Source organism: Streptomyces sp. NPDC020299 (assembly GCF_044387825.1).
In the GTDB taxonomy this organism is placed as follows: Bacteria; Actinomycetota; Actinomycetes; order Streptomycetales; family Streptomycetaceae; genus Streptomyces.
On the sequence record NZ_JBIRWL010000010.1, the window covers coordinates 1 to 47,135 of the forward strand.

The 47,135-nt window shown below is 71.8% G+C and carries 42 protein-coding genes and 1 riboswitch; of the genes, 29 read left to right on the forward strand and 13 right to left on the reverse strand.

Annotation, left to right across the window (positions count from 1 at the left end; translation table 11 throughout):
• Positions 1–635: 635 nt before the first annotated feature.
• The 5 genes from ACH45E_RS24675 (at position 636) to ACH45E_RS24695 (ending at position 5,195) form a co-directional block, all read left to right on the forward strand.
• Positions 636–1,160, forward strand: coding sequence for a DUF1453 domain-containing protein (locus tag ACH45E_RS24675; RefSeq protein ID WP_361456532.1), 525 nt, complete (start codon positions 636–638; stop codon positions 1,158–1,160).
• Positions 1,157–2,308, forward strand: coding sequence for a histidine kinase (locus ACH45E_RS24680; protein WP_361456535.1), 1,152 nt, complete (start codon positions 1,157–1,159; stop codon positions 2,306–2,308). Before ACH45E_RS24675 ends, ACH45E_RS24680 begins: the two co-directional genes overlap by 4 nt.
• Entirely contained in the window at positions 2,305–2,985 is a 681-nt protein-coding gene (locus ACH45E_RS24685; RefSeq protein WP_361456539.1) for a response regulator transcription factor, read from the forward strand. The genes ACH45E_RS24680 and ACH45E_RS24685 overlap by 4 nt, the downstream gene beginning before the upstream one ends.
• Positions 2,986–3,054: 69 nt before the next feature.
• Complete coding sequence (locus ACH45E_RS24690) at positions 3,055–3,606, forward strand: DUF485 domain-containing protein (RefSeq protein WP_361456542.1); 552 nt, start codon at positions 3,055–3,057, stop codon at positions 3,604–3,606.
• Positions 3,603–5,195: a cation acetate symporter gene (locus ACH45E_RS24695; RefSeq protein ID WP_361456544.1), complete on the forward strand. Its 1,593-nt coding sequence runs from the start codon at positions 3,603–3,605 to the stop codon at positions 5,193–5,195. The genes ACH45E_RS24690 and ACH45E_RS24695 overlap by 4 nt, the downstream gene beginning before the upstream one ends.
• A gap of 44 nt (positions 5,196–5,239) precedes the next feature.
• On the opposite strand, the gene ACH45E_RS24700 is transcribed toward ACH45E_RS24695, so the two are convergent.
• The gene (locus ACH45E_RS24700; RefSeq protein ID WP_361456547.1) at positions 5,240–5,935 is read right to left on the reverse strand and encodes a response regulator; all 696 of its coding nucleotides are present in this window, start codon (positions 5,933–5,935) and stop codon (positions 5,240–5,242) included.
• 159 nt (positions 5,936–6,094) lie between these two features.
• Here ACH45E_RS24700 and ACH45E_RS24705 point away from each other — a divergent pair, with 159 nt between their 5' ends.
• The 3 genes from ACH45E_RS24705 to ACH45E_RS24715 all read left to right on the forward strand — a co-directional run bounded on the left by ACH45E_RS24705 (position 6,095) and on the right by ACH45E_RS24715 (position 8,915).
• Positions 6,095–6,910 (forward strand): ABC transporter ATP-binding protein, encoded by an 816-nt coding sequence (locus ACH45E_RS24705; protein ID WP_361456550.1) that lies wholly within the window; start codon positions 6,095–6,097, stop codon positions 6,908–6,910.
• Positions 6,900–7,763, forward strand: coding sequence for an ABC transporter permease (locus ACH45E_RS24710; protein WP_361456553.1), 864 nt, complete (start codon positions 6,900–6,902; stop codon positions 7,761–7,763). Before ACH45E_RS24705 ends, ACH45E_RS24710 begins: the two co-directional genes overlap by 11 nt.
• Positions 7,764–7,853: 90 nt before the next feature.
• On the forward strand, positions 7,854–8,915 hold the full coding sequence (locus ACH45E_RS24715) for an ABC transporter substrate-binding protein (protein ID WP_361456556.1): 1,062 nt from the start codon (positions 7,854–7,856) through the stop codon (positions 8,913–8,915).
• A 61-nt stretch (positions 8,916–8,976) separates the two neighbouring features.
• On the opposite strand, the gene ACH45E_RS24720 is transcribed toward ACH45E_RS24715, so the two are convergent.
• From ACH45E_RS24720 to ACH45E_RS24735, 4 genes are all read right to left on the reverse strand, one after another.
• Positions 8,977–9,657, reverse strand: coding sequence for a response regulator (locus ACH45E_RS24720; protein WP_361456559.1), 681 nt, complete (start codon positions 9,655–9,657; stop codon positions 8,977–8,979).
• Positions 9,654–11,336: a sensor histidine kinase gene (locus ACH45E_RS24725; RefSeq protein WP_361456562.1), complete on the reverse strand. Its 1,683-nt coding sequence runs from the start codon at positions 11,334–11,336 to the stop codon at positions 9,654–9,656. The genes ACH45E_RS24720 and ACH45E_RS24725 overlap by 4 nt, the downstream gene beginning before the upstream one ends.
• Before the next feature lie 88 nt (positions 11,337–11,424).
• A complete protein-coding gene (locus ACH45E_RS24730) occupies positions 11,425–12,372 on the reverse strand; it encodes a sucrase ferredoxin (RefSeq protein WP_361456565.1) in 948 nt (315 codons plus the stop codon).
• Between the two features lie 54 nt (positions 12,373–12,426).
• On the reverse strand, positions 12,427–13,683 hold the full coding sequence (locus ACH45E_RS24735) for a citrate synthase (RefSeq protein ID WP_361456567.1): 1,257 nt from the start codon (positions 13,681–13,683) through the stop codon (positions 12,427–12,429).
• Between the two features lie 174 nt (positions 13,684–13,857).
• Here ACH45E_RS24735 and ACH45E_RS24740 point away from each other — a divergent pair, with 174 nt between their 5' ends.
• The gene (locus ACH45E_RS24740; protein WP_361456570.1) at positions 13,858–14,976 is read left to right on the forward strand and encodes a GTP-binding protein; all 1,119 of its coding nucleotides are present in this window, start codon (positions 13,858–13,860) and stop codon (positions 14,974–14,976) included.
• Here the strand turns inward: ACH45E_RS24740 and ACH45E_RS24745 are convergent.
• Positions 14,973–17,432 (reverse strand): DNA topoisomerase IV subunit A, encoded by a 2,460-nt coding sequence (locus tag ACH45E_RS24745; RefSeq protein ID WP_361456573.1) that lies wholly within the window; start codon positions 17,430–17,432, stop codon positions 14,973–14,975. The two genes, ACH45E_RS24740 and ACH45E_RS24745, sit on opposite strands and share 4 nt — an antisense overlap.
• Before the next feature lie 303 nt (positions 17,433–17,735).
• Between ACH45E_RS24745 and ACH45E_RS24750 the strand changes: the two genes are divergently transcribed.
• The 4 genes from ACH45E_RS24750 (at position 17,736) to ACH45E_RS24765 (ending at position 22,618) form a co-directional block, all read left to right on the forward strand.
• Positions 17,736–19,148 carry a pitrilysin family protein gene (locus tag ACH45E_RS24750; RefSeq protein ID WP_361456576.1) on the forward strand — a complete coding sequence of 471 codons (1,413 nt, stop codon included), beginning with the start codon at positions 17,736–17,738 and terminating at the stop codon, positions 19,146–19,148.
• Positions 19,145–20,533 carry a pitrilysin family protein gene (locus tag ACH45E_RS24755; RefSeq protein WP_361456579.1) on the forward strand — a complete coding sequence of 463 codons (1,389 nt, stop codon included), beginning with the start codon at positions 19,145–19,147 and terminating at the stop codon, positions 20,531–20,533. The genes ACH45E_RS24750 and ACH45E_RS24755 overlap by 4 nt, the downstream gene beginning before the upstream one ends.
• A gap of 247 nt (positions 20,534–20,780) precedes the next feature.
• Positions 20,781–20,942: riboswitch (cyclic di-AMP (ydaO/yuaA leader) on the forward strand.
• Positions 20,943–20,955: 13 nt separating this feature from the next.
• Complete coding sequence (locus ACH45E_RS24760; protein ID WP_361456582.1) at positions 20,956–21,726, forward strand: M23 family metallopeptidase; 771 nt, start codon at positions 20,956–20,958, stop codon at positions 21,724–21,726.
• A gap of 196 nt (positions 21,727–21,922) precedes the next feature.
• A complete protein-coding gene (locus tag ACH45E_RS24765; protein ID WP_361456585.1) occupies positions 21,923–22,618 on the forward strand; it encodes a GntR family transcriptional regulator in 696 nt (231 codons plus the stop codon).
• Between the two features lie 161 nt (positions 22,619–22,779).
• Here ACH45E_RS24765 and ACH45E_RS24770 read toward each other — a convergent pair whose 3' ends face one another.
• On the reverse strand, positions 22,780–23,061 hold the full coding sequence (locus tag ACH45E_RS24770) for an HPr family phosphocarrier protein (RefSeq protein ID WP_030235221.1): 282 nt from the start codon (positions 23,059–23,061) through the stop codon (positions 22,780–22,782).
• 175 nt (positions 23,062–23,236) lie between these two features.
• Between ACH45E_RS24770 and ACH45E_RS24775 the strand changes: the two genes are divergently transcribed.
• From ACH45E_RS24775 to ACH45E_RS24790, 4 genes are all read left to right on the forward strand, one after another.
• The gene (locus ACH45E_RS24775; RefSeq protein WP_361456588.1) at positions 23,237–26,077 is read left to right on the forward strand and encodes a GNAT family N-acetyltransferase; all 2,841 of its coding nucleotides are present in this window, start codon (positions 23,237–23,239) and stop codon (positions 26,075–26,077) included.
• A 116-nt stretch (positions 26,078–26,193) separates the two neighbouring features.
• Positions 26,194–26,790, forward strand: coding sequence for a DUF5998 family protein (locus ACH45E_RS24780; protein ID WP_361456591.1), 597 nt, complete (start codon positions 26,194–26,196; stop codon positions 26,788–26,790).
• Positions 26,790–27,986 carry a nucleotide pyrophosphatase/phosphodiesterase family protein gene (locus ACH45E_RS24785; protein ID WP_361456594.1) on the forward strand — a complete coding sequence of 399 codons (1,197 nt, stop codon included), beginning with the start codon at positions 26,790–26,792 and terminating at the stop codon, positions 27,984–27,986. The genes ACH45E_RS24780 and ACH45E_RS24785 overlap by 1 nt, the downstream gene beginning before the upstream one ends.
• Before the next feature lie 42 nt (positions 27,987–28,028).
• Entirely contained in the window at positions 28,029–28,679 is a 651-nt protein-coding gene (locus tag ACH45E_RS24790) for a thymidine kinase (protein WP_361456597.1), read from the forward strand.
• 46 nt (positions 28,680–28,725) lie between these two features.
• Here the strand turns inward: ACH45E_RS24790 and ACH45E_RS24795 are convergent, their stop codons facing one another.
• A complete protein-coding gene (locus tag ACH45E_RS24795) occupies positions 28,726–29,541 on the reverse strand; it encodes a VOC family protein (protein WP_361456600.1) in 816 nt (271 codons plus the stop codon).
• 253 nt (positions 29,542–29,794) lie between these two features.
• Between ACH45E_RS24795 and ACH45E_RS24800 the strand changes: the two genes are divergently transcribed.
• Entirely contained in the window at positions 29,795–30,646 is an 852-nt protein-coding gene (locus ACH45E_RS24800; protein WP_361456603.1) for a sulfurtransferase, read from the forward strand.
• A 79-nt stretch (positions 30,647–30,725) separates the two neighbouring features.
• On the opposite strand, the gene sepH is transcribed toward ACH45E_RS24800, so the two are convergent.
• From sepH to ACH45E_RS24815, 3 genes are all read right to left on the reverse strand, one after another.
• Complete coding sequence (gene sepH, locus ACH45E_RS24805; RefSeq protein WP_361456606.1) at positions 30,726–31,757, reverse strand: septation protein SepH; 1,032 nt, start codon at positions 31,755–31,757, stop codon at positions 30,726–30,728.
• Between the two features lie 421 nt (positions 31,758–32,178).
• On the reverse strand, positions 32,179–33,498 hold the full coding sequence (locus ACH45E_RS24810; RefSeq protein ID WP_361456609.1) for a D-arabinono-1,4-lactone oxidase: 1,320 nt from the start codon (positions 33,496–33,498) through the stop codon (positions 32,179–32,181).
• On the reverse strand, positions 33,458–34,696 hold the full coding sequence (locus ACH45E_RS24815; protein ID WP_361456612.1) for an MFS transporter: 1,239 nt from the start codon (positions 34,694–34,696) through the stop codon (positions 33,458–33,460). Before ACH45E_RS24815 ends, ACH45E_RS24810 begins: the two co-directional genes overlap by 41 nt.
• 174 nt (positions 34,697–34,870) lie before the next feature.
• On the opposite strand from ACH45E_RS24815, the gene ACH45E_RS24820 reads away from it, so the two are divergent.
• Complete coding sequence (locus ACH45E_RS24820; protein ID WP_361456615.1) at positions 34,871–35,998, forward strand: ferrochelatase; 1,128 nt, start codon at positions 34,871–34,873, stop codon at positions 35,996–35,998.
• Positions 35,999–36,006: 8 nt separating this feature from the next.
• The gene (locus ACH45E_RS24825) at positions 36,007–36,822 is read left to right on the forward strand and encodes an inositol monophosphatase family protein (protein ID WP_361456618.1); all 816 of its coding nucleotides are present in this window, start codon (positions 36,007–36,009) and stop codon (positions 36,820–36,822) included.
• A 141-nt stretch (positions 36,823–36,963) separates the two neighbouring features.
• On the opposite strand, the gene ACH45E_RS24830 is transcribed toward ACH45E_RS24825, so the two are convergent.
• Complete coding sequence (locus ACH45E_RS24830; protein WP_361456621.1) at positions 36,964–37,137, reverse strand: hypothetical protein; 174 nt, start codon at positions 37,135–37,137, stop codon at positions 36,964–36,966.
• A gap of 429 nt (positions 37,138–37,566) precedes the next feature.
• On the opposite strand from ACH45E_RS24830, the gene ACH45E_RS24835 reads away from it, so the two are divergent.
• The 4 genes from ACH45E_RS24835 to ACH45E_RS24850 all read left to right on the forward strand — a co-directional run bounded on the left by ACH45E_RS24835 (position 37,567) and on the right by ACH45E_RS24850 (position 41,081).
• A complete protein-coding gene (locus tag ACH45E_RS24835) occupies positions 37,567–38,220 on the forward strand; it encodes a response regulator transcription factor (protein WP_003993508.1) in 654 nt (217 codons plus the stop codon).
• Positions 38,221–38,225: 5 nt separating this feature from the next.
• Positions 38,226–39,458, forward strand: coding sequence for a HAMP domain-containing sensor histidine kinase (locus ACH45E_RS24840; protein ID WP_361456624.1), 1,233 nt, complete (start codon positions 38,226–38,228; stop codon positions 39,456–39,458).
• 392 nt (positions 39,459–39,850) lie between these two features.
• Positions 39,851–40,147, forward strand: a complete 297-nt coding sequence (locus ACH45E_RS24845) for a DUF4193 domain-containing protein (protein WP_003993510.1) — start codon at positions 39,851–39,853, stop codon at positions 40,145–40,147.
• Positions 40,148–40,160: 13 nt separating this feature from the next.
• Positions 40,161–41,081, forward strand: a complete 921-nt coding sequence (locus tag ACH45E_RS24850) for a hypothetical protein (protein ID WP_361456626.1) — start codon at positions 40,161–40,163, stop codon at positions 41,079–41,081.
• Positions 41,082–41,099: 18 nt separating this feature from the next.
• Here the strand turns inward: ACH45E_RS24850 and ACH45E_RS24855 are convergent, their stop codons facing one another.
• Positions 41,100–41,564 carry a DUF3093 domain-containing protein gene (locus ACH45E_RS24855; RefSeq protein WP_361456629.1) on the reverse strand — a complete coding sequence of 155 codons (465 nt, stop codon included), beginning with the start codon at positions 41,562–41,564 and terminating at the stop codon, positions 41,100–41,102.
• A gap of 58 nt (positions 41,565–41,622) precedes the next feature.
• On the opposite strand from ACH45E_RS24855, the gene ACH45E_RS24860 reads away from it, so the two are divergent.
• The 5 genes from ACH45E_RS24860 (at position 41,623) to ACH45E_RS24880 (ending at position 47,077) form a co-directional block, all read left to right on the forward strand.
• A complete protein-coding gene (locus ACH45E_RS24860) occupies positions 41,623–42,207 on the forward strand; it encodes a PaaI family thioesterase (protein WP_361456632.1) in 585 nt (194 codons plus the stop codon).
• 5 nt (positions 42,208–42,212) lie between these two features.
• Complete coding sequence (gene dut, locus ACH45E_RS24865) at positions 42,213–42,791, forward strand: dUTP diphosphatase (protein ID WP_361456647.1); 579 nt, start codon at positions 42,213–42,215, stop codon at positions 42,789–42,791.
• Position 42,792: 1 nt separating this feature from the next.
• Positions 42,793–43,563 (forward strand): DUF3710 domain-containing protein, encoded by a 771-nt coding sequence (locus ACH45E_RS24870; protein ID WP_361456635.1) that lies wholly within the window; start codon positions 42,793–42,795, stop codon positions 43,561–43,563.
• A 275-nt stretch (positions 43,564–43,838) separates the two neighbouring features.
• A complete protein-coding gene (locus ACH45E_RS24875; RefSeq protein ID WP_361456638.1) occupies positions 43,839–46,394 on the forward strand; it encodes a sensor histidine kinase KdpD in 2,556 nt (851 codons plus the stop codon).
• Positions 46,391–47,077 carry a response regulator gene (locus tag ACH45E_RS24880; RefSeq protein WP_361456641.1) on the forward strand — a complete coding sequence of 229 codons (687 nt, stop codon included), beginning with the start codon at positions 46,391–46,393 and terminating at the stop codon, positions 47,075–47,077. The genes ACH45E_RS24875 and ACH45E_RS24880 overlap by 4 nt, the downstream gene beginning before the upstream one ends.
• Positions 47,078–47,135: the final 58 nt, after the last annotated feature.

Consider the following 47,135-nt stretch of genomic DNA (forward strand, 5'->3'; position numbering starts at 1 on the left):
CCCTGCGCCGGATCAACCTCTCCGACCTCGAAGCCGCCGAGCAGGTCTTCGATCTGCTGATGGGCAACGAGGTCGCACCCCGCAAGGAGTTCATCTCCAGCTCGGCGGCGACGCTGGACCGCTCCCGGATCGACACGTAGGCGCTGCGCTCGGCCTTGGCGGGGTGGGTGTCGCGCCCCCGGCGGGTTGAACGGAGTGCCGGTGGCGTCGCCGGGACGTTGAGCGGCGGGCACGGCAGGACGCGGTGCCCGCTGAGCCGGTGCGGTGCGGTGCGGTGCGGCACGCTGGGCTCTGCGGCGGCCCGACCGCGGCTCGAGGCCCAGCTGCGGCGCTCGCGGCCTCGCCCGCCGTCGTCGTCGTTGTCGTTGTCCGTGGCTCACAGTGCTGGGCACGGGCACCCCACCGGTCGGCCGGGCCCCGCGGCGTCGGCGTCCGAGCGCCGTCGTCCGTCGCCCGGCGACTGTCCGTGGGCGGCGACCGCTCGGTGGTTCTCCACCCGTAGGTGGAGGCTGCGCGGGGTGCGGGTCCACCCACGATCCACCCCTGCTCCGATCTGCTGACCTGCGAATTTCCGTAGCGTCGAAGGCGTCGGCAGCGCTCGCTGCAGGCACTACCTTCCGCTCACGGAGGCTCTGATGCCAGGGCTCGTCAACGCGTTGCTGATCGTGGCCGTCGTCGTGCTGGTGATCGTGCGCCAGTTCCGCGCCCAGGCCGTCAGCACCGACCGACGGTGGTGGCTCGTGCCCGTCGTCCTCGCGGTCCTGGCGCTGCGCGAGCCCGGGACGCTCGATGTCCACCACCGCACCGTATCCGTCCTGCTGCTCGCCGCCGAGCTGCTCATAGGCCTGGCCATGGGTGCCGGCTGGGCGTGGACGAGCCGCATGTGGCGGGAGCCGGACGGGGTCGTGTGGAGCAAGAGCACCACGGCGAGCGTGGCCGTCTGGGTCCTCGGTATCGCCCTGCGCGCGGGTCTTTTCGGCCTCGGCGTGCTGCTCGGCGTCCACCAGGACAGCTCCGCCCTGCTCCTCGCGCTCGCCGCAACCCTGCTCGTCCGCTCCGGAATCCTGCTCTGGCGTGCCCAGTCCCTCCCGGCCGTGGTCGCTGCGGCCACGGCGTACGGTGACGCCATGCCGCGGCCCGCGTGGAAGGAACGTGTGTGACGGACAACGCCTGGACACGCTGGCCCTCCCGCGAGGCGCTCGGCCGAGAGGGTATCTCCCGAGCGAGACGCATGATCGCCTGGGCCGTGCGGCTGCTCGTCCTCGGCCTGCTGCTGTGGAGCGCCTTCGACGACCGCCACGTGCACGGCTGGGGCACGGCCGTGGCAGTGGGCGGCATCATCCTGGCCGGAGCCCTCGCCTGGGCCTTCTACCGGACCACCTACCAGCACCGTCTGCTCACGTCGGTGGTGGTCGTCACGCTGCTGCTGGGCTTGGCGACGGTGGCCCAGTCGACGGGGTTCCGCGGGCCGGCCCTCGTCATGTGGTGCGGCTGCGCGATCGCCGCGCTGGAGCGGATGCCGCTCGGCGCGGCCCTCCCCGTCGCCGCTCTCGCCCTCGCCGCCTTCTCCGCGGTCAACAACGACGTATGGCTGACCACCGCCGCCACGGTCACGGGCATGGCCCTCGCCGGCTATGTCCTGCGGCTCGACGCGGAAGCCCGGGGCAGCGCCCAGCGGCTGCTCGCCCAGGAGCGGGCTGCCCGGTCCGCCGAAGCGGAGTCCGCGGCGCTGGCGGAACGGGCCAGGATCGCGCGGGAGATCCACGACGTCCTGGCCCACAGCCTCTCCGCCCAGCTCGTGCACCTGGAAGCCGCCCGGCTGCTGATAGAGCGGGGCGCGGACCGGGAGCAGGTCCTGGAGCGGGTGGTGGCGGCACGCGGAATGGCTCGCGACGGTCTGGCCGAGACCCGGCAGGCTCTCTCGGCGCTGCGAGGCGAGCTGACGCCGCTGGAGGAGTTCCTGGCCGAGCTCGTCAGCGAGGCGATGGGAGCCGAGGTCACCGTCACGGGTGATCGCAGACCGCTGTCCGCCGAGGCGTCACAGGCCGTGCGCAGGGTCGCGCAGGAGGCGCTGACGAACGTGCGCAAGCACGCCCACGGTGCCAAGGTCCGGATACGGCTCGAGTACGGCGAGCACGAAGTGACGCTGGACGTGCGGGACTCGGGCGGAACGCAGGGGGAACTGACCGGTGCGGGCGCTGGATACGGTCTGCTGGGCATGCGGGAGCGTGCCGAACTACTGGGTGGTTCGCTCGAGGCGGGGCCGGAGGAGGAAGGGTTCGTGGTGACGTTGAAGGTGCCCGTATGACGGAGGAGGCCGAGAAGAAGCCCGCGCGGGTGATCGTCGTGGACGACCAGACCGTGGTCCGGGAGGGCATCGTGATGCTGCTCGGGCTGCTGCCGGGCATCGAGGTCGTCGGGGCCGCGGGCGACGGGGAGGAGGCGGTGCGGCTCGTCGCCGAACTCGCACCCGATGTCGCCCTGATGGACCTGCGGATGCCGCGCTGCGACGGTGTGGAGGCGACCCGGCGGATCCGGGCCGAACATCCCGGGACCCAGGTCGTGGTGCTCACCACCTTCGCGGACGATGATTCGCTGTTCCCGGCGCTGCGAGCGGGAGCGCGTGGTTACCTCACCAAGGACGCCGGCGGCGACGAGATCGTCCGGGCCGTGCAGAGCGTGCTGTCGGGACACGCGGGGCTGTCGCCGAGCGTGCAACGGCGGCTGCTGGAACGGCTGTCGCAGCCCGAGCCGCCCTCGGCGCCCGAGGAGGCGCCGGACGGACTGACCGCCCGGGAGACCGAGGTACTGGTGCTGATCGCCGAGGGGCTCAGCAACCAGGAGATCGCCCGCAAGCTGCACGTCTCCACGGCGACCGTGAAGACGCACATCAACAACCTCTTCGCCAAGACAGGTCTCAAGGACCGTGCCCAGGCCGTGCGTTACGCGTACGCGAAGGGACTGGCGCGGCCACCAGTGGCTTGAGTCACCTGATGGGGTGAAGAGCCTGGCGAAGCAGAGCCGAGGATCTCCCCGGTCTGTCCATCCTTGGGCATGCAGTCAAACAACGGTGGTTACCGCCCAGACGGGGGCGGTCCGGACAACACGGCCGAGAACCAGGACGGCCACGGCCCGGCTCCCCACCACGTGAGGTACGAGGACCCTTGGCACGACACAGTCCCCTCGGGCTGGGGCGAACCGGACGGTGCGGGTGTCCCCGCTCCCGTCGCCGTGCCGGCGGCGCGGGCCGGCCGGCAGGGGCCGGAGGGCCATGCGCGTGATGTGTACGTCGAGGTGCAGCGGAGTGCGGCCTTCCAGGAGGTGCGCAGCCGGTACCGGAGGTTCGTGGTGCCCGGGGTCGTCCTTTTTCTCAGCTGGTACGCGGGGTATGTGGTGACTGCGACGGTCGCGCCCGGTCTGATGGCGAGGCCGGTGGCGGGCGCGGTGAACGTGGCGATGCTCGCGGGGCTCGGACAGTTCCTCACCACCTTCCTCTTCACCTGGGCCTACTCCCGGCACGCGCGTCTGCGCAGGGACAGGGCGGCTCTGGACCTGCGCTGGGACACGCAGGAGCTGGCGCGCGGCGGCAGGGGCGGTGTGCTGTGACGGGTCAGCATCAGACACTGGCCTTCGGGCTGTTCAGCGTGTTCGTCACGGTCACTCTGGCGATCACGGCCTGGGTGGGTCGCCACCGGCGTGGCTCGGCGGAGGAGTTCTACGCGGGCGGGCGGCTCTTCTCCCCGATGGAAAATGGTTTTGCCGTCGCGGGTGACTACCTGTCGGCCGCCTCGTTCCTGGGTGTGAGCGGGCTGATCGCGCTGTTCGGCTACGACGGGCTGCTGTACGGGGTGGGCTTCCTCGTCGCCTGGCTCGTGGTGCTGTACCTGGTCGCCGAACTGGTGCGCAACTGCGGGCGCTTCACTCTCGCCGACGTGATCGCCGCGCGGATGAGTGAGCGGCCGGTCCGGCTCGCCGCGGGAACTTCCTCGGTCACCGTCTCCGTTCTGTATTTGGTGGCGCAAATGGTGGGCGCGGGCAGCCTGGTGGCACTGCTGCTCGGGCGGACCAGCGAGGCGGCGCAGGCCTGGACCGTCATCGGTGTCGGCGCGCTCATGGTGATCTATGTGTCGTTGGGAGGGATGCGGGCCACCACGTGGATTCAGATCGTGAAAGCGGTCCTGATGCTCAGCGGCACCGTCGTGCTGACCGTGCTCGTCCTGTTGAGGTTCCACGGCGACGTCGACCGGTTGCTGCTCACGGCCGCCGAGCGCAGCGGCCACGGGCGCGCCTTCCTGGCGCCGGGCCTGAAGTACGGCGGGGACTGGACGGCGCGCCTGGACTTCATCAGCCTGGGCCTCGCGCTGGTGCTCGGTACGGCGGGCCTGCCGCACATCCTGTCGCGCTTCTACACGGTGCCGACCGCACCGGCCGCGCGTCGTTCGGTGGTCTGGTCGATCGGGCTGATCGGTGGGTTCTACCTGATGGCGATCGTCCTCGGGTTCGGCGCGGCCGCGATCGTCGGACCGGAGGAAGTACGCAGGTCGAACGCGGCCGGGAACACGGCGGTTCCGTTGCTCGCGCTCGATCTGGGGGGCGGGCCGGACTCCACGGGCGGAACGGTTTTGTTCGCGGTCGTGGCAGCCGTGGCCTTCGCCACCATCCTCGCGGTGGTCGCCGGGATCACACTCGCCTCCTCGGCGTCCGTGGCCCACGACCTGTACACGTCCTTGCGGCGCGGGCGGGGGGCGCCGCGCAGCGAGGTGGCCGTGGCGCGGATCGCGGCGGTGGGCATCGGGGTGGTCGCGATCGCGCTCGGTCTGCTGGCCCGGGATCTCAACGTCGCCTTCCTGGTGGGACTCGCCTTCGCCGTGGCCGCGTCGGCCAACCTGCCCGTGCTGCTCTACTCGCTGTTCTGGCGCGGCTTCACGACGCGCGGCGCGGTATGGGCCGTATACGGCGGGCTGCTTCCGGCCCTGGGGCTCGTGGTGCTCTCCCCGGTGGTGTCGGGCAGTCCGGGTGCGCTGTTCCCGGACGTCGACTTCCAGTACTTCCCGCTGCAGAACCCGGGCATCGTCTCGATCCCGCTGGGCTTCCTGGCGGGCTGGCTGGGCACGGTCACCTCGGACGAGCCCCCGGACGAGGCCGCATACGCGGAGACCGAGGTGCGGTCGCTGACCGGTGCGGGGGCCGTGTAGCGGGGAAGTGGGCAGGGTGGAGCCCGATTCCGGACGGTGAACTGTTACGGCGCCACCCACGCATACCGGTGCTCCGGTCGGCCGGTGTCGCCGTACTTCAGGGAGAGTCGGAGCCGGCCGGCCTGTTCCAGGTGGCGCAGATAGCGCTGGGCGGTGGAGCGGCTCAGGCCGGTCTCGGCGGCGACCTCGTGGGCGGAGAGTGGGTGGTCGGCGCGGTGCAGGACCCCGCAGATGAGATCCGTGGTGGGCTCCGACTGGCCGCTGGGCAGACCGGGGGAGGCGGAGGGCGCGGGCGCGGTTCGCAGGGCGCCGAAGATCCGGTCGACCTGTTCCTGGCCCGCCAGGCCCCGGCCGCCGACCCGGTCGACGGTGCGGCGCAGCGCGGCGTACGAGTCCAGGCGAGTGCGCAGCGCCGCGAAGGTGAACGGCTTGACCAGATAGTGCAGGGCACCCAGGCGCATGGCCCGCTGCACCGTCGTCACATCGCTGGCCGCCGTGATCATGATGACGTCGGTGCCGTGCCCCTGTTCCCGCATGCGGTGTACCAGTTCGAGGCCGGTCTGATCCGGCAGGTAGTGGTCGAGCAGCACCAGGTCGATGGCTCCGCGTTCCACGGCGGCCAGCGCCTGGGCGGCGGAGTGCGCGCGGGCGGCCACCCGGAAGCCGGGAACCTTTCCCACGTACTTGGCGTTGATCTCGGCGACGCGGAAGTCGTCGTCCACGACCAGGACGTCAATCATCGGGCCTCTCCTTCAAGGCCGGCGAGCGTTAAGCCCGTGTTTCGTGCTCCGCAGTTGTAACGCGAGCAAAATGAGCACAACAGGCTCTTGCGAGCAAAAGAATGGCTTGCGCTCAGAAGACTGATGCTGTGGCCCGGGCCACACCTACCGTCCCGGGCCATGAGCGCAGACACCAGCCCCGCCATCGAGCTACGGGGCGCGAGCAAGATCTTCAGAACCCCGTCGGGGGGTCTGCACACGGCTGTCCGGGACCTGGACCTGACCGTCGGGCGCGGCGAGTTCGTGGCCGTCGTCGGCCCCACCGGCTGCGGCAAGTCCACCACGCTGACCCTGGTCAGCGGTCTGGAGGAGCCCACCGAGGGCGATGTGCTGGTGGCCGGCGAGCCGGTGAAGGGAGTCGGCGACAAGGTCGGCTTCGTCTTCCAGCAGGACGCCACCTTCCCCTGGCGGACGGTCCTGTCCAACGTCATGGCGGGCCCCCGCTTCCGTGGCGTACCGAAGCCCGAGGCCAAGCAGAAGGCCCGTGAGTGGCTGGCCCGGGTGGGGCTCGCCGCCTTCGAGGACCGCTACCCGCACCAGCTCTCCGGCGGTCAGCGCAAGCGTGTCGCCCTCGCCGCCACCTTCGTCAACGACCCCGAGATCCTGCTGATGGACGAGCCCTTCTCGGCGCTCGACGTGCAGACCCGGGCGCTGATGTCGGACGAGCTGCTGGAGCTGTGGGAGGGCACCGGCGCCTCCGTCGTCTTCGTCACCCACGACCTGGAGGAGTCCATCGCGCTGGCCGACAAGGTCGTCGTGATGACCGCCGGGCCCGCGACCGTCAAGCAGGTCTTCGACATCGACCTGCCGCGGCCGCGCAAGGTCGAGCAGGTACGTCTGGAGCCGCGGTTCATCGAGATCTACCGCGAGATCTGGGAGTCCCTCGGTGAAGAGGTCCGCATCACCCGTGAGAGGGGTGCCGCCAATGTCGCCTGAGGTCATCAGCACGCCGGTCGTCGACACGGTGAAGACGCCGGGCCGCGCCCAGACGCGCGCCGCGGCCGCCCGCAGACGCAAGGTGCTCGTCGCCGCCGCTCGGGTGCTCCTCCTGGTGGTCGTGCTCGGCCTGTGGGAAGGGCTGTCCCGGGCCAAGGTCATCGATCCGTTCAACTTCTCGATGCCCTCGCAGATCTGGGACCAGATCAGCACCTGGGTGATGCACGGAACGGCACAGGGCTCGCTGGGCGAGCAGATCTGGGCCACGTTGCAGGAGGCGCTGCTCGGCTGGGGCATCGGTGTCGTCGCCGGTGTGATCTTCGGTATCGCGCTGGGGCGGATCGCCTTCCTCGCCGATGTCCTCGGTCCGTACATCAAGGTGCTCAATTCCATCCCCAGGATCGTCCTGGCCCCGATCTTCCTGATCTGGTTCGGACTGGGCCCCGCCTCCAAGGTCGCGTCGGCCGTGGTGCTGGTGTTCTTCCCGGTGTTCTTCAACGCCTTCCAGGGCGCCCGCGAGGTCGACCGCAACCTGGTGGCCAACGCCCGGATCCTCGGCGCGAGTGATCGCCGGGTGACGCTTCAGGTGGTCATCCCGTCGGCGACCTCCTGGATCTTCACCAGCCTGCACGTCAGTTTCGGCTTCGCCCTCATCGGCGCCATCGTCGGCGAGTACATCGGCGCCACCAAGGGCATCGGCCTGCTCGTCGCCGCGTCCCAGGGCACCTTCAACGCCGCCGGCGTCTACGCGGCGATGGTCATCCTCGCGGCCGTGGCACTCGTGGCCGAGGGCCTGCTGACCTTCGCCGAGCACCGCATCTTCCGGTGGAAGCCGGCGGACTCCGGCCACTGAGCCCGGCCCGCCCGGCACCGCCCCGGAGCCGAGCACCCCAAGACACCCCCCCTTCTCCCGCACCGCCCTCTCACAAGGACGTGAACCGCCATGCGCAAGACCGCCAGATACGCCTCGCTCGCCGCCTCCGGCCTGCTCGCCCTCTCCTCGCTCACCGCCTGCGCCAATGACGCGGCGAGCAGCACCTCCGCCGACGCCGGCAGCAAGGGCGACGGCAAGGGCACGAAGGTCAAGATCATGGTCGGCGGCCTGGACAAGGTCATCTATCTGCCGGCGATGCTGACCCAGCGGCTCGGCTACTTCGACTCCGAGGGCCTCGACGTGGAACTCCTCAGTGAGCCCGCCGGTGTCCAGGCCGAGACCGCGCTCGTCTCGGGCCAGGTCCAGGGCGCCGTCGGCTTCTACGACCACACCCTCGACCTGCAGACGAAGGGCAAGTCCGTCGAGTCCGTCGTGCAGTTCTCGCACGCCCCCGGCGAGGTGGAGGTCGTCTCCACCAAGAAGGCGGGCGACATCACCTCGCCGAAGGACTTCAAGGGCAAGAAGCTCGGCATCACCGGCCTCGGCTCCTCGACCGACTTCCTCACCAAGTACCTCGCGGTCAAGAACGGCGTGAAGGTCAGCGACTTCACCCCGGTCGCCGTGGGGGCGGGCCCGACGTTCATCTCGGCGCTGCAGCAGGGCTCGATCGACGGCGGTATGACGACCGACCCGACCGTCGCCACGATCCTGGACAAGAAGGCGGGCAAGGTCCTCCTGGACATGCGGACGCCGGAAGGCTCCAAGCAGGCGCTCGGCGGCCCGTACCCGTCGTCCAGTCTGTACATGACGACGGACTGGGTGAACAGCCACAAGGACACCGTCCAGAAGCTGGCCAACGCGTTCGTCAAGACGCTCAAGTGGATGTCGACCCACAGCGCCTCCGAGATCGCGGCCAAGATGCCCGCCGACTACTCCCAGGGCAACAAGACGCTGTACGCCGAGGCCATCAAGAGCACCCTGCCGATGTTCACCGACGACGGAGTGATGCCCGCGAACGGCCCCGAGACCGTCGAGAAGGTCCTCAAGGCGTTCAACCCCAACATCAAGAACGCCAAGGTGGACCTGAGCAAGACCTACACGACCGAATTCGTCGACAAGGCCGCGAAGTAGGCGGGCTGAGGCCCCCGTCGGCCTTACGTCTCCGTCGGTCTTACGTCTCTGTCGGCAGCGCTCAGATGCGGGTCGCCCACACGTAACGGTGTTCCGGGCGGCCCGCATCGCCGTACTTGAGGGTCAGCCGCGCCCGGCCGGTGCGCTCCAGCAGCTTCAGATAGCGCTGTGCGGTCTGCCGGCTCACCCCGGTCCGCTCGGCGATCTCCTGCGCCGACAGCGGGCCTTCGGCGTTCATCAGGGACTGGCGCACCAGCTCGGCGGTGGTGGGGGAGTGCCCCTTCGGCAGCCCGGGCTCCGACGGCGCGGACAGCGCGCCGAAGATACGGTCCACCTCCGCCTGTTCGGCCTCGCCGCCGCCGTCGAGGGTGCGGCGCAGCTGCGCGTACGCCTCGAGCTTCGCCCGCAGACCGGCGAACGCGAACGGCTTGACCAGGTACTGCAGGGCGCCCTGCCGCATGGCGGCCTGGACCGTCGACACGTCCCGGGCCGCCGTCACCATGATCACGTCGGTCTGGTGGCCCCGGCGGCGCATCTCCTGCACGACCTCCAGGCCCGTCTCGTCGGGCAGGTAATGATCCATCAGGACCAGGTCGAGGCGTGGCAGCGTCTCCAGCCGGTGCAGTGCCTCCGCCGCGGTGTGCGCCTCCGCGGCCACATGGAAGCCCGGCACCTTCTCCACGTAGGCGGCGTTGACCCGGGCCACCCGGACGTCGTCGTCCACGACCAGGACCTCGATCATCGGGCCTCCTCCTCGTCGGCGACCGCGGCGGATGCGGTGAGGGCCGGGTGCAGGCCCGCCTCCAGGTCCGGCTCGGTCAGTGCCTCCGGCAGTACGACCGTGAACCGGGCGCCCCCGCCCTCGGCTTCGGTCACCGTCGCGCTCCCGCCCTGCCGCTCGGCGAAGCGGCGCACCAGGGAGAGCCCGAGGCCGCGCTTGCCGTGCGCGGGCGGCTTCTTCGTGGACCAGCCGTCCGTGAAGATCAACTCCCGCTGCTCCACCGGGATCCCGGGCCCCGTGTCGCGCACGCTGAGGACGACCGTACGCGCCTCGGCGCGCAACTCGACCTCCACGCGCGCGTGCGGGGCGCCCGCGACGGCGTCGAGCGCGTTGTCGACCAGGTTGCCCACGACGGTCACCAGCCCCCTGGGGTCGATCAGCCGGTCCGGCAGCCGGGTCCCGTCGGAGACCCACAGGGCCACCCCGCGCTCGGCCGCGACGGTCGCCTTGCCGACCAGCAGGGCGGCCAGCAGCGGGTCGTGGATCTTCTCGGTGACCTGCTCCGCGGTGGCCCGGTGGTCGCCGACCACCTCTCCGACGAACTCCACGGCGTCGTCGTACATCTCCAGTTCGAGCAGACCCAGTAGCGTGTGCATGCGGTTGGCGTGCTCGTGGTCCTGGGCGCGCAGGGCGTCGATCAGGCCGCGCGTGGAGTCGAGTTCGCGCCCGAGCTGCTCCAGCTCGGTACGGTCGCGCAGGGTGGCCACCGCCCCGCCGTCGTCGGTGGGCATGCGGTTGGTGACCAGGACCCGCTGGCCGCGCACGGTGAGCAGGTCGGTGCCGGTGACCCGGCCTGCCAGGACGTCGGTCGTGCGGCCCGCGCCGAGCGCCTCGTCCGGAGACTGGCCGACGGCCTCGTCACCGATGCCCAGCAGCCGCCGGGCCTCGTCGTTGAGCAGGCGGACACGGCCCGCGCGGTCGAGGGCGACGACGCCTTCCCGGATCCCGTGCAGCATCGCCTCACGCTCGGCCAGCAGTGCCGCTATGTCGGAGAAGGCCAGGTCCCGGGTCTGCCGCTGCACTCTGCGGGAGATCAGCCAGGCGGCCAGGGCGCCGACCGCGAGGGCGCCGCCCGCGTACGCGAACAGCCCCGGGATGGCGCCGATCAGCCGTGCCCGCACGCTGTCGTACGCGATGCCGACCGAGACCGCGCCGATGATCCGGTCATGGGCGTCACGCAGCGGCACCTTGCCCCGGGCGGAGCGGCCGAGGGTGCCGGTGTCGATCTCCATGACCTCCTTGCCCTCCAGGGCCTCCTTGGGGCTGGTCGAGACGTGTCCGCCTATCTGCTTCGGGTCGGTGTGCGACCAGCGGAACCCCCGCCGGTCCATCACCACGATGTACTCGGCGTGCGTGATGCGGCGGATCCGCTCCGCCTCCTTCTGCACCGGACCGTCGACGCTGGGCGGGGTGGTCAGGACATCATCGGCGATCTTCGGGTTCTGCGCGGTGGTCTGCGCGATCGCGAGCGCGCGGCGCATCGCCTCCTGGTCGAGCTGCTTGCTCAGCGGCGCCAGGAACAACCCGGTCGCGAGCACCACGACTCCCGCGGCGATCGCCAGCTGCATCAGCAGGACCTGCGAGAACATCCGTCGTGGCAGGCCCAGGCGCCTACGGCGTGCGGGGGAGGTGGGGCTCATACCCAAGACGGTACGTGGGACGCCGGGCGCTGCCGAAGGGGTGTGGCGTGGATCTCTTGACCAATTCTTGGGAAAACGGTGTGCGGGCTCAGCCCGCCAGTCCCGCTCCCGCCTCGGTCAGTTCCCGCACCGCCACCACGTCCATCCGGGCCGGCGCACCGAGCACGGCGGCCCCGCAGCTCTCCGGGCGGGGCGGCAGCGAGGCGGTCTGGGCCACGGTCACCCGCCAGTGACGGCCGTCGGCGTGGGCGACGGTCACCTCCCAGTGCGGGTCCGGGCCGTCCGTCCGTACGACGCTGAGCGCCTCCGCCGCGTACTCGCCCGTCGCGGAGCGCACAGCCAGCTCCGCCGCCTGTCCGGGCCGTGCCCAGGCGGACCGTCCGCGGCACCCCTCGACGACGACACGGCCCTCCTGGACGCCGTGCAGGACCTCCTTGACGGAGTGGGCCTCAGCCCGGCCGTACGCGTATCCGTACGGCAGCACGAGCACCGTCGGAGAGAAGCGATGACCACCCAGATGAGTGACCTCCCACACGCCCGGCACGCCGGACGCGCCGAGTTCGGCCGCGAGGGGACGGCCGAGGAGGGCGCAGCAGCGGTCGCGCTTGCCGTTGGTGCAGACGAGGGCGAGCGGGCCGCCCTCGTAAGGCCGCCCGCCGAGCGCCGAACCGAAGCCGCGGTGGTCACCGGCGCCCAGGGCGGCGAAGTCGAGGCCGAGCAGCTGTCGCGGATCGCGGGTGGTGGCGTGATGCAGCCAGCTCTTTCCGGGGACGGTGTGCGCCACGTACACCTGGCGCACGGCGGGGGTACCGGGATCGGCGTGCCGGCCGGGGCGGCGGATGAGCGCGATCCGCACGCCGGTGCCTTCGGCGGCGGCATCCAGGGCGCGGCCCAGGGTCCGGTCCAGGTGGCTCGAAGTGAGCGCCTTGGCGCCCCACGGCCCGGGCTGTTCCAGCAGCAGCCACGTCGTCGCCGTGGCCGCGGTACCGGAAACGGGCTCGTCGAGGCTCCGGGATACGGTCGCGCACCTACTCACACAGGTAAGCCTAACCTGCCTTTCCTTGAAGCGACTTCCAGCCGTCCTCGTGTTCTACTCGGGCAGGGGCTGAGGGGGCCGTGGGCCGACGTAGTGCCCGCTGGGGCGCATGCGCAGCGGGCGCTCCCCGTACTCCTCCAGGGCGTGGGCGATCCAGCCCGCGGTGCGGGCGACGGCAAAGATCGTCTCGCCCGCGGTGGCGGGCATGCCGGTGGAGACGGTGAACACGGCGAGGGCCAGGTCCACGTTGGCGTGCAGCGGGGCGTGCCGGGCGGTCGTGGTGACGATGTCCCGGGCCGCGAGGAGGGCGGGTTCGGCGCGCGGGATCTGCTCCAGGAGGCCGAACAGAACGCGCGCGCGGGGGTCCTCGCCGGTGTAGAGCCGGTGGCCGAGGCCGGGGATGCGGCGGCCGGCGCGGAGTTCGTCCGCGACCACGGGCGCGGCGGTGCCCTGGTCCAGTACGTCGAGCAGCAGTCGGTGGGCGAGGCCGCTGGCCGCGCCGTGCAACGGGCCCTCGATCACCCCGAGTCCGGCCGAGACGGCCGCGTAGGCGTGCGCACGGGCCGAGGCGGCCACGCGTACGGCGAGCGTCGAGGCGGCAAGGTCGTGGTCGGCGAGCAGGGCGAGCGCCGTGTCCAGGATGCGCAGGGCGGCCTCGTCGGCCTCGTGCCCGGTCAGCCGGCCCCACAGCCGGTGGGCGAGCGGGCCGTCGTTGAGGTGGGCGAACGGCTGCGGCGGCAGCGCGGCGACGAGCGTCGGGATGAGGGCGCGCGCCGTGTTGAGCACGGCCTCATCCGACAGGTCGAAACGCAGCGGGTCCTCCGCGGCGGCGGCGATGGCCGCGACCCGCAGACGGTCGGTGGGGGAGGTGTGCTCGGGCAGGGCCTCCACCGCGCGGCGGACGACGGCGACGGTCGGCTCGGGTGCGGTGAACGTGACGCCCGGGCGCATCCGGCCCGTCCACAGCCACTCGGCGACCTCCTCGTAGCAGTGGCGCGCGGCGAGTTCGGTGGCGTCGACACCGCGGAAGAAGTACCGGTCGTCGTCGATGAGCGTGATGCGGGTCCGGACGGACAGCTCGCCGCCGGCGCCCCGACTCGCGTCGGCCTCCCGCCTGTTGCGCCGGGCGAGGGTCGCCACCTCCTCGGCGTCGAAGGTGCTGCCGCGGCCACTCGGCGCCCGCCTGCTGCTGAGCTGACCGCGGCTGACATACGCGTACACGGTCTCGGGCTTCACCCCGAGCAGCTCGGCGGTCTCCTTGGTGCTCAGCCTGCGCCCCGGACGGCCGGAAGCGGGGTCTTGATCGCGCATGAGGGCCACGGTATCCACCTCCCTGTGCATGGATGATGCATTGATTGAATCAACATTATGGATCAATGGGCGCGACCGCGTCATGCCCCGCTCGTATCCTGGGCCGGCATTCCATCCTCGTCCGTGCGCCGGGCCGTGAACCGGTGCGCGCGTCCGCGTGAGAGAGGTCGCACGTTGGGGCACAGCCGCAGTCCGCAGCAGATCCCGGTCGTCGTACTCGCCGGCTTCCTCGGCTCCGGGAAGACCACGCTCCTCAACCACCTGCTGCACCGCAGCGGGGGCAGCCGCATCGGGGCGATCGTCAACGACTTCGGGGCCATCGAGATCGACGCCATGGCGGTCGCGGGGGCGCTCGGCGACTCCACCGTCTCGCTCGGCAACGGATGCCTGTGCTGCGCCGTCGACGCGAGCGAACTCGACCTCTACCTGGAGCGGCTCGCCGACCCCACCACCGGCATCGACGTCATCGTCATCGAGGCCAGCGGCCTCGCCGAGCCGCAGGAACTCGTCCGCATGGTGCTGGCCAGCGAGCATCCCGGGATCGTCTACGGCGGGCTGGTCGAGGTCGTCGACGCCGCCGAGTTCGACGACACGCGCACGAAGCACCCGGAGATCGACCGGCATCTCGCCCTCGCCGACCTGGTGGTGGTCAACAAACTCGACCGGGCGGCGGACGGCGAACGGGTGCTGGGCCTGGTCCGGTCCCTCACCGACCGCGCCGCGGTGGTCCCCGCCACCTACGGCCGCATCGACCCCGAGTTCCTCTTCGACTGCCGGCCGAGCGAGGAGCGGATCGGCCAGCTGTCCTTCGACGACCTGCACGAGCACGACCCGCACGAGGACGACCCGAACGAGCCCGGCGCCGGCCACGCCGGGCATCTGCACACCGCGTACGACAGCCTGTCCTTCGTCTCCGAGGTCCCGTTCGAGCCGCGCCGCCTGATGACCTTCCTCGACGGCCGTGCCGAGGGGCTCTACCGGATCAAGGGGTACGTCGACTTCGGCCCGTACGACCCCCGGAACCGGTACGCCGTGCACGCCGTCGGCCGGTTCCTGCGTTTCTACCCGGAGCCCTGGGGCCCCGCCGACACCCGTCTGACCCAGCTCGTCCTCATCGGCACCGGCATCGACGCGCCCGTACTCGGCAAGGAACTCGAGGCGTGCAAGGACGACGCCCCACACGCCGACGAGCACGGCATGTGGGGCGTCCTGCGCTACGTACGCGGTCCAGGGGCCCCGAGGAGTACGACCCCGAGGACCCGCCGGTCTAGAGCAGGCCCCGAGCAGGCCTAGAGCACCGGCCCCGCCACCACCCACACCGTCTTCGGCAGCGAGGTGCCCGAACCGTCCCGGCGCGGGTCCGGCTCCGGAAGCTCGACCGGGGTGCCGTCCTTCTGCGCCGCGCGCGCGGGTGCCGGACCCGCCCACGCGAAGGACAGGCAGTCCTCACCCTTCAGGAACCGCTGGCAGCGCACACCGCCGGTGGCCCGGCCCTTGCGCGGGAACGGGTCGAACGGGGTCAGCTTGGCCGTCGTCTGCACGGAGTCGTCCAGCGTCCCGCGCGAGCCCGCCACCGTGAAGACCACCGCGTCCACCGCCGGGTCGACGGCGGTGAAGGAGATCACCTTCGCGCCCTCGGTCGGCTTGATGCCCGCCATGCCGCCCGCCGGACGGCCCTGCGGGCGGACGATGGACGCCTGGAAGCGCAGCAACTGGGCGTCGTCGGTGATGAACACCAGGTCCTCGTCGCCGGTGCGCAACTCCACCGCGCCGACGATCCGGTCGCCCTCCTTGAGCGTGATGACCTCCAGCTCGCCCTTGTTGGACGGGTAGTCGGGGACCACGCGCTTGACCACGCCCTGCTCCGTGCCCAGCGCCAGACCCGGGGACGACTCGTCCAGTGTGGTCAGGCAGACCACCGTCTCGTCGTCCTCCAGGGAGACGAACTCCGCCAGCGGCGCGCCACCGGCCAGGTTCGGCGCCGTCGCCGTGTCGGGCAGATGCGGCAGGTCGACCACATTGATCCGCAGCAGCCGGCCGGCCGACGTCACCGCACCCACCTCGCCACGCGCGGTCGCCGGAACGGACGAGACGATCACGTCGTGCTTGACGCGCCGGGCGTCGGCGTCCTCCGCGAACGGCTCGCCGTTCGCCGTACGGGCCAGCAGCCCCGTCGACGACAGCAGCACCCGGCACGGATCGTCCGCCACCTGCAGCGGGACCGCCGCCACCGGGGCGCCCCCCGACTCCAGCAGCACCGTACGCCGGTCGCTGCCGAACTTCTTCGCCACCGCGGCCAGTTCGGCCGAGACCAGCTTGCGCAGCTCGGTGTCCGACTCCAGGATCCGGGTCAGCTCCTCGATCTCCGCGTTCAGCCGGTCCTTCTCCGCCTCCAGCTCGATGCGGTCGAACCTGGTCAGGCGCCGCAGCGGCGTGTCGAGGATGTACTGCGTCTGGATCTCGCTCAGCGAGAAGCGCTCGATCAGGCGCTGCTTGGCCTCCGCGGAGTTCTCGCTGGACCGGATCAGCCGGATGACCTCGTCGATGTCCACCAGGGCCGTGAGCAGGCCCTCGACCAGGTGCAGGCGGTCGCGGCGCTTGCCGCGGCGGAACTCGCTGCGGCGCCGGACGACGTCGAAGCGGTGGTCGAGGTAGACCTCGAGCAGCTCCTTCAGACCCAGGGTGAGCGGCTGGCCGTCGACCAGGCAGACGTTGTTGATGCCGAAGGACTCCTCCATCGGCGTCAGCTTGTAGAGCTGCTCCAGGACGGCCTCCGGGACGAAGCCGTTCTTGATCTCGATGACCAGGCGCAGCCCGTGCTCGCGGTCGGTGAGGTCCTTGACGTCGGCGATGCCCTGCAGCCTCTTCGAGCCGACCAGGTCCTTGATCTTGGCGATCACCTTCTCCGGGCCGACGGTGAAGGGCAGCTCCGTGACGACCAGGCCCTTGCGGCGCGCGGTGACGGTCTCCACGGCGACCGTGGCGCGGATCTTGAAGGTGCCGCGGCCCGACTCGTAGGCGTCGCGGATGCCGGAGAGGCCGACGATCCGGCCGCCGGTGGGCAGGTCGGGGCCCGGGACGTGCCGCATCAGGGCGTCGAGGTCGGCGTTCGGATGCCTGATCAGGTGGCGGGCTGCCGCGACGACCTCGCGCAGGTTGTGCGGCGGCATGTTGGTTGCCATGCCGACCGCGATCCCGGAAGCGCCGTTGACCAGCAGGTTCGGGAAGGCGGCGGGCAGGGCGAGCGGCTCCCGCTCCTGGCCGTCGTAGTTGGGGACGAAGTCGACCGTGTCCTCGTCGATCGACTCGGTCATCAGGCTCGTCGCCTCGGCCATCCGGCACTCGGTGTACCGCATGGCGGCCGGCGGGTCGTCGTTGCCCAGCGAGCCGAAGTTGCCGTGGCCGTCCACCAGGGGCACGCGCATCGAGAAGGGCTGCGCCATGCGCACCAGCGCGTCGTAGATCGACGCGTCGCCGTGCGGGTGCAGCTTGCCCATGACGTCGCCGACGACGCGGGCGCACTTCACGTAGCCCCGCTCCGGGCGCAGGCCCATCTCGTTCATCTGGTAGACGATGCGGCGGTGCACGGGCTTGAGGCCGTCGCGGGCGTCCGGCAGGGCGCGCGAGTAGATGACCGAGTACGCGTACTCGAGGTAGGAGCCACGCATCTCGTCCACGACGTCGATGTCGAGGATCCTCTCCTCGTACGAGTCGTCGGGCGGCGGGGTCTTCGTGCTGCGGCGGGCCATCGCTGCCGGCTCCTTGCTGAAGCGATTGACGGATCTGACGCGGACCATTGTGGACCGCGGCACTGACAGCGCGGGCCAGGCCCCGGCACCGGCGCCCATGGGACGCCCACGGGACTCCTCGCGGACGACGCGAACGTGCCGGACGGGCCCCACCCGCTGCAGGGCTGCCCGCAGGCTACGCGATCCGCTGTGGGCGTACGTCGCGCGGGAACTTCGCCCGGGATGCGCACGCTTGCATACAGTGGCAGGACCGGCAGGAAGACCGCGGTTTTCACGACCGCATCCGCGATCGAAGGGACGTACATGCCCATGGGTCACACGACCACGGCCGAGGCAGGCTCCGGGGGCCTGACAGCGACCGAGCACCGACTGGCCAACGGTCTGCGCGTGGTGCTCTCCGAGGACCACCTGACCCCGGTCGCGGCGGTCTGCCTCTGGTACGACGTAGGCTCCCGCCACGAAGTCAAGGGACGCACCGGCCTGGCTCACCTCTTCGAGCACCTGATGTTCCAGGGCTCCGGGCAGGTGAAGGGCAACGGTCACTTCGAACTCGTGCAGGGTGCCGGCGGCTCGCTGAACGGCACCACCAGCTTCGAGCGCACCAACTACTTCGAGACCATGCCCGCCCACCAGCTGGAGCTCGCGCTCTGGCTGGAGGCCGACCGCATGGGGTCGCTGCTGACGGCCCTCGACGACGAGTCCATGGAGAACCAGCGGGACGTCGTCAAGAACGAGCGCCGGCAGCGTTACGACAACGTCCCCTACGGCACCGCCTTCGAGAAGCTGACCGCCCTGGCCTACCCGGACGGCCACCCCTACCACCACACGCCGATCGGCTCCATGGCCGACCTGGACGCGGCGACGCTGGAGGACGCGCGCGCGTTCTTCCGCACCTACTACGCGCCGAACAACGCCGTCCTCTCCGTCGTCGGCGACATCGACCCCCAGCAGACCCTCGCCTGGATCGAGAAGTACTTCGGTTCGATCCCCGGCCACGACGGCAAGCCCCAGCCGCGCGACGGCTCGCTGCCTGTGACCATCGGCGAGCAACTGCGCGAGGTCGTCGTGGAGGAGGTCCCCGCGCGCGCCCTGATGGCCGCGTACCGGCTCCCGCACGACGGCACACGCGAGGCCGACGCGGCCGACCTGGCGCTCACCGTCCTCGGCGGCGGCGAGTCGTCCCGCCTCTACAACCGGCTGGTACGGCGGGACCGTACGGCGGTCACGGCCGGGTTCGGCCTGCTGCGGCTGGCCGGAGCGCCGTCCCTCGGCTGGCTGGACGTGAAGACCTCCGGCGACGTCGAGGTGCCGGTCATCGAGAGCGCGATCGACGAGGAGCTCGCCCGGTTCGCCGAGGAGGGCCCCACGCCCGAGGAGATGGAGCGCGCCCAGGCCCAGTTGGAGCGCGAGTGGCTGGACCGGCTCGGCACGGTCGCGGGCCGCGCCGACGAACTCTGCCGCTTCGCCGTCCTGTTCGGCGACCCGCAGCTCGCCCTCACCGCCGTCCAGCGCGTACTGGAGGTGACCCCCGAGGAGGTCCAGGAGGTCGCCAAGGCCCGGCTCCGCCCCGACAACCGCGCGGTGCTCGTCTACGAGCCGGTCTCCGCCGAGGCCGCCGAGCAGACCGAGGACGTGGACGTTCCCGAGGACCCGGAGGCCGAGGCCACCGTGGAGACGCGCACCGGCCAGAACGAGAACGAGGAGGCGGCCAAGTGAGCGAGCTCGCCGCGATGGAGTTCCACCCGCAGCCCCAGGCGGGCGAGGCCAGGCCGTGGGCGTTCCCGGCCCCGGAGCGCGGTGCGCTCGACAACGGCCTGACCGTCCTGCGCTGCCACCGCCCCGGCCAGCAGGTCGTCGCCGTCGAGGTGCTCCTCGACGCGCCCCTGGACGCTGAGCCGGCCGGCCTGGACGGCGTCGCCACGATCATGGCGCGGGCCTTCTCCGAGGGCACCGACAAGCACTCGGCCGAGGAGTTCGCCGCCGAGCTGGAGCGTGCGGGCGCCACGTTCGACATGCACGCCGACCACCCCGGCGTCCGCCTCAGCCTGGAGGTCCCGGCCTCCCGCCTGGCCAAGGGGCTCGCGCTGCTGGCCGACGCCCTCAGAGCGCCCGCGTTCGCCGACGGCGAGGTCGAGCGGCTGGTGCGCAACCGCCTCGACGAGATCCCGCACGAGCTGGCCAACCCCTCCCGCCGCGCCGCCAAGGAACTGTCCCGGCAGCTCTTCCCGGCGACCGCCCGCATGTCCCGGCCCCGCCAGGGCACCGAGGACACCGTCGCCAAGATCGACTCGGCGGCCGTCCGCGCCTTCTACGAGCGGCACGTGCGGCCCGCCACCGCCACCGCCGTCGTGGTCGGCGACCTCACCGGCATCGACCTCGACGAGCTGCTCGGCGAGACCCTGGGCGCGTGGAGCGGCTCCGCGGCGCAGCCGCGCCCGGTGCCGCCGGTGACCGCCGACGACACCGGACGCGTCGTCATCGTCGACCGCCCCGGCGCCGTCCAGACCCAGCTGCTCATCGGCCGTGTGGGCGCCGACCGGCACGACCGGGTGTGGCCGGCCCAGGTGCTCGGCACCTACTGCCTCGGCGGCACCCTCACCTCCCGCCTGGACCGCGTCCTGCGCGAGGAGAAGGGCTACACCTACGGCGTCCGCGCGTTCGGTCAGGTCCTCAGGTCCGGCCCCGAGGGCAACGGCGCCTCGATGCTGGCCATCAGCGGCTCCGTGGACACCCCGAACACCGGTCCCGCCCTCCAGGACCTGTGGGCGGTGCTGCGCACGCTCGCCGCGGAGGGGCTCACCGACGCCGAGCGCGACGTGGCCGTGCAGAACCTCGTCGGGGTGGCGCCGCTGAAGTACGAGACGGCAGCGGCCGTGGCGAGCACGCTGGCCGACCAGGTGGAGCAGCACCTGCCCGACGACTTCCAGGCGACGCTGTACCGGCAGCTCGCCGCGAGCGGCACCGTGGAGGCCACCGCGGCGGTCGTCAACGCCTTCCCGGTGGACCGTCTGGTGACGATCCTGGTCGGGGACGCGGCACAGATCAAGGAGCCGGTCGAGGCCCTCGGCATCGGCGAGGTCTCCGTCGTGCCGGCCGAGTAGCCGGAGCGACAGCCGAGCGACAGCGGCACGCGCGCGTGGGGCCCAGGTGACGATGTGTCACCTGGGCCCCACGCCGTTCCCCGGTCCGCTCCCCATGCCTCTGGCCAGATGTCCGAATTGGGGCGGAGGTTGCCTGTCTGCCCTGTGGCGTGCGCTACAAAAACCCTGTTGCGTTTGAGGATTGAAAGTCGCGGCCCTTAGCGTCAAGCAGGCTGTTCGTCAGGCAGTGCGCCGCAACCGCGGCACCGGACAGCGATCGCCGAGTCCCCGTACGGCGCGAGCCAGGGGAGCCGGGGACCCATCGTCCCTTGGGGTGAATCGGACGCCCGCGCACACCGCGAGGGGGCCCGTAGGAGACCTTCCTGCTCCGAACCCGTCAGCTAACCCGGTAGGCGAGAAGGAAGGAAAGGACCAGCCACTTCATGGCGTTCACCCGCGCCACCGGGAAGCACCGCCGTCCCAGCCGGATGCACCGCACCACCGCCCGCGCGGCGGGCGTCGCCGCCCTCGCCACCACCGGTGCCGTCGGCAGCCTGGCCGCCCCGGCGCTCGCCGCCGAGCCCGCGCCGGCGCCCGAGCAGACCGCCCTCACCCCGGTCATCACCATCAGCGAATCGGTCCCCGAGCACATCGACGCCCAGGCCGCCGCCCAGCAGGAGGCCGCCGATCTGAAGGCGGCCGAGGAAGCGGCGCGGAAGAAGGCCGCCGAGCAGGCCCGCGCACAGGCGGAGAAGGCGCGCGAGGCCAAGGCGCGGGCGGCCCGCGCGGCCGAGCGCGAGCGGCTCAACGCGTTCGTGGCACCGATCACCGGGTCCTACGTCTCCACCGGCTACCAGGCCAGCAGCTCCCTGTGGTCCTCCGGCTCGCACACCGGCATCGACTTCCACGCCGCGAGCGGCACCGCGGTCCATGCGGTCGGCTCCGGCACCGTGGTGTCCACCGGCTGGGGCGGGGCGTACGGCAACCAGATCGTGATCAAGATGGCCGACGGCATGTACACCCAGTACGGCCATCTGTCGTCCATCGGCGTCTCGGTGGGCCAGAAGGTCACCCCGGGCCAGCAGATCGGCCTGTCCGGCTCGACCGGCAACACCACCGGGCCGCACCTCCACTTCGAGGCCCGCACCGGCCCCGAGTACGGCTCGGACGTCGACCCCGTCTCCTACCTCCGCAAGCACGGCGTGAACGTCTGACGAAGACCCACCCCCACCCGAAGCCCCGGCCCACGAGCCGGGGCTTTCGTGGTTTTCGAACGCCCAGCCGCCCCTCGCTGTCCAAAAAATATCCATGGATTCCGACCCGCCGTCGGAAATTCCCGCTCATTGCAATAGAGTCACGGAACGGGCGCCCATCGACGGCGTTTCACGGGGATTAAGGCGGAGGTCGGTCATGCGTATTCCGGCGCACTCGGTATGCACGGCGATCCGGGACGACATCGTGGCCGGAGTCCACGAGCGCGGCGGCCGCCTCACGGAGGAACTCCTCGCCCGCCGCTACGGCGTCTCGCGCGTCCCCGTCCGCGAGGCCCTGCGCACCCTGGAGGCCGAGGGGTTCGTGGTGACCCGGCGGCACGCGGGCGCGTGCGTCGCCGAGCCGACCGAGCAGGAGGCCGCGGACCTGCTGGAGATGCGCATGCTGATGGAGCCGCTCGGCGCCGCCCGGGCCGCCCAGCGGCGCACCGAGGCCCATCTCAAGGTGCTGCGCGGCCTGGTACGGCTGGGCCAGGAGCGGGCCCGCAGGGGCAGCAGCGACGACCTGCGCTCCCTGGGCGGCTGGTTCCACGAGACGCTCGCCCAGGCCTGTGGCAGCCACGCCCTGACCTCCGTACTGACCCAGCTGCGGCACAAGATCACCTGGATGTACACGGTGGAGGCGCCCGCCGACCCGGTGGAGTCCTGGACCGAGCACGGCGCCATCGTGGACGCGGTGGCGCGCGGCGACGGCGAGCGCGCCAGGGCGATCACGGCGCTGCACACCGAGCGCGCGACGGCCGCGCACCGGCTGCGTTTCACCGGCGGCACCGGCCGCCCGGAACGTGTGAGGACTTCGCAACAAGCCGTAAACATGCCGAGCCTGCGGCATTAACACGGGCACCGTATACAAAGAAGAGTAATTCGGCGGAGGGCTGTTTTCCCCTGCCTGAATTCATGGTGCCATCCATGGTGCCACCAGAATTCCCGGTAAAACAGCGGAGCCGCGCCGCCCGAAAGGGGCGACGCGGCTCCGCCGTTCTGTGCGGTGTGCGCTCAGACGGTCTCGGGCAGCTCCTCGAGTCCCTCGGAGACCAGCTTCGCCAGCCGGTCCAGGGCGGCGTCCGCGCCCTCGGCGTCGGAGGCGAGAACGATCTCCTCGCCGCCCTGGGCGCCGAGGCCGAGGACGGCCAGCATGGAGGCCGCGTTGACCGGAGTGCCGCCGGCCTTGGCGATCGTCACCGGCACGCCTGCGGCCGTGGCGGCTCGGACGAAGATGGATGCGGGGCGGGCGTGGAGGCCCTCGGCCCAGCCGACGTTGACGCGGCGCTCAGCCATGTGTTGCTGCCCTTCAGTTCTCAGGGTTGTCTAGACCAGTTTCCCATATCGTGAAGCACACCCGGACGGTCCTTCGTCCCGTCCGGGTGTGTGGTCGGATCGCGGCCTCGATCCGATGTCGTCCTCCACAGACTGCCTCGCGCCGTTGTCGGACGCGAGCCGTACTCTGGGGCCCATGCAGACCCCGGCGGACCGGCAGGACCGGCACGAGTACCCCGCCCACTGGGAGGCGGACGTGGTGCTGCGCGACGGCGGAACCGCGCGCATCCGGCCCATCACCGTTGATGACGCCGACCGGCTGGTCAGCTTCTACGAACAGGTGTCGGACGAGTCGAAGTACTACCGCTTCTTCGCGCCCTACCCGCGCCTGTCCGCCAAGGACGTCCACCGCTTCACGCACCACGACTTTGTGGACCGGGTGGGACTCGCGGCCACGGTCGGCGGCGAGTTCATCGCCACCGTACGCTATGACCGCATCGGCGCCGACGGTATGCCCGCCTCCGCGCCCTCCGACGAGGCCGAGGTCGCCTTCCTGGTGCAGGACGCCCACCAGGGCCGCGGGGTCGCCTCCGCCCTCCTCGAACACGTCGCGGCCGTCGCGCGCGAGCGGGGCATCCGCCGCTTCGCCGCCGAGGTCCTTCCCGCCAACACCAAGATGATCAAGGTGTTCACGGACGCCGGGTACACCCAGAAGCGCAGCTTCGAGGACGGCGTCGTACGCCTGGAGTTCGACCTCGAACCCACCGACCGCTCGCTCGCCGTCCAGCGCGCGCGGGAACAGCGCGCCGAGGCGCGGTCGGTCCAGCGGCTGCTGGCGCCGCGGTCGGTCGCCGTGGTCGGTGTCGGCCGCACGCCAGGCGGCGTGGGACGCGGCGTCCTCGGAAACATCAGGGACGCCGGCTTCACCGGACGCCTGTACGCCGTGAACAAGGCCTTCCCCGACGACCTCAAGGAGATCGACGGGGCGACCGCGCACCGCTCGGTGCGGGAGATCGACGACCCCGTGGACCTGGCCGTCGTCGCCGTGCCCGCCGATCACGTGCCCGAGGTGGTCGCCGAGTGCGGCGAGCACGGTGTGCAGGGGCTCGTCGTGCTCGCCGCCGGGTACGCGGAGGCCGGGCCCGACGGGCGCGAGCGCCAGCGCGCACTCGTCCGGCAGGCGCGCACGTACGGGATGCGGATCATCGGGCCGAACGCCTTCGGGGTCATCAACACCTCCGAGGAGGTGCGGCTCAACGCCTCCCTGGCACCCGAGATGCCCCGCCCCGGCCGCATCGGGCTGTTCGCCCAGTCCGGCGCCATCGGCATCGCGCTGCTGTCCCGGCTGCACCGGCGCGGGGGAGGGGTCACCGGCGTCACGGGTGTCTCCACCTTCGTCTCGTCCGGCAACAGGGCGGACGTCTCCGGCAACGACGTGCTGCAGTACTGGTACGACGATCCGGACACCGACGTCGTCCTCATGTACCTGGAGTCCATCGGCAACCCCCGCAAGTTCACCCGGCTCGCCCGGCGGACCGCCGCGGCGAAACCGCTGGTCGTGGTGCAGGGGGCCGGGTCCGCGCCACAGGGACACGCGGTACGGGCCACACGCCTGCCGCACGCCACCGTGTCCGCGCTGCTCAGGCAGGCCGGGGTGATCCGGGTGGACACGATCACCGAACTCGTCGACGCGGGACTGCTGCTCGCCCGGCAGCCGCTGCCCGCCGGGCCGCGGGTGGCGATCCTGGGGAACTCGGAGTCGCTGGGGCTGCTGACGTACGACCAGTGTCTCGCCGAGGGACTGCGGCCGATACGCCCCCTGGACCTCACGACGGGCGCCACGGCGGAGGACTTCCACGCGGCGCTGTCCCGGGCGCTGGCCGACGACACCTGTGACGCGGTGGTGGTGACCGCCATACCCGCGATCGGCGAGGCCTCGCCGGGGGACGCGGAGCTGGCGGAGGCGCTGCGGTCGGCTGCCGCCGGGGCGCCGGGGAAGCCGGTGCTCGTCGTGCACGTGGAGCTCGGGGGGCTCGCGGAGGCGTTGTCGGCCGCGGCGAGTACCGCGCCGGCTTCGCCCGAGGGCGGGGACCCGCACCGCCCCGTGGAACGGCTGCCCGGCATGGCGGCGGCCGCGGACAAGCCGGCCGGCGCCGCCCCCGCCGGCCCCGGCTCGCGGCTCATCCCCGCCTATCCCGCCGCCGAGCGGGCCGTACGGGCCCTGGGGGAAGCCGTGAAGTACGCGCAGTGGCGGAGGGAGGCCGCCGACCCGGGGAAGGTGCCCGAGTACGAGGACATCGACGAGAAGGGGGCCGCCCGGCTGATCGACGGGATGCTCGCGCGCGGGCAGGGCCTGACGCTCGGCACGGAGGAGACCTGCGAGCTGCTCGGGAAGTACGGCATCCAGGTGCACCGCGCGCTGCCCGCCCCCACCCCGGACGCCGCCGCCGAAGCCGCCCGCACCCTCGGCTACCCCGTGGCCCTCAAGGCGACCGCCCCGCACCTGCGGCACCGGGCCGACCTGGGGGGCGTACGCCTCGACCTCGCGGACGAGGAGCAACTGCGCCGGACGTACACCGAGTTGACCGAGCTGTTCGGCCCGCCCGAGGAGCTGCGGCCGGTGGTGCAGTCGATGGCGCCGCGCGGCGTCGACACCGTCGTACGGGCCGTGATCGACCCGGCGGCCGGGGCGGTGCTCTCCTTCGGACTCGCCGGAGCGGCCTCGCAGCTGCTCGGCGACATGGCGCACCGGCTGGTTCCGGTGACCGAGCGGGAGGCGACCTCCCTGGTGCGGTCGATCCGGACGGCGCCGCTGCTGTTCGGCTGGCGCGGCTCGACCCCCGTGGACACCCCGGCGCTGGAGGAGCTGCTGCTGCGTGTGTCCCGCCTGGTCGACGACCATCCCGAGGTCGTCGCGGTCACCCTGGAGCCCGTCGTGGTGGCCCCGCAGGGCCTGAGCGTCCTCAGCGCCTCCGTGCGCCTCGCGCCCCCGCCGGCCCGCGACGACCTCGGCCCGCGCACCCTGCCGGTCTACTGAGCCGGACGGGCGGTGGGCAGGCGGTGGACAGGCGGTGGGCAGGCACCCGCGTACGGCCGGTGGGCCCGGCCCGGCTGCCGCTGACTGGCCCGGACCGCCCCTGCCCACGGATTAGGATGGACGCCATGGCCAAGACCAGTACGACGACCCAGGGGCTGCGCTCGGCGATCGAGCGCAGCGGCTACTACCCGGCCCTCGTGGCCGAGGCGGTGGAGGCCGCCGTGGGCGGCGAGCCCATCCGGTCGTACCTGGTCCATCAGGAGACCACGTTCGACCAGAACGAAGTGCGGCGGCACGTCACCGTACTGGTCCTCACCGGCAACCGGTTCATCGTCAGCCACACCGACGAGCAGGCCGCCGACAGCACCTCCCCGACGCCGTACGCCACGACGTCCACCGAGTCGGTGAAGCTCGGCCGGATCTCGTCGGTCGTCGTCAGCCGCGTGGTCGCCAACCCGGAGCAGTACAAGCCGGGCACCCTGCCCCGCGAGGTCGTGCTGACCATCGGCTGGGGCGCCGTCTCCCGCCTCGACCTGGAGCCCGCCGCCTGCGGCGACCCCAACTGCGAGGCGGACCACGGCTACACGGGCAGCTCGACGGCCGACGACCTCAGCCTGCGCGTCAGCGAGGCCGGGGACGGCCCGGAGACGGTGCGCCAGGCGCTCGCCTTCGCGCAGGCCATCTCCGAGGCGACCGCGGACGTCACACGCTGATGTCCCAGTCCGCAGCCGCAGCCTGGGACCACCCGGAACCGCTCTCCCCCGACTCGGCACCGCTGCCCGAGTACGGCACCGGATCGCTCGCCGACCTGCTGCCCACCCTGGCCGCCGGAATGGCCGTACCCGGCATGACCGCCGCGATCACGGAGCTGACCCCGGCGGACCGCAACTGCGTCTTCCTGATCGACGGCCTCGGCTGGGAGCAGATCAAGGCCCATCCCGACGAGGCCCCCTTCCTGACCTCGCTGCTCGGCGGCTCGCGCGGGGGCACCGGCCGGCCGCTCACCGCCGGGTACCCGGCGACCACTGCGACCTCCCTGGCCTCCGTCGGCACCGGCCTGCCGCCGGGCGCGCACGGACTGCCCGGTTACACGGTCCGCAATCCGGCGACCGGCGAGCTGATGAACCAGCTCCGCTGGAACCCGTGGACGCCGCCCGGCCCGTGGCAGCCGTACCCCACCGTCTTCCAGCTGGCCCAGAAGGCGGGTGTGCACGCCGCCCAGGTGTCCTCCCCGACCTTCGCCAACACCCCGCTGACCAAGGTCGCGCTCAGCGGCGGGACGTTCCTCGGGCGGCTGACCGGCGAGGAGCGCATGGACCTCGCGGCCGAGCAACTGGCGGCCTCGGACCGCTCCCTGGTCTACACGTACTACGCCGAACTGGACGGCGCCGGGCACCGCTACGGCATCGCGTCCGACACCTGGCGCGGCCAGCTGATGTACGTCGACCGGCTGGCCCAGCGTCTGGCCGAGCAACTGCCCCCGCGCAGCGCGCTCTACATCACCGCCGACCACGGCATGGTCGACATCCCGTTCGACGAGCAGCACCGCATCGACTTCGACGAGGACTGGGAACTGCGCGCCGGCGTCGCCCTGCTGGGCGGCGAGGGACGCGCCCGCCACGTGTACGCGGTGCCTGGGGCCGAGAACGACGTCCTGACCGTCTGGCGCGAGGTGCTCGGCGAGCAGTTCTGGGTGGCCTCGCGGGACGAGGCGATCGCGGCGGGCTGGTTCGGGCCGCGGATCGACGACCGCGTGTACCCGCGCATCGGTGACGTGGTCGCGGCCGCGTACGACGACGTGCTGCTCATCGCCTCCGAGCGCGAGCCGAAGGAGTCGTCGATGGTCGGCAACCACGGTTCCATGACCCCTGCCGAGCAGTTCGTTCCCCTGCTCGAAGTACGCTCCTGACGTCCCGCCCGTTGCCTCTTGCCGAAAGGTGTTCAACTCACCATGCCCGAGCTGGTGTTCTTCTCCGGAACCATGGACTGCGGGAAGTCGACGCTGGCTCTGCAGATCGAGCACAACCGCTCCGCGCGCGGCCTGCAGGGCATGATCTTCACCCGCGACGACCGCGCGGGCGAGGGCAAGCTGTCCAGCCGCCTCGGCCTGGTCACCGACGCCGTCGAGGTCGAGGACGGACAGGACCTGTACGCGTACCTCGTCGACCACCTCTCCCAGGGCCGCCGCGCCGACTACGTCATCGCGGACGAGGCGCAGTTCTTCGCCGAGGAGCAGATAGACCAGCTCGCGCGCGTCGTCGACGACCTCGGCATGGACGTCTACGCCTTCGGCATCACGACCGACTTCCGCTCCAAGCTGTTCCCCGGCTCCCAGCGGCTGGTCGAACTCGCCGACCGCGTCGAGGTCCTCCAGGTCGAGGCGCTGTGCTGGTGCGGCGCCCGCGCCACGCACAACGCCCGCACGGTGGGCGGCGTCATGGTCGTCGAGGGTGCCCAGGTCGTCATCGGCGATGTCACCGGCTCCGCGGACGAGATCGGCTACGAGGTCCTCTGCCGCCGCCACCACCGCCGCCGCATGACGGCCCAGACGGCCCGCGCGACGGCCCTGTCCCCGGACGTCCTGCCCGTCTCCTCCCCCTGACCAGACCGCTGAACGGGCCGCTGACCAGACCGCTGAACGGGCCGCGTCAGCGCGGGTCCTGGACCACCGAGAAGCGCGCGCCCTCCGGGTCCGTCACCGTCGCGACCCGGCCGTGCGCGGTGTCGTGGGCCGGTTCGAGGACCCGGCCGCCCAGCTCGGCCACCTGCCGCAGCGTTTCCTCCGCGTCGTCGACCTGGAAGTACGTCAGCCAGTGTGGGCCCCGGCCCCGGGGCAGGGCGTGGCCGACCCCGTGGATGCCGGCGACCGGGCCCTCCGCCAGGCGCAGGGTCACGTAGTCGGAGTCGGCGGCGGCCCCGGGCTCCTCCGGTTCCTCCGCGTAGCCGAACACCGTCTTGTAGAACTTGCTGACGCTCGAGGTCTCGAAGGTCAGCAGCTCGTTCCAGGCCGGTGTGCCGTGGACGCCGGTGATGGCCGTGCCGGGGTACCCGGGCGCGCCCTGCCAGACACCGAACACGGCCCCCGAGGTGTCGGAGCCGAGGACGAGCCGCCCTTCGTCGGGCGCGTCCAGGGGACCCACGCCCACGGTGCCGCCGCACAGCCGTACCGTCTCGGCCGTCAGGCCCACGTCGTCCGAGGCGAAGTACGGCGTCCAGGCGATGGGCAGTTCGAGGTCCGGCGCCAGCTCGCCGATGCCCGCCACCCGACGCCCGTCGAGCAGGGCCCGCACATACGGGCCGAGCTGCTGGGGGCCGGGCTCGAACTCCCAGCCGAAGAGCTCCCCGTAGAACTCCTCGGTCGTGGTCAGCCCGTGCACCATGAGACTCACCCAGCAGGGTGTGCCGGGCGCGCGCCGAGTATGCGCGCCGCCGTTCGGGCCGGCCGACCCCCGTGCCTCGGTCATCGTCACTCTCTCCCCGGCCCCTCGCGGTGGCCGTGTCGCTTCCGCTGCCCGCTTCCACGTGCACAGACCGCGCGCACGCCCCGTGCCGATGCCCGCCCCCTGCATGGCCCCCCGGTGCCACGGCAGCGCCGCCAGGTGTTCATCGCATGTACAGCATGTGCCCGATCCCGTACGCCTGGTGATCGAGCCTGTCCGGCGGGCAGAGTAGTCGGACCTGGACGACGCGGCCACCCCTGACGTATGGATGGACGCCATGAAAGCCATCATCACCGCAACGGAACTCGCGCACGACTTGACCGGGGCCAATCCGCCCGTGCTGCTGGACGTCCGCTGGCAGCTCAGTGTGGCCAAGGCGGCCGGGGCGCCGGCCTTCGACGGGCGGGCCGAGTACGCGTCCGGGCATCTGCCCGGTGCCGTGTTCGTCGACCTGGACGCGGAACTCGCCTCGGCGCCGGGGGAGCGCGGCCGTCATCCGCTGCCCGGCCTCGCGGAGTTCGGCGCCGCGATGCGCCGGGCGGGTGTGTCGCCGGGCCGGCCGGTGGTCGTGTACGACGGCGGGCAGGGGTGGGCGGCCGCGCGCGCGTGGTGGCTGCTGCGCTGGACGGGTCACCCGGACGTGCGGGTCCTCGACGGCGGGTTGCCGGCCTGGGAGGGCCCCCTGTCGACGGACGTACCCGCCCCGGCCCAGGGCGACTTCGAGCCGCTGCCGGGCACCGTGGGGCTCCTCGACGCGGACGCCGCCGCCGCGCTGGCCCGCTCCGGCGTGCTGCTCGACGCCCGGGCGGCGGAGCGGTACCGGGGGGACGTGGAGCCCATCGACCGGGTCGGCGGGCACATCCCGGGTGCCGTGTCCGCGCCGACGGCCGAGAACGTGGCGGCGGACGGCCGGTTCCTGCCCGCCGAGGAACTGCGGGCCCGGTTCAAGAACCTCGGGGTGTCGCAGGATGCCGAGGTCGGCGTCTACTGCGGCTCCGGTGTCTCCGCGGCCCACGAGGCACTGGCCCTCGCGGTCGCGGGCATCCCGGCGGCGCTGTACGTGGGCTCCTGGTCGGAGTGGTCCTCGGATCCGTCCCGGCCGGTGGCGACGGGGCCCGACCCGCGGTAACGGCGAACGGAGGGGGCTTCCGGTGCGGAAGTCCCCTCCCCGTACGGCCGTACGGTCCGCCGCTGCTGCTTCTTGCGCGCTACTCCTGCTTCTTGCGCCGGGTCCCGAACACGATCTCGTCCCAGCTGGGAACGGCGGCCCGGCGTCCGGGGCGGACCCCGTCGGCCTCGGCCTGGCGGTCGGTGGCGCCGACCAGGCGGTCCCGGTGGCTGGCGACCGAGCGGGGCATGAGGACGTCCGCGTAGGCGGAACCGGCCGACGCCGCCGGGGCGGGCGGTTCCTCCGCCTCCGGTTCGGTCTCCGGCGGCTCCTCGGTGGACTCCGCGGGCCGCTCCGGGACCACCAGGTCGCCCCGGAAGCTGGGCACGGCCTCCAACAGGCTGGTCAGCGAGTCGCGTTCGCCCGTGCTCTCCTCGGCCGGCTCGAGCGCCTGCGACGGCAGGCTGGGTCCCCGCTCCAGGGCGCGGTCCAGCGGGCGGTCGCGCGGCAGCCTGGCGATGCGCGGTACGAAGGGGAAGCTCGGCTCCGGCGAGCCGAGGTCGTCGGACTCCCCGATCAGGGAGCGCGCCTCGTCGTCGAAGGCCTGGACGAGCCGCCGGGGCGGGTCGTACGTCCAGCTGGCCGAGTGCGGCTCGCCCGCGACCCGGTAGACCAGCAGGACCTCCCAGGTGCCGTCGTCGCGGCGCCAGGAGTCCCACTGCACGGTGTCCTTCTCGGCACCGCGCAGCACCAGCCGCTCCTGGACGGTTTCGCCGAGCAGCGGACCGGAGTTCTCGCCGGGCCGGCGGACCGGGGTCTTGCGGGCCCGTTCGGCCATGAAGGCGCGCTCGGCCAGTACCGGACCCTCGAAGCGCCGCACCCGGTCGACGGGGATACCCGCGAGCTGCGCGACCTCTTCCGCGGTCGCGCCGGCCCGTATCCGCGCCTGGATGTCACGGGGGCGGAGATGGCTCTCCACCTCGATCTCGATCTGGCCCAGGCGGGGCCGGTCGCCGCGCACGGCGGCGCGCAGGCGTTCGTCGATCGGAAGCGTGTACTCCGTAGAGTCGGCAGCCTTCAGCACCAGCCGTGTGCCGTCATTCGAGACGGCCACGACACGCAGTTCGGGCATGGGGACCTCCCGGGTGGTGCCTGCCGACGTCACGTGCGTCGCTGCTTCCGCTAGTCGAGTGTGGCCTGCCCGGGTGCAGCCTGCCACAACCTTGCCGAGTTGCCCGGCGTGTCGGGCACGGGCCCTCGCACGCCGTTATGGCACGGTTACCTGTTCGCAACGCTAAGTGACCAACTCCGTCACCCTGTGCAACTAGCCCCCCTCCCGGCGGTCCTGCAAGGCCCCGGACACCCTGGCGGGAGACCGGTCCCAGGGCTCGCAACAGTACTCCATTTGGACCATGTGCGTGGATGGGCGCGCCGCCCAACTTCTGGCAAGAGACAGGAGCGCGCCGTCCGCAAGCGCTTTCCGTGATCACGAACGTGGCATGCTTCACATGATCACCGGAAGCGGAACCCGTGGTTTCGCGGTGCCGCCGCGGCTATGCCCCCAGCACCCGCCGCAAATAGTCGTTCTGGAACAGCCGGTCCGGGTCCAGCCGGTCCCGCAGGGCCGTGAACTCGCCGAAGCGGGGGTAGACCTCGCCGAAGTACGCGGCGTCCCGCGTGTGCACCTTGCCCCAGTGCGGCCGTCCCTCGTGCGCGGTGAAGATGCGCTCGGCGGCGGTGAAGTACGCCTGATAGGGGGTGCCCTTGAACATGTGGACGGCGACATAGGCGCTGTCCCGTCCGGAGGCGGTGGACAGGGTGATGTCGTCGGCCGGGGCGGTGCGCACCTCGACCGGGAAGCTGATCCTGAGGTTCGAACGGTCGACCATCGCCTTGAGTTCCCGCAGCGTGTCCACCAGGGCCGCGCGCGGGACGGCGTACTCCATCTCGACGAACCGCACCCGGCGGGGCGAGGTGTAGACCTTGTAGGGAATGTCCGTGTACGTCCGCGCGGACAGCGCCCGGCTGGATATCCGGGCGATGGCCGGGATGGTCGCGGGCACCGCGCGGCCGACCCAGTTGGCCGCCTGGAAGACGCCGTTGGAGAGGAACTCGTCCTCGAACCAGCCGGACAACTGCCCGATCGGCTTCTCCGGTCCGGCGCTGCGGTTGTTGCGCTTGGTGTTGGTGTTCCCGGTGTGCGGGAACCAGTAGAACTCGAAGTGTTCGTTCTCCGCCCAGTGTTGGTCGAACTCGGCCAACACCCGGTCGAAGGACATCGGTTCCTCGCGGGCCGTGAGCAGGAAGACCGGCTCCACGGCGAAGGTGATCGCGGTGACGATGCCCAGGGCGCCCAGACCGATGCGGGCGGCCGCGAACACCTCGGGATTCTCCTTCTCGGAGCAGGTGAGCACCGACCCGTCCGCCGTGACCAGCTCGAGGCCCTTGACCTGCGCGGCTATGGAGGCCGATTCCCGGCCGGTGCCGTGCGTGCCGGTGCTGGTGGCGCCCGAGACCGTCTGCTCCATGATGTCGCCCATGTTGGTCAGCGACAGGCCCTCGCGGGCCAGGGCGAGGTTGAGTCTCTTGAGCGGGGTGCCCGCCTCGACGGTGACCGTCATGGCCTCGCGGTCGATGTCGCGGATACCGGTCAACAGTTGAGGGCGGATCAACACACCGTCGGTGGCCGCGATGGCGGTGAAGGAATGCCCGGTACCGACCGCCTTCACCTTCAGGCCGTCCTCGGCGGCCCGGCGCACCGCCGCGGCCAGCTCCTCCACCGAGGCGGGGGTCACCTCCCGCGCGGGACGGGCGACGACGTTGCCTCCCCAGTTACGCCACGTGCCGTTCTTCCCGCTCGCTGTGGTGCTCAAGGGTGCCTCCCCGACCCGGAGCCGGCCTGCTGAGCCGGCGGTACCCGAGGAAACCGACCGCGACCGCGACGGCCCCGGACACCGCCGGAACCCCGTACCCGGCGTGCGCTCCGGCTGCGTCGATCACCCAGCCGGCCGCGGACGAGCCGAGCGCGACCCCGACCGCCAGGCCGGTGCTCACCCAGGTCATCCCCTCGGTGAGCTGCGCGCGAGGTACGTGCTCTTCGATGAGGGACATCGTCGTGATCATCGTCGGCGCGATGGACAGACCCGCAACGAACAGCGCCACGGCCAGAAGCGACAAGTTTCCGACCAGTAGGAGGGGGATCATACTCACGGCCATCGCGCATATGCCCAGCAGCCACCTGCGTTCGGGCGCCCCCGCGAAGCGCAGCAGCCCGAACACCACTCCGGCCGCGCAGGAACCCGCCGCGTACAGCGCCAGGACCACGCTGGCCGCGGCCTTGTGGCCGCGCTCGTCGGCGAAGGCGACGGTGACCACGTCGACCGCCCCGAAGATCGCTCCCGTGGCGACGAAGGTGGCCACCAGCACCCGCAGGCCGGGGGAGCGCAGGGCGCTGCCGCCGCCGTGGTCCGCGCGCGGGTGCGGCTCGGGCTCGGTGGCGCGCTGGGCGGTCAGCCAGAAGACCCCGGCCGCCAGGAAACAGCCGGCCAGCAGCGGGCCCGCCTCCGGGAACCACGCCGTGGACAGGCCGATGGAGATGATCGGCCCGAAGATGAAGCAGACCTCGTCCACCACGGACTCGAACGAGTAAGCCGTGTGCAGCTTGGGGGTGCCCCGGTACAGCGCGGCCCAGCGGGCCCGGACCATCGCGCCCAGGCTCGGCACACAGCCGATGCCGGCGGCGCAGACGAACAGCACCGGGTCCGGCCACCCCAGGTGCGCCGCCAGCAGCAGCCCGGCCGTCGAGGCGAGCGCTCCCAGCGTCGCCGGGCGCAGCACCCTGCGCTGGCCGTACTGGTCCACCAGCCGGGATATCTGCGGCCCGATCGCGGCGGCGGACAGTGCGATGGCGGCGGACAGGGCACCCGCGAGCCCGTACCGCCCGGTGAGCTGCGAGATCATGGTGACCACGCCGATGCCCATCATCGACAGCGGCATCCGGCCGAGGAAGCCCGCGGCGGAGAAGCCCTTGGCGCCGGGGGCGGCGAACAGAGCGCGGTAGGGGCTGGGCACGCGGGTCTCCGGTCTTCGGACGTAAGGCGCGAATGCGGCTGATACAGCTTACGAGTTAGGTGACCCTAATGCACCCGGAAATATGATGAGGTGAAACCGGACGAAAACCGGCCGGAACCCGACTCTTCATTCCGTTGTTTCCGGGCTGTCGGTGCCGGGTGGCAGGATCGAGCCATGCCAGACGTGCGCGATGCCACCCCCTACGACGCCCTGCTCCTGCTCTCGTTCGGCGGCCCCGAGGGCCCGGACGACGTGGTGCCCTTCCTGGAGAACGTGACCCGCGGGCGAGGCATCCCCAAGGAACGCCTCAAGGAAGTCGGGCAGCACTACTTCCGGTTCGGCGGGGTCAGCCCCATCAACGGCCAGAACCGCGCCCTCCTGGACGCCCTGCGCAAGGACTTCGCCGAGCACGGCCTGGACCTGCCGGTCTACTGGGGCAACCGCAACTGGGCCCCGTACCTGACGGACACCCTGCGCGAGATGGTCGCCGACGGCCGCCGCCGCATCCTGGTGCTCGCCACCAGCGCCTACGCCTCGTACTCGGGCTGCCGCCAGTACCGCGAGAACCTCGCCGACTCGCTGGCCGCGCTGGAGGCCGAGGGCCTGGAGCTGCCGAAGATCGACAAGCTGCGCCACTACTTCAACCATCCGGGCTTCCTCCAGCCCATGATCGACGGGGTGCTCGAGTCCCTCGCCGATCTCCCGGAGGACGTCCGGGCCGGCGCCCACCTCGCCTTCACCACCCACTCCATCCCGACCGCCTCCGCCGACACCTCAGGCCCCGTCGAAGCCCACGGCGAGGGCGGCGCGTACGTCGAGCAGCATCTGGACGTGGCCCAGCTGATCGCCGACGCGGTCCGCGAGCGCACCGGCGTCGACCACCCCTGGCGGCTCGTCTACCAGTCCCGTTCCGGTGCCCCGCAGATCCCCTGGCTGGAGCCGGACATCTGCGACCACCTCGAGGAACTGCACGGGTCGGGAGTCCCGGCCGTCGTCATGGCGCCCATCGGCTTCGTCTCCGACCACATGGAGGTCCTCTACGACCTCGACACGGAGGCCAGGGCCAAGGCCGGGGAGCTGGGCCTGCCGGTGCGCCGCTCGGCCACCGTCGGCGCCGACCCGCGGTTCGCCGCCGCGGTCCGTGACCTGATCGTGGAGCGCGCCGCCGCCGAGCGGGGCCAGGAGGTCGCGCCCTGCGCCCTGGGTGCCCTCGGGGCGAGCCACGACGTCTGCCCGGCCGGCTGCTGCCCGGCCCGCGCCGCCCGCCCGGCCGCCGCGGGCGCCGACAGCCCCTACGCATGAGGAGCCCCGTGACCGACAGCCTGCACACGGACCTGCTGGGGCTCGCCCAGGAGGCCGCCCGCCGGGCGGGGGAGCTGCTGCGGGACGGCCGCCCCGCCGACCTCGCGGTCGCCGCGACCAAGTCGAGCCCGATCGACGTCGTCACCGAGATGGACATCGCGGCGGAGAAGCTGATCACCGACCTGATCTCGGACCACCGCCCCGACGACGGCTTCCTGGGCGAGGAGGGTGCCGCCACCGAGGGCACGAGCGGCATCCGCTGGGTGATCGACCCGCTCGACGGCACGGTGAACTACCTGTACGGGCTGCCCACCTGGTCGGTGTCCATCGCGGCCGAACAGGACGGCGAGACCGTGGCCGGCGTCGTGGCCGCCCCGATGCGCGGCGAGACGTTCCACGCGGTACGCGGCGGCGGGGCCTGGGCCACCGGCGCCTGGGACGGTGAGCGCCGGCTGGCCTGCCGGCCCGCGCCGCCCCTGGACCACGCGCTGGTCTCCACCGGCTTCAACTACGTCTGGGAGGTCCGCGCCCACCAGGCCGAGGTGGCCGCGAGGCTGATCCCGCGGCTGCGCGACATCCGGCGCGGCGGCTCGGCGGCGGTCGACCTGTGCGACCTGGCCTGCGGCCGGCTGGACGGGTACTACGAGCGCGGCCTCAACGCCTGGGACGTCGCCGCGGGTGACCTGATCGCCCGGGAGGCGGGCGCCCTGACCGGTGGACGGCCCGGAGAGCGCCCCTCACGCGACCTGACCGTCGCCGGCACCCCGGGGGTCTTCGAGCCCCTCCAGCGGCTGCTGGAGGACTTCGGGGCCTGGCACGACTGACGACCGCCGGACCGGCCGCCGGACCGGCCGCCGGATCGGCCGCCGGATCGAACGGCAGACGCAGCAGGGCCCCGGCGCTGGATTCGCCGGGGCCCTGCTGTCGTACGGGTCGTACGAGGCCGTACGGGTGGCACAGGCCGATCAGACGCTGGGCGCGCCGACCTCCACACCGTGTTCGGCGGCGAGGCGGCGCAGATCGTCGAGCTCTGCCAGTTCCACCTCGACGAGGAAGTCGTCGCCCTCGTCGCGAGCCCGCGTGAGGTCGGACTCGGTCGTCCTTATGCGCTGCAGAAGTCCTGTGGTGAAAGCGTCCATGCTGCGGCCCCCTCGTCCTGGGTCGTGGGTCGGTGGCACGGGGGTGTGCCGTTCGGGAAGGGGCGATCACGTCTCCTGTAGGTGCCCAGCGCTGCCCGGGCTGCCCGGGCTGGGCGGCGACGGTGCCGGACACCCACGCCCACTCTGCTGATAAGCGGACCGCGGAGTACCACATGGTGCTGCGGCACATGCAGAGCGTGATCGCGGGGTGTAAAGCCGTCCTCCCCCCGCTCCCTTCCGCGGAAACCTCAACCGGAGGAGAAAATCTCGCATTCCCTTCCGGAGCGCGTGATCCACCGGGGCCACCGCTGTCTTACAGCCGACTTATGGCGGAAAAGGGCAGGATGGAGGTCACACAATCCCGTCAAGAACCCCTGCCCGCGCGCCCTCGGGCGCGCTACGCGGGTGGACACAGGAAGGACAAGCGACGTGCGCGTACTCGTCGTCGAGGACGAGCAACTGCTCGCCGATGCGGTGGCCACCGGACTGCGCCGGGAGGCCATGGCCGTCGACGTCGTGTACGACGGTGCGGCCGCCCTGGAACGCATCGGCGTCAACGACTACGACGTGGTCGTCCTCGACCGCGACCTTCCGCTGGTGCACGGCGACGACGTCTGCCGCAAGATCGTCGAGCTCGGCATGCCCACGCGCGTGCTGATGCTCACGGCCTCCGGTGACGTCAGCGACCGCGTCGAGGGCCTGGAGATCGGCGCCGACGACTACCTGCCCAAGCCGTTCGCTTTCAGCGAGCTCATCGCGCGCGTGCGCGCCCTCGGCCGGCGCACCAGCGTGCCGCTGCCGCCGGTCCTGGAGCGTGCCGGCATCAAGCTGGATCCCAACCGCCGCGAGGTCTTCCGCGACGGCAAGGAGGTCCAGCTCGCGCCGAAGGAGTTCGCCGTCCTGGAGGTGCTGATGCGCAGCGAGGGTGCCGTCGTCTCCGCCGAGCAGCTGCTGGAGAAGGCCTGGGACGAGAACACCGACCCGTTCACCAACGTGGTGCGGGTGACCGTGATGACGCTGCGCCGCAAGCTGGGCGAGCCGCCCGTCATCGTCACCGTCCCCGGCTCCGGCTACCGGATCTGATGGCCGTGGCCACCACGCCCGCGCCCACACAGGCGCCCCCGAAGCCCACCTGGGACCCCAGAAGGCCGGAGCCGCCGTTCCCCTGGCTGCGCCCGACCATCCGGATACGGCTGACACTGCTGTACGGCGGCATGTTCCTGATCGCCGGCATCCTGCTGCTGTCGATCATCTACCTGCTTGCCGCGAACGCGCTGAACGTGGGCAGCGACCTGCCCTTCAAGATCATTTCCGGCCAGGTCGCCAGCGACACCTGCAACTTCCCGTCCCGGCCGAGCGCGACCGAGCTCAACCACGCGATGAACGAGTGCGTGAACCTGCAGCGCCGGCACGCCCTGGACGACCTGCTCAGCCGCTCCCTGCTGGCCCTGCTGGGCCTCGCCGTGATCGCCTTCGCGTTCGGTTACGCCATGTCCGGCCGCGTGCTGTCGCCGCTCGGCCGGATCACCCGCACCGCGCGCGCGGTGGCCGGTTCCGACCTGTCCCGCCGGATCGAGCTGGACGGCCCGGACGACGAGCTCAAGGAGCTCGCGGACACCTTCGACGACATGCTGGAGCGGCTGCAGCGGGCCTTCACGGCGCAACAGCGCTTCGTCGGCAACGCCTCGCACGAGCTGCGCACGCCCCTGGCGATCAACCGCACGCTCCTGGAAGTGCACCTATCGGACCCGGGCGCGCCCGTGGAGCTGCAACAGCTCGGCAAGACGCTGCTGGCCACCAACGAGCGCAGTGAGCAGCTCGTGGAGGGCCTGCTGCTGCTCGCCCGCAGCGACAACCAGATCGTCGAGCGCAAGCCCGTGGACCTGGCCGAGGTCGCCTCGCAGGCCATCGACCAGGTGCACGCCGAGGCCGAGGCCAAGGGTGTCGGGATCCGGGGCGAGCGCAAACCGGCCGTCGTCCAGGGCAACGGGGTCCTGCTGGAGCGGATCGCGCTGAACCTGGTGCAGAACGCCGTGCGGTACAACGTCTCCGAGAATGGTTGGGTCGACGTGGTCACGGCGGTGGAGCACGGGCAGGCGGTGCTGATCGTGTCGAACACCGGTCCGGTCGTGCCCGCGTACGAGATCGACAACCTCTTCGAGCCCTTCAGGCGGCTGCGTACGGAGCGCACGGGCAGCGACAAGGGTGTGGGCCTCGGCCTGTCGATCGCCCGGTCCGTGGCCCGCGCGCACGGCGGCCACATCGCGGCGACGCCGAGAGAGGGCGGCGGTCTCGTGATGCGGGTCACGCTGCCGATCTGACCGGCCTCTGACACACCCGGGGATGTTCGCTTTGCGCGGAATTTTCCGACAGCCCGGCGCACATCACTGTGTGTGATCGATCACATGGGCAACATTCCGGCCATCCACTCTCTGTGATCAATAGCCTTGGCGGAAAGCCGGGAAAATCCGGGTTTTCGGGGGTCCTGATCACGGGAAGTACACGGTGAGATGCCTTTGAGGTGCGGTACCCGGACCGTGTACGGTCCCCATCGCCATCCCAGCCGATCACTCTTGAGGGGTCCGGTTGGGTGTCGATTGAGTAACAGACCTTGATGTGAGGCAAAATCTCCGCCTCAGGTCGGGCACAAGTCCGGCCTCTCACGCGTTACGTGCGCTGGAGACACCGCAGACACCCAGAGGGGGAGAGCGACATGGCAACCGACTACGACACCCCACGCAAGACCGACGACGACGTCGATTCCGACAGCCTGGAAGAGCTGAAGGCCCGACGCAACGACAAGAGCGCGTCGGCCGTGGACGTCGACGAGTTCGAGGCCGCGGAAGGCCTCGAACTGCCCGGCGCGGACCTGTCCAACGAGGAACTGGCCGTCCGGGTCCTGCCCAAGCAGCAGGACGAGTTCACGTGCATGAGCTGCTTCCTGGTCCATCACCGCAGCCAGCTGGCCCGCGAGAAGAACGGTCAGCCGATCTGCCGCGACTGCGACTGAGGACGGGTCGGCCGTGACTGGCTCGACCCCACCTCGGAAGCGCCGTTTCCGCCTGCCGGGAGCGGACCAGGGGCCGTCCGACGGCCCGCACGACGCGCGTGACGACGAGCGGGGCTCACCGGGTACGGGAGCCTCGCTCGAACCGGCGGCCGACCGGAGTGACCTCCCGGCGTCCGCACGGCGAACCGCGGCCGTCGCCCTGCGGCGGGCCGCGGAGATCCGGGAGAAGGCCCGGGAAAGGGCCCGGGAAGGCACCCGCAAGGGCGGCATCCGCGCCAGGGCGGGGCTGTCCTACGTCACCGACCGGATCATCGAGATCGCCCCGCGGATCCCCGTACGGGACCTCGCGACGTTGCGCCGGCAGTTCCCGGGCCTCGGGCCCGAACAGCTCGCCGACAAGCTCGTGGCGGGCGCCGCGAACGCGACCTCCACGGTCGGGGCCGGGATCGGTGCGGCGGCGATGCTGCCCGTGCCGCCCGCGATGCCCACCGAACTGGCCGCGGAGATCACCGGCGTCGCGGCGATCGAACTCAAGCTCATCGCCGAACTCCACGAGGTCTACGGCGTACGGCCACCGGGCAGACTCAAGGCCCGCAGCACCGCGTATCTGTCCTCCTGGTCGGAGGAGCGCGGCATCGACGTGATGAAGCCGTCGACGATCAACACGGCCCTCGGGGGCCCGATGAAGCGCCGGCTGCGTCAGCAGGTCATGAAGCGGACGGTGCGCGACCTGCCCAACCTGATGCCCTTCATGGTCGGCGCCGCCGTCGGGGCGGTCATGAACCGCCGCGACACCAGGAGACTGGCGGCACGGATCCGGACCGACCTGCGCAAGATCCAGGTGCCGTGGGACGAGCTGACCGCGCTGCCCCCGCTCGAGCCCCCCGAGGAGCCGCTGGCGATCGGGGACATCGCCAAGGAGCTCGGTGACTGACCGGGCCTGACCGGGGCCCTACGCCACGGCCTCCCGCGCCGCCGCGATCGCGGCCGCGAGCCCCTCCGGGTCCCGGGTCGACAGGTACAGGTACGGCGTCGGGTCCGCCGGATCGGTGACCTCGACGCGCAGGGCCGTGGGGATGTAGGCGCGCAGCAGCAGGAAGGCGCGGGTGTCGGCCTTGTAGGTGCGCCAGGCCCGGGCCTCCTCCGCGTCCAGGAACTCCGCGTCGCCCAGCGCCGTCACCGGGATCTTCGCCTCGCCCGCGATCAGCGAGTCACCCACGACACGGATCCGGACCGAGCCGTAGGAGCTCGCGACGACGGCCGCCGCGGCCGTGCCGCCGACCAGGCCGCCGAGCAGCGGCAGGGGGCCGAAGGGCAGCAGGACCAGGGCGAAGGCGACCCCCACCAGGAAGCTGATCAGCCACCAGGAGCGGGGGGCGGTGAGGCGTTCGTCGTACGGGGCGGCGGAGAGCTGCATGGAGCCAAGCTTGGCACGGTGAACGGACACCCCCGACGCGCGGGTAAGGTCTGCGGCTGTGAGTGGTGGTTCCGCAGTCCTTCAGCCCCCGGCCGACGCCGTGAAACCCGTTCGGCATCCCGATGCTCCCGCACCCGGTGAGCTCCTCGGCGCCCACTACGGCCAGTGCTTCGGCTGCGGCGGCGAGCAGCCGCACGGGCTGCGTCTGGCGGCCCGCGCCGGCGAGGGCGTGTCCCTGACCGCCGAGTTCACCGTGCAGCCCGCCCACCAGGGCGCCCCGGGCCTCGCGCACGGCGGGGTGCTCGCCTCCGCCCTCGACGAGACCCTCGGCTCGCTGAACTGGCTGCTGCGGACCATCGCCGTGACCGGACGGCTGGAGACGGACTTCGTACGGCCCGTGCCCGTGGGGACCACGCTCCACCTGGAGGCCGAGGTGACCGCCGTCGCCGGACGGAAGATCTACTCCACCGCCACCGGCCGGATCGGCGGCCCCGACGGCCCCGTCGCCGTCCGCGCCGACGCGCTCTTCATCGAGGTCGAGGTCCAGCACTTCGTCGACAACGGCCGCCCCGAGGAGATCCGGGCCGCCATGGACGACCCCGACCGGATCCGGCGCGCCCGCGCCTTCGAGGTGAACCCGTGAACGCCGTGCCCCCCGCGAGCCCCGAGCCCCCCGCAGGCCGCGGCCCCGTCCACGTGCTGATCCGCCGCGTCGACCCCGAAGTACCGCTCCCGGCGTACGCGCACCCCGGTGACGCGGGAGCCGATCTGCGCACCACCGAGGCGTGCGAACTGGCGCCCGGCGAGCGCGCCGTCCTCCCCACGGGAGTGTCCATCGCCCTCCCGGAGGGGTACGCGGCCTTCGTGCACCCGCGATCCGGTCTCGCCGCCCGCTGCGGTGTCGCCCTCGTGAATGCCCCAGGGACCGTTGATGCCGGGTACCGTGGGGAGATCAAGGTGATCGTGGTGAATCTCGACCCGCGCGAGAGCGTGCGGTTCGAGCGCTTCGACCGGATCGCCCAACTGGTCGTTCAGCAGGTCGAGAGGGTCCGCTTCCAGGAGGTGGCGGAGCTTCCCGACTCGGCGCGGGCCGAGGGGGGCTTCGGGTCCACCGGCGGTCATGCCGCGGTGGGCGACGTGAGCGGCACAAACGGTCGGGCCGCCGAGGGCGGCCGGACGGGTGGGAATCGATACGCTTCGGTCGTATCCGACCGGGAAGGACAGTGACGTGTTCGGACGTCGCAAGAAGAAGGGTGCCGCCGAGGACGCGGCCGGCGAGACCGAGCAGGTCGTCGACAGCGTCGACACCGAGGCGGACGAGGAAGTGGAAGAGGCCGAGCGCGAGCGCGTCCGGCTCGAGCCGGAGCCGCGGCCCGACGGGCCCTGGGACAGCTCGGAGGTACGCGACGCGGCCGAGGGCCGGGTGGACCTGGGCGGTCTGTTCGTGCCGGGCGTCGACGGCATGGAACTCAGGGTCGAGGTCGCGGGCGACGCGATCGTCGCGGCGACCGTCGTACTGCGCGACAGCGCCATCCAGTTGCAGGCCTTCGCCGCGCCCAAGCGCGAGGGCATCTGGGGCGAGGTACGCGAGGAGATCGGGACCGGTATCACCCAGCAGGGTGGCATCGTCGACGAGGTCGAGGGGCCGCTCGGCTGGGAGCTGCGCGCCCAGGTGCCGGTGCAGCTGCCGGACGGCACGGGCGGCTTCCAGGTCGTCCGGTTCGTCGGCGTGGACGGACCCCGCTGGTTCCTGCGCGGCGTGATCTCGGGCCAGGGCGCGGTGCAGCCGCAGGCGGCCGGGCTGCTCGAGCAGATCTTCCGGGACACGGTCGTGGTCCGCGGCGAGGGCCCGATGGCGCCTCGCGACCCGATCGTCCTGGAGCTGCCGAACGACGCCCAGATGGTGCCCGAGGGCCTCCAGCAGGACGAGGGCGGCTCCCGCTTCTCCGGCGGCATGGGACAGCTGCAGCGCGGGCCGGAGATCACTGAGGTCCGCTAGGGCCTGCCCGGCGGATCAGCGGGAAAAGGGGCAGGGCGTGCCCCGCGTCCGCGGCGTCCCCGTACAGACACGCGAGGGGCCGCACCCCGGTTCGGGGTGCGGCCCCTCGCGCGTCCCGGTGCGCCGGGCATGCGCCGGGCGCGGCGAACGCGCCGGTTCACCCATCAGGGTTACGTCAAAGATGCACCCCGTACCGGTTCTTCTCCCGTTCGACGGCATCGGTGGCCGTAGGGTCGACGCTGCGTAGGCGGTAGTGACCGGAAGACAATGGGGCCATGGCACGCGGCAAGCTTCGGATCTATCTCGGCGCGGCGCCGGGCGTGGGCAAGACGTACGCCATGCTGTCCGAGGCGCACCGCCGGATCGAGCGGGGCACCGACTGCGTGGTGGGCTTCGTCGAGCACCACGAGCGGCCGCGCACCGAGGTGATGCTGCACGGGCTCGAACGGGTGCCGCGCAGGGAGCTGGAGTACCGGGGCGGCCGCTTCACCGAGATGGACGTGGACGCCGTCCTGCGCCGGGCCCCCGCCGTCGCCCTGGTCGACGAGCTCGCCCACACGAACGTCCCCGGTTCCCGCAACGCCAAGCGGTGGCAGGACGTCGAGGAACTGCTCGCCGCCGGGATCGACGTGGTCTCGACGGTCAACATCCAGCACCTGGAGTCGCTCGGCGACGTCGTGGAGTCCATAACGGGCGTACGGCAGCAGGAGACCGTACCGGACGAGGTGGTACGGCGGGCGGCCCAGATCGAGCTGGTCGACATGTCCCCGGAGGCGCTGCGCCGGCGCATGGCACACGGCAACATCTACAAGTCCGACAAGGTGGACGCCGCACTCTCCAACTACTTCCGGCCGGGGAACCTGACCGCCCTGCGCGAGCTGGCGCTGCTGTGGGTGGCCGACCGGGTGGACGAGTACCTGAAGCAGTACCGCAGCGAGCACCGGGTCTCGGCGATATGGGGCTCACGGGAGCGGATCGTGGTGGGCCTGACCGGCGGTCCGGAGGGCCGGACCCTGATCCGGCGCGCCGCGCGGCTTGCCGAGAAGGGCGCCGGCGGCGAGGTGCTCGCCGTCTACATCTCCCGCAGCGACGGGCTCACCTCCGCCTCCCCCAAGGAGCTGGCCGTCCAGCGCACCCTGGTCGAGGACCTCGGCGGCACCTTCCACCAGGTCGTCGGCGACGACATCCCCGCCGCCCTGCTGGACTTCGCGCGCGGGGTCAACGCCACCCAGATCGTGCTGGGCTCCTCCCGGCGCAAGACCTGGCAGTACGTCTTCGGACCCGGCGTCGGCGCCACGGTCGCCCGGGACTCCGGTGGCGACCTGGACGTGCACATCGTCACCCACGACGAGGTCGCCAGGGGACGAGGGCTGCCCGTGGCCCGCGGCGCCCGCCTCGGCCGCTCGCGGCTGGTGTGGGGCTGGCTGGTCGGCGTGATCGGCCCGGCGGTCCTGGCGGTGCTGCTCAACACCGTCGACCTCGGCCTCGCCAACGACATGCTGCTGTTCCTGACGGTGACGGTGGCCGCGGCCCTGCTCGGCGGCCTGTTCCCCGCCCTGGCCTCGGCGGCGGTGGGCTCCCTGCTGCTGAACTACTTCTACACACCGCCCCTGCACCGCTGGACGATCGCCGACCCGAAGAACATCGTCGCCATCGTGATCTTCGTGTCCGTCGGCGTCTCGGTGGCGTCCGTGGTGGACCTCGCGGCCCGGCGCACCCACCAGGCGGCGCGGCTGCGCGCCGAGTCGGAGATCCTCTCCTTCCTCGCGGGCAACGTGCTGCGCGGCGAGACCGGCCTGGAGGAGCTGCTGGAGCGGGTCCGGGAGACCTTCGGGATGGAGTCGGCGGCCCTGCTCGAACGGGCCGGCGACGTCGACCCGTGGACCTGTGCGGGGCGGGTGGGCGTCGGACGGCCCGTGGAGCGGCCGGACGAGGCGGACGTGGACATGCCGGTCGGGGACCACATGGCGCTCGCGCTGACCGGGCGGGTGCTGCCCGCCGAGGACCGCCGGGTGCTGGCCGCCTTCGCCGCGCAGGCCGCCGTCGTCCTGGACCGCAGGCGTCTGAAGGAGGAGGCCGACCAGGCCAAGGAACTGGCCGAGGGCAACCGCATCCGCACCGCGCTGCTGGCCGCCGTCAGCCACGACCTGCGCACCCCGCTGGCCGGGATCAAGGCGGCCGTCTCCTCGCTGCGGTCGGACGACGTGGCGTGGTCCGAGGAGGACCGTGCGGAGCTGCTGGAGGGCATCGAGGAGGGCGCCGACCGGCTCGACCATCTGGTGGGCAACCTGCTCGACATGTCCCGCCTGCAGACCGGCACGGTCACCCCGCTGATCCGCGAGATCGACCTCGACGAGGTGGTCCCGATGGCGCTGGGCGGTGTCCCGGAGGGCAGCGCCGAGCTGGACGTCCCCGAGACCCTGCCCATGGTCGCCGTCGATCCCGGGCTGCTGGAGCGGGCGGTGGCGAACCTGGTGGAGAACGCCGTCAAGTACAGCCCCCCGGAGCGGCCCGTCCTGGTCGCCGCCAGTGCCATCGCCGACCGGGTGGAGGTGCGGGTGGTGGACCGCGGCCCCGGCGTCCCGGACGAGGCCAAGGACCGCATCTTCGAGCCCTTCCAGCGATACGGGGACGCTCCGCGCGGCGCCGGTGTCGGCCTCGGCCTCGCGGTCGCGCGCGGCTTCGCCGAGGCGATGGGCGGCGTCCTGAACGCCGAGGACACGCCCGGCGGCGGCCTCACCATGGTCCTCACCCTCCGAGCGGCCGGAACGCGTCCCGAGCTCCTCCCCGCGGGGGAAGGCGCCGCACACCGTGAAAGGCGGATTTCATGACCCGTGTCCTGGTGGTCGACGACGAGCCGCAGATCACGCGCGCGCTCGTGATCAACCTCAAGGCGCGCAAGTACGAGGTCGACGCCGCCCCCGACGGCCGGACCGCGCTCGACCTCGCCGCCTCCCGCCACCCCGACGTGGTCGTCCTGGACCTCGGCCTGCCCGACATGGACGGCGTCGAGGTCATCAGGGGCCTGCGGGGCTGGACCCGGGTGCCCATCCTGGTGCTGTCCGCCCGGCACTCCTCGGACGAGAAGGTCGAGGCGCTGGACGCGGGCGCCGACGACTACGTCACCAAGCCCTTCGGCATGGACGAGCTGCTCGCCCGGCTGCGGGCCGCCGTCCGCCGGGCCGAGCCGGTCGGCTCCGGCGAGGACGACGTGACCACCGTGGAGACCGAGCAGTTCACCGTCGACCTCGCCGCGAAGAAGGTCAACCGGGGCGGCAAGGACGTCCGCCTGACGCCCACCGAGTGGCACCTGCTGGAGGTGCTGGTCCGCAACACCGGCCGACTGGTCGGCCAGAAGCAGCTGCTCCAGGAGGTGTGGGGCCCGTCCTACGGCACGGAGACGAACTACCTGCGCGTCTACATGGCCCAACTCCGCAGAAAACTCGAGGCGGACCCCTCCCACCCGCAGCACTTCATCACTGAGCCGGGGATGGGCTACCGGTTCGAGAAGTAGGCTTCGGTTCCAGAAATCAGGCGCGGCCGGGGTGGTCGTGGTGCTGCCGGGGCGTGGT

What these genes read in the sequence shown, in the direction of transcription:
- ACH45E_RS24675 (WP_361456532.1), top strand. Translation starts at nt 636, where the DNA reads ATGCCAGGGCTCGTCAACGCGTTGCTGATCGTGGCCGTCGTCGTGCTG.
- ACH45E_RS24685 (WP_361456539.1), top strand. Translation starts at nt 2,305, where the DNA reads ATGACGGAGGAGGCCGAGAAGAAGCCCGCGCGGGTGATCGTCGTGGAC.
- ACH45E_RS24690 (WP_361456542.1), top strand. Translation starts at nt 3,055, where the DNA reads ATGCAGTCAAACAACGGTGGTTACCGCCCAGACGGGGGCGGTCCGGAC.
- ACH45E_RS24700 (WP_361456547.1), bottom strand. Translation starts at nt 5,935, where the DNA reads ATGATTGACGTCCTGGTCGTGGACGACGACTTCCGCGTCGCCGAGATC.
- ACH45E_RS24705 (WP_361456550.1), top strand. Translation starts at nt 6,095, where the DNA reads ATGAGCGCAGACACCAGCCCCGCCATCGAGCTACGGGGCGCGAGCAAG.
- ACH45E_RS24710 (WP_361456553.1), top strand. Translation starts at nt 6,900, where the DNA reads ATGTCGCCTGAGGTCATCAGCACGCCGGTCGTCGACACGGTGAAGACG.
- ACH45E_RS24715 (WP_361456556.1), top strand. Translation starts at nt 7,854, where the DNA reads ATGCGCAAGACCGCCAGATACGCCTCGCTCGCCGCCTCCGGCCTGCTC.
- ACH45E_RS24720 (WP_361456559.1), bottom strand. Translation starts at nt 9,657, where the DNA reads ATGATCGAGGTCCTGGTCGTGGACGACGACGTCCGGGTGGCCCGGGTC.
- ACH45E_RS24725 (WP_361456562.1), bottom strand. Translation starts at nt 11,336, where the DNA reads ATGAGCCCCACCTCCCCCGCACGCCGTAGGCGCCTGGGCCTGCCACGA.
- ACH45E_RS24735 (WP_361456567.1), bottom strand. Translation starts at nt 13,683, where the DNA reads ATGCGCGATCAAGACCCCGCTTCCGGCCGTCCGGGGCGCAGGCTGAGC.
- ACH45E_RS24745 (WP_361456573.1), bottom strand. Translation starts at nt 17,432, where the DNA reads ATGGCCCGCCGCAGCACGAAGACCCCGCCGCCCGACGACTCGTACGAG.
- ACH45E_RS24750 (WP_361456576.1), top strand. Translation starts at nt 17,736, where the DNA reads ATGCCCATGGGTCACACGACCACGGCCGAGGCAGGCTCCGGGGGCCTG.
- ACH45E_RS24760 (WP_361456582.1), top strand. Translation starts at nt 20,956, where the DNA reads ATGGCGTTCACCCGCGCCACCGGGAAGCACCGCCGTCCCAGCCGGATG.
- ACH45E_RS24765 (WP_361456585.1), top strand. Translation starts at nt 21,923, where the DNA reads ATGCGTATTCCGGCGCACTCGGTATGCACGGCGATCCGGGACGACATC.
- ACH45E_RS24770 (WP_030235221.1), bottom strand. Translation starts at nt 23,061, where the DNA reads ATGGCTGAGCGCCGCGTCAACGTCGGCTGGGCCGAGGGCCTCCACGCC.
- ACH45E_RS24775 (WP_361456588.1), top strand. Translation starts at nt 23,237, where the DNA reads ATGCAGACCCCGGCGGACCGGCAGGACCGGCACGAGTACCCCGCCCAC.
- ACH45E_RS24780 (WP_361456591.1), top strand. Translation starts at nt 26,194, where the DNA reads ATGGACGCCATGGCCAAGACCAGTACGACGACCCAGGGGCTGCGCTCG.
- ACH45E_RS24785 (WP_361456594.1), top strand. Translation starts at nt 26,790, where the DNA reads ATGTCCCAGTCCGCAGCCGCAGCCTGGGACCACCCGGAACCGCTCTCC.
- ACH45E_RS24790 (WP_361456597.1), top strand. Translation starts at nt 28,029, where the DNA reads ATGCCCGAGCTGGTGTTCTTCTCCGGAACCATGGACTGCGGGAAGTCG.
- ACH45E_RS24795 (WP_361456600.1), bottom strand. Translation starts at nt 29,541, where the DNA reads ATGACCGAGGCACGGGGGTCGGCCGGCCCGAACGGCGGCGCGCATACT.
- ACH45E_RS24800 (WP_361456603.1), top strand. Translation starts at nt 29,795, where the DNA reads ATGAAAGCCATCATCACCGCAACGGAACTCGCGCACGACTTGACCGGG.
- sepH (WP_361456606.1), bottom strand. Translation starts at nt 31,757, where the DNA reads ATGCCCGAACTGCGTGTCGTGGCCGTCTCGAATGACGGCACACGGCTG.
- ACH45E_RS24820 (WP_361456615.1), top strand. Translation starts at nt 34,871, where the DNA reads ATGCCAGACGTGCGCGATGCCACCCCCTACGACGCCCTGCTCCTGCTC.
- ACH45E_RS24830 (WP_361456621.1), bottom strand. Translation starts at nt 37,137, where the DNA reads ATGGACGCTTTCACCACAGGACTTCTGCAGCGCATAAGGACGACCGAG.
- ACH45E_RS24845 (WP_003993510.1), top strand. Translation starts at nt 39,851, where the DNA reads ATGGCAACCGACTACGACACCCCACGCAAGACCGACGACGACGTCGAT.
- ACH45E_RS24855 (WP_361456629.1), bottom strand. Translation starts at nt 41,564, where the DNA reads ATGCAGCTCTCCGCCGCCCCGTACGACGAACGCCTCACCGCCCCCCGC.
- ACH45E_RS24875 (WP_361456638.1), top strand. Translation starts at nt 43,839, where the DNA reads ATGGCACGCGGCAAGCTTCGGATCTATCTCGGCGCGGCGCCGGGCGTG.
- ACH45E_RS24880 (WP_361456641.1), top strand. Translation starts at nt 46,391, where the DNA reads ATGACCCGTGTCCTGGTGGTCGACGACGAGCCGCAGATCACGCGCGCG.